General features: G+C 60.7%; 52 protein-coding genes (1 of these 52 only partly in view). 16 read left to right on the top strand and 36 right to left on the bottom strand.

What is annotated here, in order from left to right:
• Positions 1 to 1,154, bottom strand: the 5' portion of a protein-coding gene (zigA, locus tag ACK1U9_RS06985) for a zinc metallochaperone GTPase ZigA (RefSeq protein WP_085601073.1). The gene continues 55 nt to the left of window position 1, outside the view; 1,154 of the gene's 1,209 nt are visible here — the first part of the coding sequence; it begins with the start codon at positions 1,152 to 1,154; the stop codon falls past the left edge of the window.
• A gap of 122 nt (positions 1,155 to 1,276) precedes the next feature.
• Between zigA and folE2 the strand changes: the two genes are divergently transcribed.
• Positions 1,277 to 2,182 (top strand): GTP cyclohydrolase FolE2, encoded by a 906-nt coding sequence (gene folE2 / locus ACK1U9_RS06980; protein WP_135001763.1) that lies wholly within the window; start codon positions 1,277 to 1,279, stop codon positions 2,180 to 2,182.
• On the opposite strand, the gene ACK1U9_RS06975 is transcribed toward folE2, so the two are convergent.
• Entirely contained in the window at positions 2,166 to 2,693 is a 528-nt protein-coding gene (locus tag ACK1U9_RS06975) for a DUF3617 domain-containing protein (RefSeq protein ID WP_015272374.1), read from the bottom strand. The two genes, folE2 and ACK1U9_RS06975, sit on opposite strands and share 17 nt — an antisense overlap.
• 132 nt (positions 2,694 to 2,825) lie before the next feature.
• Between ACK1U9_RS06975 and cls the strand changes: the two genes are divergently transcribed.
• Positions 2,826 to 4,265, top strand: coding sequence for a cardiolipin synthase (gene cls, locus ACK1U9_RS06970; protein ID WP_449109784.1), 1,440 nt, complete (start codon positions 2,826 to 2,828; stop codon positions 4,263 to 4,265).
• Positions 4,266 to 4,386: 121 nt separating this feature from the next.
• Here the strand turns inward: cls and cfaB are convergent, their stop codons facing one another.
• Positions 4,387 to 5,571 (bottom strand): C17 cyclopropane fatty acid synthase CfaB, encoded by a 1,185-nt coding sequence (gene cfaB / locus ACK1U9_RS06965; RefSeq protein ID WP_085601071.1) that lies wholly within the window; start codon positions 5,569 to 5,571, stop codon positions 4,387 to 4,389.
• A 208-nt stretch (positions 5,572 to 5,779) separates the two neighbouring features.
• Between cfaB and lpdA the strand changes: the two genes are divergently transcribed.
• Positions 5,780 to 7,180 (top strand): dihydrolipoyl dehydrogenase, encoded by a 1,401-nt coding sequence (lpdA, locus tag ACK1U9_RS06960; RefSeq protein WP_449109783.1) that lies wholly within the window; start codon positions 5,780 to 5,782, stop codon positions 7,178 to 7,180.
• A 114-nt stretch (positions 7,181 to 7,294) separates the two neighbouring features.
• On the opposite strand, the gene glmS is transcribed toward lpdA, so the two are convergent.
• The 21 genes from glmS to rpmH all read right to left on the bottom strand — a co-directional run bounded on the left by glmS (position 7,295) and on the right by rpmH (position 27,677).
• Positions 7,295 to 9,130 (bottom strand): glutamine--fructose-6-phosphate transaminase (isomerizing), encoded by a 1,836-nt coding sequence (gene glmS / locus ACK1U9_RS06955; protein ID WP_196183005.1) that lies wholly within the window; start codon positions 9,128 to 9,130, stop codon positions 7,295 to 7,297.
• Between the two features lie 3 nt (positions 9,131 to 9,133).
• Positions 9,134 to 9,910, bottom strand: a complete 777-nt coding sequence (locus ACK1U9_RS06950) for a DeoR/GlpR family DNA-binding transcription regulator (RefSeq protein WP_015268400.1) — start codon at positions 9,908 to 9,910, stop codon at positions 9,134 to 9,136.
• Positions 9,911 to 10,186: 276 nt separating this feature from the next.
• The gene (gene glmU, locus ACK1U9_RS06945; protein ID WP_449109782.1) at positions 10,187 to 11,554 is read right to left on the bottom strand and encodes a bifunctional UDP-N-acetylglucosamine diphosphorylase/glucosamine-1-phosphate N-acetyltransferase GlmU; all 1,368 of its coding nucleotides are present in this window, start codon (positions 11,552 to 11,554) and stop codon (positions 10,187 to 10,189) included.
• 122 nt (positions 11,555 to 11,676) lie between these two features.
• Positions 11,677 to 12,096, bottom strand: coding sequence for a F0F1 ATP synthase subunit epsilon (locus ACK1U9_RS06940; RefSeq protein ID WP_003260039.1), 420 nt, complete (start codon positions 12,094 to 12,096; stop codon positions 11,677 to 11,679).
• Between the two features lie 43 nt (positions 12,097 to 12,139).
• Positions 12,140 to 13,516, bottom strand: a complete 1,377-nt coding sequence (gene atpD, locus ACK1U9_RS06935; protein WP_023383132.1) for a F0F1 ATP synthase subunit beta — start codon at positions 13,514 to 13,516, stop codon at positions 12,140 to 12,142.
• Positions 13,517 to 13,543: 27 nt separating this feature from the next.
• Entirely contained in the window at positions 13,544 to 14,404 is an 861-nt protein-coding gene (gene atpG / locus ACK1U9_RS06930; RefSeq protein ID WP_023383133.1) for a F0F1 ATP synthase subunit gamma, read from the bottom strand.
• Between the two features lie 48 nt (positions 14,405 to 14,452).
• The gene (gene atpA / locus ACK1U9_RS06925) at positions 14,453 to 15,997 is read right to left on the bottom strand and encodes a F0F1 ATP synthase subunit alpha (protein ID WP_046615332.1); all 1,545 of its coding nucleotides are present in this window, start codon (positions 15,995 to 15,997) and stop codon (positions 14,453 to 14,455) included.
• A gap of 21 nt (positions 15,998 to 16,018) precedes the next feature.
• Positions 16,019 to 16,555: a F0F1 ATP synthase subunit delta gene (locus ACK1U9_RS06920; protein WP_043214190.1), complete on the bottom strand. Its 537-nt coding sequence runs from the start codon at positions 16,553 to 16,555 to the stop codon at positions 16,019 to 16,021.
• Positions 16,556 to 16,567: 12 nt separating this feature from the next.
• Positions 16,568 to 17,038 carry a F0F1 ATP synthase subunit B gene (locus ACK1U9_RS06915; protein WP_023383136.1) on the bottom strand — a complete coding sequence of 157 codons (471 nt, stop codon included), beginning with the start codon at positions 17,036 to 17,038 and terminating at the stop codon, positions 16,568 to 16,570.
• Positions 17,039 to 17,095: 57 nt separating this feature from the next.
• Entirely contained in the window at positions 17,096 to 17,353 is a 258-nt protein-coding gene (gene atpE / locus ACK1U9_RS06910) for a F0F1 ATP synthase subunit C (RefSeq protein WP_003097235.1), read from the bottom strand.
• Positions 17,354 to 17,497: 144 nt separating this feature from the next.
• A complete protein-coding gene (atpB, locus tag ACK1U9_RS06905; protein ID WP_023383137.1) occupies positions 17,498 to 18,367 on the bottom strand; it encodes a F0F1 ATP synthase subunit A in 870 nt (289 codons plus the stop codon).
• A 16-nt stretch (positions 18,368 to 18,383) separates the two neighbouring features.
• Complete coding sequence (locus tag ACK1U9_RS06900) at positions 18,384 to 18,791, bottom strand: F0F1 ATP synthase subunit I (RefSeq protein ID WP_008092225.1); 408 nt, start codon at positions 18,789 to 18,791, stop codon at positions 18,384 to 18,386.
• A 149-nt stretch (positions 18,792 to 18,940) separates the two neighbouring features.
• Complete coding sequence (locus tag ACK1U9_RS06895) at positions 18,941 to 19,813, bottom strand: ParB/RepB/Spo0J family partition protein (protein WP_085601067.1); 873 nt, start codon at positions 19,811 to 19,813, stop codon at positions 18,941 to 18,943.
• Between the two features lie 9 nt (positions 19,814 to 19,822).
• Complete coding sequence (locus ACK1U9_RS06890; protein ID WP_012274913.1) at positions 19,823 to 20,614, bottom strand: ParA family protein; 792 nt, start codon at positions 20,612 to 20,614, stop codon at positions 19,823 to 19,825.
• An 18-nt stretch (positions 20,615 to 20,632) separates the two neighbouring features.
• Complete coding sequence (gene rsmG, locus ACK1U9_RS06885; RefSeq protein WP_449109781.1) at positions 20,633 to 21,283, bottom strand: 16S rRNA (guanine(527)-N(7))-methyltransferase RsmG; 651 nt, start codon at positions 21,281 to 21,283, stop codon at positions 20,633 to 20,635.
• The gene (mnmG, locus tag ACK1U9_RS06880) at positions 21,280 to 23,172 is read right to left on the bottom strand and encodes a tRNA uridine-5-carboxymethylaminomethyl(34) synthesis enzyme MnmG (RefSeq protein WP_046615329.1); all 1,893 of its coding nucleotides are present in this window, start codon (positions 23,170 to 23,172) and stop codon (positions 21,280 to 21,282) included. Before mnmG ends, rsmG begins: the two co-directional genes overlap by 4 nt.
• A gap of 570 nt (positions 23,173 to 23,742) precedes the next feature.
• Positions 23,743 to 25,113, bottom strand: coding sequence for a tRNA uridine-5-carboxymethylaminomethyl(34) synthesis GTPase MnmE (mnmE, locus tag ACK1U9_RS06875; protein ID WP_338459930.1), 1,371 nt, complete (start codon positions 25,111 to 25,113; stop codon positions 23,743 to 23,745).
• Between the two features lie 88 nt (positions 25,114 to 25,201).
• Positions 25,202 to 26,884: a membrane protein insertase YidC gene (gene yidC / locus ACK1U9_RS06870; protein WP_135001797.1), complete on the bottom strand. Its 1,683-nt coding sequence runs from the start codon at positions 26,882 to 26,884 to the stop codon at positions 25,202 to 25,204.
• 2 nt (positions 26,885 to 26,886) lie between these two features.
• Positions 26,887 to 27,132, bottom strand: coding sequence for a membrane protein insertion efficiency factor YidD (gene yidD / locus ACK1U9_RS06865; protein ID WP_015268406.1), 246 nt, complete (start codon positions 27,130 to 27,132; stop codon positions 26,887 to 26,889).
• Positions 27,125 to 27,529, bottom strand: coding sequence for a ribonuclease P protein component (rnpA, locus tag ACK1U9_RS06860; RefSeq protein ID WP_085601064.1), 405 nt, complete (start codon positions 27,527 to 27,529; stop codon positions 27,125 to 27,127). The genes yidD and rnpA overlap by 8 nt, the downstream gene beginning before the upstream one ends.
• A gap of 13 nt (positions 27,530 to 27,542) precedes the next feature.
• Positions 27,543 to 27,677, bottom strand: a complete 135-nt coding sequence (gene rpmH, locus ACK1U9_RS06855) for a 50S ribosomal protein L34 (RefSeq protein WP_003253163.1) — start codon at positions 27,675 to 27,677, stop codon at positions 27,543 to 27,545.
• A gap of 595 nt (positions 27,678 to 28,272) precedes the next feature.
• On the opposite strand from rpmH, the gene dnaA reads away from it, so the two are divergent.
• The 4 genes from dnaA to gyrB are packed head-to-tail and all read left to right on the top strand — an operon-like array spanning position 28,273 to position 34,487.
• Positions 28,273 to 29,799 (top strand): chromosomal replication initiator protein DnaA, encoded by a 1,527-nt coding sequence (gene dnaA, locus ACK1U9_RS06850; protein WP_046615324.1) that lies wholly within the window; start codon positions 28,273 to 28,275, stop codon positions 29,797 to 29,799.
• 40 nt (positions 29,800 to 29,839) lie between these two features.
• A complete protein-coding gene (gene dnaN, locus ACK1U9_RS06845) occupies positions 29,840 to 30,943 on the top strand; it encodes a DNA polymerase III subunit beta (RefSeq protein WP_003260019.1) in 1,104 nt (367 codons plus the stop codon).
• A gap of 15 nt (positions 30,944 to 30,958) precedes the next feature.
• Positions 30,959 to 32,062, top strand: a complete 1,104-nt coding sequence (gene recF, locus ACK1U9_RS06840; protein WP_046615323.1) for a DNA replication/repair protein RecF — start codon at positions 30,959 to 30,961, stop codon at positions 32,060 to 32,062.
• A gap of 4 nt (positions 32,063 to 32,066) precedes the next feature.
• On the top strand, positions 32,067 to 34,487 hold the full coding sequence (gene gyrB / locus ACK1U9_RS06835) for a DNA topoisomerase (ATP-hydrolyzing) subunit B (RefSeq protein WP_046615322.1): 2,421 nt from the start codon (positions 32,067 to 32,069) through the stop codon (positions 34,485 to 34,487).
• A 62-nt stretch (positions 34,488 to 34,549) separates the two neighbouring features.
• On the opposite strand, the gene ACK1U9_RS06830 is transcribed toward gyrB, so the two are convergent.
• Both ACK1U9_RS06830 and ACK1U9_RS06825 read right to left on the bottom strand, forming a co-directional pair.
• Positions 34,550 to 34,957 (bottom strand): RcnB family protein, encoded by a 408-nt coding sequence (locus ACK1U9_RS06830; protein WP_046615321.1) that lies wholly within the window; start codon positions 34,955 to 34,957, stop codon positions 34,550 to 34,552.
• A 241-nt stretch (positions 34,958 to 35,198) separates the two neighbouring features.
• Positions 35,199 to 36,491, bottom strand: a complete 1,293-nt coding sequence (locus ACK1U9_RS06825; RefSeq protein WP_046615320.1) for a sigma-54 interaction domain-containing protein — start codon at positions 36,489 to 36,491, stop codon at positions 35,199 to 35,201.
• 222 nt (positions 36,492 to 36,713) lie between these two features.
• Here ACK1U9_RS06825 and ACK1U9_RS06820 point away from each other — a divergent pair, with 222 nt between their 5' ends.
• Genes ACK1U9_RS06820 through ACK1U9_RS06810 form a run of 3 tightly spaced genes read left to right on the top strand, consistent with a single transcriptional unit; the run spans position 36,714 to position 39,724 of the window.
• Positions 36,714 to 37,598 (top strand): MBL fold metallo-hydrolase, encoded by an 885-nt coding sequence (locus tag ACK1U9_RS06820; protein WP_085601061.1) that lies wholly within the window; start codon positions 36,714 to 36,716, stop codon positions 37,596 to 37,598.
• Between the two features lie 39 nt (positions 37,599 to 37,637).
• Entirely contained in the window at positions 37,638 to 38,909 is a 1,272-nt protein-coding gene (locus ACK1U9_RS06815; protein WP_108480422.1) for an NAD(P)/FAD-dependent oxidoreductase, read from the top strand.
• On the top strand, positions 38,906 to 39,724 hold the full coding sequence (locus ACK1U9_RS06810) for a sulfite exporter TauE/SafE family protein (RefSeq protein WP_085601060.1): 819 nt from the start codon (positions 38,906 to 38,908) through the stop codon (positions 39,722 to 39,724). The genes ACK1U9_RS06815 and ACK1U9_RS06810 overlap by 4 nt, the downstream gene beginning before the upstream one ends.
• Here ACK1U9_RS06810 and ACK1U9_RS06805 read toward each other — a convergent pair.
• A complete protein-coding gene (locus tag ACK1U9_RS06805) occupies positions 39,713 to 40,600 on the bottom strand; it encodes a LysR family transcriptional regulator (protein ID WP_108480421.1) in 888 nt (295 codons plus the stop codon). The genes ACK1U9_RS06810 and ACK1U9_RS06805 overlap by 12 nt on opposite strands.
• A 178-nt stretch (positions 40,601 to 40,778) precedes the next feature.
• On the opposite strand from ACK1U9_RS06805, the gene ACK1U9_RS06800 reads away from it, so the two are divergent.
• Both ACK1U9_RS06800 and ACK1U9_RS06795 read left to right on the top strand, forming a co-directional pair.
• Entirely contained in the window at positions 40,779 to 42,425 is a 1,647-nt protein-coding gene (locus ACK1U9_RS06800) for a GMC family oxidoreductase (RefSeq protein WP_449109780.1), read from the top strand.
• A 98-nt stretch (positions 42,426 to 42,523) separates the two neighbouring features.
• Positions 42,524 to 44,143, top strand: a complete 1,620-nt coding sequence (locus tag ACK1U9_RS06795; protein WP_108480419.1) for an MFS transporter — start codon at positions 42,524 to 42,526, stop codon at positions 44,141 to 44,143.
• Positions 44,144 to 44,466: 323 nt separating this feature from the next.
• Here ACK1U9_RS06795 and ACK1U9_RS06790 read toward each other — a convergent pair whose 3' ends face one another.
• From ACK1U9_RS06790 to glyQ, 4 genes are read right to left on the bottom strand one after another with little or no spacing between them, the layout of a single operon-like run.
• The gene (locus ACK1U9_RS06790) at positions 44,467 to 45,252 is read right to left on the bottom strand and encodes a lysophospholipid acyltransferase family protein (protein WP_135002150.1); all 786 of its coding nucleotides are present in this window, start codon (positions 45,250 to 45,252) and stop codon (positions 44,467 to 44,469) included.
• Positions 45,253 to 45,298: 46 nt separating this feature from the next.
• Entirely contained in the window at positions 45,299 to 45,826 is a 528-nt protein-coding gene (gmhB, locus tag ACK1U9_RS06785; protein WP_108480417.1) for a D-glycero-beta-D-manno-heptose 1,7-bisphosphate 7-phosphatase, read from the bottom strand.
• Positions 45,827 to 45,829: 3 nt separating this feature from the next.
• A complete protein-coding gene (glyS, locus tag ACK1U9_RS06780) occupies positions 45,830 to 47,881 on the bottom strand; it encodes a glycine--tRNA ligase subunit beta (RefSeq protein WP_085601055.1) in 2,052 nt (683 codons plus the stop codon).
• Positions 47,878 to 48,825, bottom strand: coding sequence for a glycine--tRNA ligase subunit alpha (glyQ, locus tag ACK1U9_RS06775; protein WP_023377955.1), 948 nt, complete (start codon positions 48,823 to 48,825; stop codon positions 47,878 to 47,880). The genes glyS and glyQ overlap by 4 nt, the downstream gene beginning before the upstream one ends.
• An 83-nt stretch (positions 48,826 to 48,908) precedes the next feature.
• On the opposite strand from glyQ, the gene ACK1U9_RS06770 reads away from it, so the two are divergent.
• Together ACK1U9_RS06770 and ACK1U9_RS06765 are read left to right on the top strand one after the other, a co-directional pair.
• The gene (locus ACK1U9_RS06770; RefSeq protein WP_046615310.1) at positions 48,909 to 49,460 is read left to right on the top strand and encodes a DNA-3-methyladenine glycosylase I; all 552 of its coding nucleotides are present in this window, start codon (positions 48,909 to 48,911) and stop codon (positions 49,458 to 49,460) included.
• Positions 49,461 to 49,501: 41 nt separating this feature from the next.
• Positions 49,502 to 50,389, top strand: a complete 888-nt coding sequence (locus ACK1U9_RS06765; protein WP_046615309.1) for a lysophospholipid acyltransferase — start codon at positions 49,502 to 49,504, stop codon at positions 50,387 to 50,389.
• Between the two features lie 138 nt (positions 50,390 to 50,527).
• Here the strand turns inward: ACK1U9_RS06765 and ACK1U9_RS06760 are convergent, their stop codons facing one another.
• From ACK1U9_RS06760 to def, 5 genes are read right to left on the bottom strand one after another with little or no spacing between them, the layout of a single operon-like run.
• Positions 50,528 to 50,842 carry a tetratricopeptide repeat protein gene (locus ACK1U9_RS06760; RefSeq protein ID WP_046615308.1) on the bottom strand — a complete coding sequence of 105 codons (315 nt, stop codon included), beginning with the start codon at positions 50,840 to 50,842 and terminating at the stop codon, positions 50,528 to 50,530.
• Between the two features lie 11 nt (positions 50,843 to 50,853).
• Complete coding sequence (trkA, locus tag ACK1U9_RS06755; RefSeq protein WP_013970264.1) at positions 50,854 to 52,227, bottom strand: Trk system potassium transporter TrkA; 1,374 nt, start codon at positions 52,225 to 52,227, stop codon at positions 50,854 to 50,856.
• A gap of 23 nt (positions 52,228 to 52,250) precedes the next feature.
• Entirely contained in the window at positions 52,251 to 53,561 is a 1,311-nt protein-coding gene (rsmB, locus tag ACK1U9_RS06750) for a 16S rRNA (cytosine(967)-C(5))-methyltransferase RsmB (RefSeq protein WP_108480416.1), read from the bottom strand.
• On the bottom strand, positions 53,558 to 54,490 hold the full coding sequence (fmt, locus tag ACK1U9_RS06745; RefSeq protein WP_108480415.1) for a methionyl-tRNA formyltransferase: 933 nt from the start codon (positions 54,488 to 54,490) through the stop codon (positions 53,558 to 53,560). The genes rsmB and fmt overlap by 4 nt, the downstream gene beginning before the upstream one ends.
• 60 nt (positions 54,491 to 54,550) lie before the next feature.
• Positions 54,551 to 55,057, bottom strand: a complete 507-nt coding sequence (def, locus tag ACK1U9_RS06740) for a peptide deformylase (protein ID WP_003260000.1) — start codon at positions 55,055 to 55,057, stop codon at positions 54,551 to 54,553.
• Positions 55,058 to 55,264: 207 nt separating this feature from the next.
• Between def and dprA the strand changes: the two genes are divergently transcribed.
• On the top strand, positions 55,265 to 56,362 hold the full coding sequence (dprA, locus tag ACK1U9_RS06735) for a DNA-processing protein DprA (RefSeq protein WP_108480414.1): 1,098 nt from the start codon (positions 55,265 to 55,267) through the stop codon (positions 56,360 to 56,362).
• Positions 56,363 to 56,404: 42 nt separating this feature from the next.
• Positions 56,405 to 56,913: L-threonylcarbamoyladenylate synthase (locus tag ACK1U9_RS06730; RefSeq protein WP_449109779.1), on the top strand; the 509-nt coding region annotated here is incomplete at its 3' end.

Genomic DNA, 56,913 nt, shown 5'->3' with positions numbered 1-56,913 from the left:
CCCATGTGCCCCAGCTCCATTTCCTGATCGGTCAAAAGGCATGCATCGAGTTCTGTGGATAATTTTTCGAAGTCGATATTCTGTCCGATGAACACCAGTTCCTGCCGGCAATCACCGCTCTCGGCAACCCAGTTCTTCAAGATTGCGGCAGTGTTATCCACGTCCTGTGGCCACTGCTCGCGCGGCACGAAACGCCACCAGCGGCCCGCCAGGCCATGGCGCATCATGCCGCCTGCCTGCGACCAGCTTCCGGCTTCCTGGTATTTGCTGGCCAGCCAGAAAAAACCTTTCGAACGCAACAGTCGGCCATTGCTCCAGGGCGTGTGGATAAAGTCGAAAAAGCGCTGTGGATGAAGGGGCCGCCGGGCCTGCCAGGTGGTGGCGGCAATGCCGTACTCTTCGGTTTCCGGCACATGCTCGCCACGCAACTCCTGCAGCCAGCCCGGTGCCTGGGCAGCCTGGTCGAAGTCGAACAGGCCGGTATCGAGGATGCGCTCCAGCGGTACCCGGCCCATGACCATGGGCACGATCTGTGCCCGGGCATTGAGGCTGCGCAGAATGGCCATGAGTTCTTCGCGCTCGTGCTGGCTGATCAGATCGATCTTGCTCAGCAACAGTACATCGGCGAACTCGACCTGTTCGATCAGCAAGTCACTGATCGAGCGCTCGTCCTCCTCACCCAGGGTTTCGCCGCGGCTGGCCAAGCTGTCTGCTGCCTGGTAATCACGTAGGAAGTTCAGCCCATCGACCACGGTGACCATGGTGTCCAGGCGCGCCATGTCGGACAAGCTGCGGCCCTGTTCGTCCCGGAAGGTGAAGGTCTCGGCCACCGGCAGTGGTTCCGAGATCCCCGTGGACTCGATAAGCAGATAATCAAAGCGCCCTTCTTCGGCCAGCCTCGCGACTTCCTCAAGCAGGTCTTCACGCAGCGTGCAGCAGATGCAGCCATTGCTCATCTCCACCAACTTCTCCTCGGCACGGTTGAGGCTCACGTTGCGCTGCACCTCGCTGGCATCGATGTTGATTTCGCTCATGTCATTGACGATGACCGCAACCCGCAGGTTGTCGCGGTTACGCAGTACATGGTTGAGCAAGGTGCTCTTGCCGGCGCCAAGGAAGCCGGACAGCACGGTGACAGGGAGACGGTTGGACATGGCGAAACCTCTTCAGGCGAGCGCATTCGAAACGATGCATTGCACAATGTTATAAAGTAACAATACAATTTCGCCAAGCCGTTCTCGATGGACGCGTGCTCCTCCTCTGTTTGGAATGCCAAATGACCCAGCTCAAGCTCCCCGACATTGCCGCACAAACCCAGGAATACGCCTTGCCTTTGAACTGGGTGGGCATGTGCGGGATCGCCCAACCTGTGCAATTCGAAGGGCGCACAGCAGCTGCTACTGTCGACGCAGGCGTTAGCCTGGTAGACGGAAGCTCACGCGGTATCCATATGTCACGGCTTTATCTCGCCCTGGAGTCTTTGGAGCACCAACCCCTGTCGCCGCTCACAATACGCAAACTGCTGGCTGACTTCCTGAGCAGCCACGAAGGCCTTTCTTCCGCAGCTTATTTGCGTCTGCGCTTCGAGCATCTGCTGAAAAGACCTGCTTTGATCAGCCCATTGGAAGGTTGGAAAAGCTATGCCGTCGCAGTCGACGCAAAAATCGAAAATGAAATGTTCCACGTGGAACTATCCGTTTCCATCCCTTACTCCTCGACCTGCCCGTGCTCGGCCGCACTTGCACGTCAGCTGATTCAGCAGCAGTTCCAAGCGCATTTCAGCGCCGAGCTGGTCGATAAATCAGCGGTACTACAATGGCTTGGCAGCGCCGAAGGCATCGTAGCGACGCCCCATAGCCAACGTAGTTACGCGCAAATTCAGGTAAGGTTGCGCAGCAATCAGCAGGTTCTGCCAATCACCGAGCTGATCGACCGCATAGAAGCAAGCCTTGGGACAGCGGTGCAGACCGCAGTCAAGCGCGCAGACGAACAAGCCTTTGCCTTAGCCAACGGCCAGAACCTGATGTTCTGCGAAGACGCCGCGCGTCGCCTGTACAAGGCGCTACGGCAAATAGAATGGAGCACGGCTTTCAAGCTGCGCGTGGAACATGCAGAAAGCCTGCATGCCCACGACGCTGTCGCGGCCAGCCAGTGGCAATGGGACGTCAGCTGCGCGGCTTGACCGAGCCGCAGTCATTGCCCAACCACACGGCACGGGTGTTCATGCTGCCTTGCTGCTGTACACCCGACGCGTTGAACGTACCGTTGACCTGGGTAGTGAATTCCCGGTCACTGAGGAAAGTCGCCTGACCGCTGCCCTGCGCTTTGGGGCAGCTGAATTGAAACTTCCACACATTGCCGGTGCGATCGGTGATCTTCTGGGTACAGCCTGACTTCGGATCCTGCAGCGGGATATCGTTGGTTGCCACCTGTTCTGGCGTGAGGCACGAGCGCACCCCCTTACCCCCTACAGTCACCCCCTGTTTGGCCAGCACCCCTTCCATCATCGCGCGCTGCTCCGGCGGCAGGTTCTTCAACTGGCCGAGCATGAACTCCATGTCAGGTAACGGCTTGCCATCGACCTGCATGTTGCTGGTGGTCAGCTCCCACAAGCCAGGCTGCAACATCTGAGCATGCACCAGCGGGCTGCTCACACCTAGGGCCAACGCCAACAGTGGCAGACGAATCTTCATGGACGAACGCTCCTGAAAAAAAGCCGGCCAAGCGGGCCGGACTGAGCCTTAGACGCCAAATCAACCTGCAGGTTGCAAGGCGGACCGGGAACGTGTTCTGTTACTCAAGTGTACTCGGCAAGCAGGATGCATATGGACTACCACAGCCCCTACTTCTTCGGTTATCTACTCGGCCTGGTTCACCTGCTGGGTATTGTCGCCGCACTGCACGCATTGTTCACCGTGCGCACAGCCCAAGGCGCCATCGCCTGGGCAATGCCGTTGTTTTTCATCCCCTACCTAACCCTGATCCCTTACCTGATCTTCGGTGCGCGCTCGTTCTATGCCTACATCAAGGCCCGGCGCCAAGCTAACCAGGAAATGCATGTGGCCATGGCCAACCTCAACTGGCGGCCTTGGGTAGAAGAAGCACTTACCGCCCGTGAGTCGGAGAGCTATGCGGCGTTGCGTGCCATGCCCAAGCTCGGGCGCATGCCCTGTCTTGCCAATAACGAGGTGAAACTGCTGATCGATGGCAGGGCCACATTCGACGCAATATTCGCAGCCATCGAAAAAGCCCGCGAAGTGGTGCTGGTACAGTTCTTCATCATCCATGACGACTGCGTTGGCAAAGCGCTGCAACAACTGCTGCTGCGCAAGGCCGCCGAGGGGGTGCAGGTGTTCGTGCTGTATGATCGCGTCGGCAGCCATGCCTTGCCGGCAAGCTACAGCCAACTGCTGCGCGACGGCGGTGTACAGATTCATGCCTTCGCAACCCGTCGTGGTTGGTTCAACCGCTTCCAGGTGAACTTCCGAAACCACCGCAAGATCGTGGTGGTGGATGGCCTGCTCGGTTTCATCGGCGGGCACAACGTGGGCGATGAGTACCTCGGTGGCCACCCGCAGCTCTCACCCTGGCGCGACACCCATGTGCAGATCAGCGGGCCGGTGCTGGCCTGCCTGCAGGAGTCGTTTGCCGAGGACTGGTACTGGGCCACACGCCAGCTACCGCCCCTGATTCTGCCGGACGCCTACCCGGACAACGGCGTGCTGTGCCAAGCCTTGGCCAGCGGCCCGGCCGACCCACAGGAAACCTGCTCACTGTTCTTCCTTGAAGCGATCCATTCAGCCACACGACGCGTGTGGATCACCAGTCCGTACTTTATCCCCGACGAGGCGGTGTTTGCCGCGTTGCGTCTGGCAGTGCTGCGTGGGGTCGATGTGCGCGTGCTGATCCCCTCACGCCCGGATCATCGGATCGTCTATGCCGCCTCCAGCCTGTTCGCCTTCGAAGCGGTTCGTGCGGGTGTGCGCATGTTCCGCTACCAACCGGGCTTCCTGCATCAGAAGGTGGTGCTGGTGGATGACGATGTCAGCGCGATCGGCAGTGCCAACCTGGACAACCGCTCGTTCCGCCTGAACTTCGAGATCACCCTGCTCACGATCGACCGCAGCTTCGCCGATCAGGTCGAGCGCATGCTGATCAATGACTTTGAACAGGCTCGGGAAATTACTGCGGAGGACAGCCGCGATACTCATCGGCTGCAGCAACTGGGGATGCGGATTGCGCGGCTGATTTCGCCGATTCTCTGACGTGTCGCGTACATTGTGGGAGCGGGTTTACCCGCGAAGACGTCAGCGGCTGTACCGACGCATTCGCGGGTCAACCCGCTCCCACAGGGTTCGGTGTCGCGCTTGCGTGCTTTGTCGCAATTCAGCGATACAGATCCTCGCGCGTCCAGGGTAAGTCATGATGCCCATCCGCGTAAGGCTTCACGGCCAGAATCTGATGCAGGTTGATCCAGCCCTTCTGGAAGGCATAGGCACACCCGGCCAGATACAAGCGCCAGATGCGCAAGGTCTTCTCGGGCACCAGCGCCGCCGCCTTGTGCAACTGGTTCTCCAGGTTCTCGCTCCAGTGGTGCAAGGTCTTGGCGTAGTGCAAACGCAGGCTTTCCACGTCTACCACCTCCAGCCCCGCCTCACAGATGCTGGCACTGATCATCGACAGGTGCGGCAGCTCGCCATGGGGGAACACGTAGCGATCAATGAACTCACCAGCGCCACGCCCGACCGGGCGGCCATCGACGTGCTTGGCGGTGATACCGTGATTCATCACCAGGCCGCCTTCCCTCACGGCACCGAACAGCTTCTGGCTATACAGCGCCAGGTTGGCATGCCCGACATGCTCGAACATGCCGACGCTGACAACCTTGTCGAAGCGGCCATCCTGAGGCAGGTCGCGGTAGTCGAGAATCTGCAGGTCGACCTTCTCAGCCAGCCCCTCGGCCTTAACCCGCTCACGGCCGAGCTTGAGCTGCTCCTTGCTCAAGGTGATACCAAACACCTTGGCGCCATACTCACGAGCAGCGAAACGCGCCAGCCCGCCCCAGCCGCAGCCTACGTCGAGCAGGTATTCACCCGCTTCCAGGCGCAGCTTGCGACACAAATGATCGAATTTGTCCTGCTGTGCCTGATCCAGCGTGTTGTCTGGCTCGCGGAAGTAGGCGCAAGAGTAGGCCATGTCCTGATCCAGCCATAGCTGGTAGAACGCATTGGAAACATCGTAATGGTAGGAAATGGCTTCGGCGTCGGTGCTCTTGTCATGGGCCAGGCGCTGCGGTGGGGTTTCGTCCTCATCGGTCAGCAGCGCTTCGCTAAGCTCATCGCATACGCGGATGGCTTCACCAATATCGCCCTCCAGCTCCAGCTTGCCCTCGACGAATGCCGTGCCCAGCTGGTCCATGCTCGGGTGGCTCAACTGGCTGATCAGCTGTGGCTCCTTGACCAGGATAGTGACCTGCGGGCTAGGCCCCAGATCGAACTGGTTACCGTCCCACAGTTTCAGCCGCAGCGGCAGATGCAGGCTCTGCAGTGCCGGTGGAAGTTGCGCAAGCATGAACGACCCTCCTGTCCGTATTTGGCCACGACGCCTCATATTTCGAACGTCGCCGGATCAGAGTAGTTCATTCGTGGGATGTTTCCTCTAAACGAGACCATGGTCTAGAGCCAACTGATCTTACCCCCACATCAGATTGTATACAATTTTTGCATCTCAGCTTAACCTTGTGCCCCCTCTTGTGCTTCTTCATCCTGGAGTTGAACCCATGAAATCCTATGACGTGGTGATCATCGGCGGTGGCCCTGGCGGTTATAACGCAGCCATCCGTGCCGGCCAACTGGGCCTGAGCGTAGCCTGCGTGGAGGGCCGCTCCACCTTGGGCGGCACCTGCCTTAACGTGGGTTGTATGCCCTCCAAGGCGTTGTTGCATGCTTCCGAGCTGTACGAAGCCGCCATTGGTGACGAGTTCGCCCACCTCGGTATCGAAGTCAAACCTACCCTCAACCTCGCCCAGATGATGAAACAGAAGGACGAGAGCGTGAGCGGCCTGACCAAGGGCATCGAATACCTGTTCCGCAAGAACAAGGTCGACTGGGTCAAGGGCTGGGGTCGCCTGGACGGCGTCGGCAAGGTGGTGGTGAAGGCTGAGGACGGTAGCGAAACCACACTACAAGCCAAGGATGTGGTCATTGCCACCGGCTCCGAACCTACGCCCCTGCCGGGCGTGATCATCGACAACCAGCGCATCATCGACTCGACTGGCGCGTTATCGTTGCCACAGGTGCCCAAGCATCTGGTCGTCATCGGCGCCGGCGTGATCGGCCTCGAGCTGGGTTCGGTATGGCGCCGCCTGGGCAGCCAGGTCACGGTCATCGAATACCTCGACCGCATCTGCCCGGGCACTGACGAAGAAACCGCCAAGACCCTGCAGAAGGCCTTGGCCAAGCAAGGCATGGTGTTCAAGCTGGGCAGCAAGGTGACACAGGCCAGCGCCGGCGCCGATGGCGTCAGCCTGACCCTGGAGCCGGCCGCCGGCGGCACCGCAGAAACGCTGCAGGCTGACTATGTACTGGTCGCCATCGGCCGCCGCCCCTATACCAAAGGGCTGAACCTGGAAAGCGTGGGCCTGGAGACCGACAAGCGCGGCATGCTCGGCAACAATCACCACCGCACTTCCGTGCCGGGTATCTGGGTGATTGGCGACGTCACCTCCGGCCCGATGCTGGCGCACAAAGCCGAAGACGAAGCGGTTGCCTGCATCGAACGCATCGCCGGCAAGCCTCACGAGGTCAACTACAACCTTATCCCTGGTGTGATCTACACCCGCCCGGAGCTGGCTACCGTGGGCAAGACCGAAGAGCAGCTCAAGGCCGAAGGGCGTGCCTATAAAGTCGGCAAGTTCCCGTTCACGGCCAACAGCCGCGCCAAGATAAACCATGAGACCGAAGGCTTCGCCAAGGTCATCGCCGATGCCGAGACCGATGAAGTGCTGGGTGTGCACCTGGTAGGCCCAAGTGTCAGCGAGATGATCGGCGAGTTCTGCGTAGCCATGGAGTTCTCGGCCTCGGCGGAAGACATCGCCCTTACTTGCCACCCCCACCCGACCCGCTCCGAGGCCTTGCGCCAGGCAGCGATGAATGTGGACGGGATGGCGATGCAGATCTGATGCGAGATAGCCGGGGGCTTCCTTACTGCCCATCGCGACAAGGCCGCTACAGGAAAACGAGATTCCGTAGCGGCCTTTCGCGATGGGGCGCGGAAAGCGCCCCTGGCTTCTGGCTTACTCGACCGTAACCGACTTGGCCAGGTTACGCGGCTGGTCCACGTCGGTGCCCTTGAGCACCGCCACGTAGTAAGACAGCAACTGCAGCGGGATGGTGTACAGGATCGGCGCCAGGGCGTCGGCGATGTGCGGCACCTTGATCACGTGGGTACCTTCGCCATTGGTCATGCCGGCCTGCTCATCGGCAAACACTACCAGCTCGCCACCACGGGCGCGTACTTCCTGCAGGTTGGATTTCAGCTTCTCCAACAGTTCGTTGTTCGGCGCAACGGTTACCACTGGCATGTCGCTATCCACCAGCGCCAGCGGGCCGTGCTTCAGCTCGCCTGCCGGATAGGCTTCGGCGTGGATGTAGGAGATTTCCTTGAGCTTGAGTGCACCTTCCATCGCCACCGGGTACTGCGCACCACGGCCGAGGAACAGGGTGTGGTGCTTGTCGGCGAACAGTTCGGCGATCTTTTCGACGGTGGCGTCCATGGCCAGGGCTTCGCCCAGGCGGGCCGGCAGACGGCGCAGTTCTTCGACCAGTTCGGCCTCTACACCGGCTTCCAGGGTACCGCGCACTTGGCCCAGAGCCAGGGTCAGCAGCATCAGCGAAACCAGCTGGGTGGTGAAAGCCTTGGTCGAGGCCACGCCGATTTCCGGGCCGGCCAGGGTCAGCAGGGTCAGGTCCGACTCACGCACCAGCGAGCTGATACCGACGTTGCAGATCGCCAGGCTGCCGAGGAAGCCCAGCTCCTTGGCGTTGCGCAGCGCGGCCAGGGTGTCGGCGGTTTCGCCAGACTGCGAGATGGAGACGAACAGGGTGTCCGGCTGCACTACCACCTTGCGGTAACGGAACTCGCTGGCCACCTCGACCTGGCACGGGATGCCAGCCAGGCTTTCCAGCCAGTAACGGGCGACCATGCCGGCGTGGTAGCTGGTACCGCAGGCAACGATCTGCACGTTGCGCACCTTTGCGAACAGTTCGGCAGCCTGCGGGCCGAAGGCCTGGACCATCACGTTGTCCTTGCCCAGGCGGCCTTCCAGGGTGCGCTGCACCACGCTTGGCTGCTCGTGGATTTCCTTGAGCATGAAGTGGCGGTAGGCACCCTTGTCGGCAGCTTCGGCACCTTCGTGGTACTGCACGGTTTCGCGCTGGACCTTATGGCCATCCTGGTCCCAGATGGAGACCTGGTCACGGCGAATTTCAGCGATGTCGCCTTCTTCCAGGTACATGAAGCGGTCAGTGACCTGGCGCAGGGCCAGTTGGTCGGACGCCAGGAAGTTCTCGCCCAGGCCCAGGCCGATGACCAGCGGGCTACCACTGCGTGCGGCTACCAGGCGGTCAGGCTGCTTGGCACTGATCAGAGCCAGGCCGTAAGCACCATGCAGGCGCTTTACCGCGGCCTTCAGGGCATCAGTCAAGTCCGGAATGCTTTTCAGGGTGTGGTGGATCAGGTGGACGATGACTTCGGTATCGGTCTGTGAAGTGAAGACATAGCCAAGGCCCTTCAGCTCTTCGCGCAGTTCTTCGTGGTTCTCGATGATGCCATTGTGCACCACGGCCACTTCATTGCCCGAAAAGTGCGGGTGGGCGTTGCCCTCGGTCGGCGCACCGTGGGTGGCCCAGCGGGTGTGGGCAATGCCCAGCTGGCCGGCCAGTGGCTCGGCGGCAACAGCGGCCTCCAGTTCACTGACCTTGCCGATACGACGACGGCGCTGCAGTTCACCGTTCTGGGTGAGGACAGCCAGGCCGGCGCTGTCGTAGCCGCGGTACTCAAGGCGCTTGAGACCTTCGATCAGGATGGCTGTGATGTTGCGCTCGGCGACGGCACCAACGATTCCACACATGGTTTATTGCTCCTGGCTGATCGCGGCGCAGATCAGGTTGATGCCGCGGGCTTGAATTTGTTCGCGTGCCGCTGCGGGCAGGCGTTCGTCAGTAATGAGAGTGTGTACGCTGCCCCAGGGCAGCTCGAGGTTGGGGATTTTGCGCCCTACCTTGTCCGATTCGACCATCACGATCACTTCACGAGCGACTTCGGCCATGACCCGGCTCAACCCAAGGAGTTCGTTGAAGGTGGTGGTACCGCGGCCGAGGTCGATTCCGTCGGCACCGATGAACAGTTGGTCGAAATCGTAGGAGCGCAACACCTGCTCGGCCACCTGGCCCTGGAACGACTCGGAATGCGGGTCCCAGGTGCCACCGGTCATCAGCAGCACCGGCTCGTGTTCGAGGTCGCAGATGGCGCGGGCCACGTTCATCGAATTGGTCATCACCACCAGACCAGGGTGGCGCCCCAGTTCGGGGATCATGGCTGCCGTGGTGCTGCCACTGTCGATGATGATGCGCGCATGTTCGCGGATACGTGCCACCGCAGCGCGGGCGATAGCCTTTTTATAGGAAGACACCGGTTGGGCAGGTTCACCGAGCAGCTCTTGTGGCACCGGGACCGCGCCACCGTAGCGCCGTAGCAACAGGCCGTTTGTTTCGAGGGCAGCAAGGTCCTTGCGGATGGTGACTTCCGAGGTAGCGAAACGCTTGGCCAACGCGTCCACACTGACCTCGCCCTGCTCGCTGAGCAAAGCCAGGATGTTGTGCCGCCGCTGTGGGGTGTTTCGTTTCGACATGAGCGCTTAAGTTTCGATTCGAAAGATAATGATGGCAATCAAAACCTAAGATGAGCGATTCGTCAAGTTGTGGATAAACCCCAACGGAAAATGGGCACCCTGTGGGAGCGGGTTCACCCGCGAAGAAACCAACGCAATGATATGACACCGGCTTCGCCGGTGTTCGCGGCTGAAGCCGCTCCCACAGAGATCGTGCCAGCCCTTAGAGACGATTCGCCAAAAAAAAGCCGACTTATTCACATAAGTCGGCTTTCGATCGAAACAGCTGTGTATAACTCAGCTCTTCTTTATCTTTTCCGGCCGCTTCCAGCCCGAGATGTTGCGCTGGCGCGCACGAGCCACCGCGAGGTCGCTTGCTTCCACGGTCTGGGTAATGGTCGAACCGGCAGCAGTGGTAGCACCAGCCTTGATTTCCACAGGCGCTACCAATGAGTTGTTCGAGCCGATGAAGACGTCCTCGCCCATCACTGTCTTGAACTTGTTGGCGCCATCGTAGTTGCAGGTAATGGTGCCGGCGCCGATGTTGGTCCGTGCACCGATTTCGGCATCGCCCAGGTAGGTCAGGTGACCGGCCTTGGCGCCTTCCCCGAGGTGGGCGTTTTTCAGTTCGACGAAATTACCCACATGGGCCTTGGCGTCCAGCACACTGCCCGGGCGCAGGCGGGCGAACGGGCCGGCATCGCTGCCCTCGCCCATCACGGCGCCTTCGAGGTGGCTGTTGGCCTTGACCACTGCGCCTTTGCGCAGGGTGGTGTTCTTGATCACGCAGTTAGGGCCGATCTGCACATCGTCCTCGATGACCACCTTGCCTTCGAGAATCACGTTGATGTCGATCAGCACGTCGCGGCCAACGGTCACTTCACCGCGGACATCGAAGCGCGCCGGGTCGCGCAGGGTCACACCCAGGGCCATCAGGCGACGGCTTTCGCGCATCTGGTAGTGGCGCTCCAGTTCGGACAGCTGGCGACGGTCGTTGGCGCCTTGCACTTCCATCGGGTCGTGCGGCTGTTCGGTAGCCACCACCAGGCCATCGGCCACAGCCATGGCGATGACGTCGGTCAGGTAATACTCGCCCTGGGCGTTGTTGTTCGACAGGCGGCCCATCCAGTCGGCCAGGCGCGCGGCTGGCAGTGCCAGGATACCGGTGTTGCCTTCCTTGATCGCTCTCTGCGCATCGTCGGCGTCCTTGTGCTCAACGATGGCCGTCACCTTGCCCTGCTCGTCACGCACGATGCGGCCATAGCCGGTCGGGTCGTCGAGGGTCACCGTGAGCAGGCCCAGCTGCTGCTCGTTGGCCTTGGCCAGCAGACGCTGCAGGGTTTCCACTTCGATCAACGGAACATCACCGTACAGCACCAGTACGGTTTCGGCGGTCAAGGCCGGTAGTGCCTGGGCAACAGCATGGCCGGTACCCAGCTGCTTGTCCTGCATGACAAAGTTCAGGTCGTCGGCGGCCAGGCGCTCGCGAACCAGCTCGGCACCATGGCCAATGACCACATGAATACCATGCGGCTGCAGCTGGCGCGCGCTGTGGATAACATGGCCGAGCATGGAGTTGCCGGCCACCGGGTGCAGCACCTTGGGCAGCGCTGAGCGCATTCGGGTGCCTTGGCCGGCGGCGAGAATAACGATATCGAGTGACATTACTGGCTACCAATCCTGGGTGGTCAGTGAAATGACCGGGAGGGAGAAATCAGAAAAAGAAAAAGGGTAGCCGAGGCTACCCTTTTACTCAATCGCAACAGAAGTTATCAGCCGAGGGCCGATTACTTGCCTCTGCGCATTTGCTGGACGGTACGCAGCTGAGCTGCGGCTTCGGCCAGACGTGCGGCGGCGGCGCCGTAGTCGAAGTCCGCGCCTTTCAGATTCAGGGCGTTCTCGGCAGCCTTGAGGGCTTCCTGAGCCTGAGCTTCATCCAGGTCTGCAGCACGTTGCACGGTATCGGCAAGCACCTTGACCATGTTCGGCTGAACCTCGAGGAAACCACCAGAGATGTAGAACACCTCTTGGGCGCCACCCTGCTTGGTCAGCGTGATCGGACCAGGCTTGAGATTGGTGATCAGCGGCGCGTGGCCCGGAGCGATACCAAGATCACCCAGGTTACCGTGCGCAACTACCATCTCTACCAGGCCGGAGAAGATCTCTCCTTCCGCGCTGACGATATCGCAATGGACTGTCATAGCCATCTGCTTGCCTCAACCTGATAGCGCCCCTCGCGGGGCGCAGGAATTACAGTTTCTTGGCTTTCTCGATCGCTTCGTCGATGCTGCCGACCATGTAGAACGCTTGTTCTGGCAGGTGGTCGTAGTCACCTTTGAGGATGCCGCTGAAGCCAGCGATGGTGTCTTTCAGGGAAACGTACTTGCCTGGCGAACCGGTGAAGACTTCGGCCACGAAGAACGGCTGCGACAGGAAGCGCTGGATCTTACGAGCACGGGCTACCAGTTGCTTGTCGGCTTCGGACAGTTCGTCCATACCCAGGATCGCGATGATGTCCTTCAGCTCTTTGTAGCGCTGCAGAACATACTGAACCTGACGGGCAGTTTCGTAGTGTTCGTTGCCGATCACGTTCGGGTCCAGCTGGCGCGAAGTCGAGTCCAGTGGATCGACCGCTGGGTAGATACCCAGGGAGGCGATGTCACGGGACAGAACGACGGTGGCGTCCAAGTGGGCGAAGGTAGTGGCTGGCGACGGGTCGGTCAGGTCGTCCGCAGGTACGTATACGGCCTGGATCGAGGTGATCGAACCTTCTTTGGTCGAAGTAATACGCTCTTGCAGAACGCCCATCTCTTCGGCCAGGGTTGGCTGGTAGCCTACTGCGGAAGGCATACGGCCCAGCAGTGCGGATACTTCGGTACCGGCCAGGGTGTAACGATAGATGTTGTCGACGAACAGCAGAACGTCGTTACCTTCGTCACGGAACTTCTCAGCCATGGTCAGGCCGGTCAGCGCTACGCGCAGACGGTTTCCTGGTGGCTCGTTCATCTGACCGTAGACCAGCGCTACCTTGTCGAGAACGTTGGAGTCCTTCATCTCGTGGTAGAAGTCGTTACCCTCACGAGTACGCTCACCCACACCGGCGAACACGGAGTAACCGCTGTGCTCGATGGCGATGTTACGGATCAGTTCCATCATGTTAACGGTCTTGCCGACGCCGGCACCACCGAACAGACCAACCTTACCACCCTTGGCGAACGGGCAAACCAGGTCGATAACCTTGATGCCGGTTTCCAGCAGGTCGTTGCCGCCTGCCTGGTCAGCGAAGGAAGGAGCCTTCTGGTGGATACCACGACGCTCTTCTTCACCGATCGGGCCAGCTTCGTCGATCGGGTTGCCCAGAACGTCCATGATACGGCCCAGAGTGGCCTTACCAACAGGAACGGAAATGGCAGCGCCGGTGTCGACGACATCCAGACCGCGCTTCAGGCCTTCGGTAGAGCCCATCGCAATGGTACGAACCACGCCGTCGCCCAGCTGCTGCTGAACTTCCAGGGTGGTTTCCGCGCCTTGTACTTTCAGCGCGTTGTAAACACTCGGCACGACGTCGCGTGGGAATTCCACGTCGATGACGGCGCCGATGATTTGAACGATACGTCCGCTACTCATAGCTGGATCCTCTGAATTTTTGAACCGTTAAACCGCGGCAGCGCCGCCGACGATTTCCGAGATCTCCTGGGTGATCGCAGCCTGACGCGCCTTGTTGTAGATCAGCTGGAGTTCGCTGATCAAATCACCGGCGTTGTCTGTGGCGTTCTTCATGGCGATCATCCGGGCCGCTTGTTCAGCAGCGTTGTTCTCGACCACCGCCTGGTACACCTGCGACTCCACGTAACGCACCATCAAGCCGTCCAGCAGCTCTTTTGCGTCGGGTTCGTACAGGTAGTCCCAGTGATGCTTGAGATCCTGATCCGGGGTTGCCACCAACGGTACCAATTGCTCGACCGTCGGTTTTTGGGTCATGGTGTTGATGAACTTGTTCGAAACCACCGAGAGGCGATCGATGCGGCCGTCCAGGTAGGCGTCCAGCATCACTTTGACGGAGCCGATCAGATCGTTGATCGATGGCTCTTCGCCCAGGTGGCTGATCGCGGCTACGACGTTGCCGCCAAAGATGCGGAAGAAAGTCGCACCCTTGCTGCCGATCACGCACAGGTCGATTTCCACGCCCTGTTCGCGGTTTTCGTTCATGTCCTTGACCAGGGCCTTGAACAGGTTGGTGTTCAAGCCACCGCACAGACCACGGTCACTGCTCACCACGATATAACCGGCGCGCTTTACAGGGCGCTCGATCATGAACGGGTGGCGGTATTCCGGGTTGGCGTTGGCCAGATGACCGATCACCTGGCGGATACGCTCCGCGTAAGGGCGGCTAGCAGCCATGCGCAGTTGTGCCTTGCGCATCTTGCTGACCGCCACTTTCTCCATGGCGCTGGTAATTTTTTGCGTGCTTTTGATGCTCGCAATCTTACTGCGAATCTCTTTTGCGCCTGCCATGTATCACCTATCAGGTTAGCAAGCGGGGGCCGCAGCCCCCGCTGCGGCTTACCAGGTCTGGGTGGCCTTGAACTTCTCGATACCGGCTTTCATGCCAGCGTCGATTTCGTCGTTGAAGTCACCCTTCACGTTGATCTTCGCCATCAGTTCGGCGTGATCACGGTTGAAGTAGGCGATCAGAGCTTGCTCGAAGCTACCGACCTTGTTGACTTCTACGTCGGTCAGGAAACCACGCTCAGCGGCGTACAGCGACAGAGCCATGTCCGCGATGGACATTGGCGCGTACTGCTTCTGCTTCATCAGCTCGGTAACGCGCTGACCATGCTCCAACTGCTTGCGGGTCGCTTCGTCCAGATCGGAAGCGAACTGGGCGAATGCAGCCAGTTCACGGTACTGAGCCAGAGCGGTACGGATACCACCGGACAGCTTCTTGATGATCTTGGTCTGAGCGGCACCACCTACGCGGGATACCGAAACACCGGCGTTCACTGCAGGGCGGATGCCCGAGTTGAACATGGCCGATTCCAGGAAGATCTGACCGTCGGTGATGGAAATCACGTTGGTCGGAACGAACGCGGAAACGTCGCCAGCCTGGGTTTCGATGATCGGCAGGGCGGTCAGGGAACCGGTCTTGCCAGTGACTGCGCCGTTGGTGAACTTCTCGACGTACTCTTCCGAAACGCGCGATGCACGCTCCAGCAGACGGGAGTGGAGATAGAACACGTCACCTGGGTACGCTTCGCGTCCTGGTGGACGACGCAGCAGCAGGGAGATCTGACGGTAGGCAACGGCCTGCTTGGACAGGTCATCGTAAACGATCAGGGCGTCTTCGCCGCGGTCACGGAAGTACTCGCCCATGGTGCAGCCGGCATAAGGAGCCAGGAACTGCAGCGCGGCCGATTCCGAGGCGCTGGCAGCAACAACGATGGTGTTGGCCAGGGCGCCGGCTTCTTCCAGCTTGCGCACAACGTTGGCGATGGTCGACTGCTTCTGGCCTACGGCCACGTATACGCAGAAGATACCGCTGTTTTTCTGGTTGATGATCGCGTCGACCGCCATGGCGGTCTTACCGATCTGACGGTCACCGATGATCAGCTCGCGCTGGCCACGGCCAACCGGGATCATGGCGTCAACCGACTTGTAGCCAGTCTGTACAGGCTGGTCTACCGATTTACGCCAGATAACACCCGGAGCGACCTTTTCGACCGCGTCGGTTTCGGTGGTGGCCAGAGGACCTTTGCCATCGATCGGGTTACCCAGAGCGTCGACGACGCGGCCCAGCAGGCCTTTGCCGACCGGAACTTCCAGGATGCGACCGGTGCACTTGGCGCTCATGCCCTCGGCGAGGGAGGTGTACGCACCCAGTACCACCGCACCTACGGAGTCTTGCTCCAGGTTCAGTGCCATACCGTATACGCCGCCCGGGAACTCGATCATTTCGCCGTACATAGCGTCGGCCAGACCGTGGATCCGTACGATACCGTCGGAAACGCTTACGACGGTACCTTCGTTACGGGCTTGGGAGCCGACATCGAGCTTCTCGATGCGACCCTTGATGATTTCACTAATTTCGGAAGGATTGAGTTGCTGCATTGCTCTGCTGCCCCTTCAAACTCAAGATTTCAATGCTTCGGCCAGTTTCGCGATCTTGCCGCGAACCGAGCCATCGATTACCAGGTCGCCGGCGCGGATGACGACGCCGCCGATCAGGCTGGCATCCTCCGACGCGTGCAGGCGCACTTCCCGGCTGAGCCGTGCACTGAGAACCTTGGCGAGTTTGTCTTGCTGTTCTTGGTTCAACGCAAAAGCACTGGTGACTTCCACGTCCACGGATTTCTCTTGCTCGGCCTTGTACAGGTCGAACAGGGCGGCAATCTCCGGCAGAAGCAGGAGACGGTCGTTTTCCGCGGCAACATGAATGAAATTCTGTGCCTGTGCATCGAACTTGTCACCGCACACTTCAATGAATGCGGCGGCCTTTTCTGCGCTTGTCAGTCGCGGGGCCTTGAGCAGGCGCTGCATGGTGTCGTCTTCCGACACCGCAGCAGCCAGGCCGAGCATGGCTGACCAATTGGCCAGTTGCTGATGGGCCTGGGCATGCTCAAAGGCAGCCTTAGCGTAAGGTCGGGCCAACGTGGTCAGTTCTGCCATGATCGCCCTCGCTTAAATTTCAGCGGCCAGTTTGTTAACCAGCTCCGCATGCGCGTTTTGATCGATTGTGGCGCCAAGGATCTTTTCAGCACCGCCAACAGCCAGGGCACCCACTTGGGCACGCAGGGCGTCTTTGACGCTGTTCAGTTCCTGTTCGATCTCGGCTTGAGCCTGAGCCTTCACACGGTCAGCTTCGACGCGAGCCTGTTCACGGGCTTCCTCGACAAGCTGAGCAGCGCGTTTCTTGCTTTGCTCAATGATTTCGGCTGCCTGTGCCTTCGCTTCACGCAGTTGCTGACCCGCTTTCTCTTGGGCCAGCTCCAGGTCGCGAGCTGCGCGGTTGGCAGCGTCCAAGCCGTCGGCAATCTTCTTTTGGCGCTCTTGCAGGGCAGTGATGACCGGAGGCCATACATACTTCATGCAGAAGAGTACAAAAATCAGAAAAGCAACGGATTGGCCAATCAGGGTTGCATTAATGTTCACGCCAACACCTCGCTCGGTCTTTGTCCATCACACCAATCAACTCGTAGAAACGAGTGATTAGCCGGCGATCTGACCAACGAAGGGGTTCGCGAAGGTGAAGAACAGAGCGATACCAACACCGATCATGGTTACGGCGTCGAGCAGACCGGCAACGATGAACATTTTGACCTGCAGCATCGGAACCATCTCAGGCTGACGAGCAGCGCCTTCCAGGAACTTGCCGCCCAGCAGGCCGAAACCAATGGCGGTACCCAGAGCACCCAGGCCGATCAGCAGAGCAACAGCGATAGCGGTCAGACCAACTACAGTTTCCATCTTTCCTCCCGACTTTTACGTCGTATTGGTTAGGTTTTTAGTTTGAAGCGGTAAAACAAATCGTTTGGTACAGCATGCCCTTGCGGACTTTTTAAGCCCTCCCCCCAAACGAGCGGGGAAGGCTATCAGACACGCCAGGCGGTCTTAATGGTTATCTTCGTGAGCCATCGACAGGTAGACGATGGTAAGCATCATGAAGATGAAGGCTTGCAGGGTGATGATCAGGATGTGGAACACAGCCCACGCCCACTGCAGCACCACACCCAGGCCGCTGAGCCAGAGGATACCGGCGCCGAACATCACGGCGATCAGGATGAACACCAGCTCGCCGGCGTACATGTTGCCGAACAGACGCAGTGCCAGCGAGATCGGCTTGGCGATCAGGGTGACGAATTCCAGCAGGAAGTTGACCGGGATCAGCAGGATCTGAACGAAGATGTTCTTGCTGCCGAACGGGTGCAGGGTCAGCTCGCCGATGAAGCCGCCCAGGCCCTTGACCTTGATGCTGTAGAAGATGATCAGCGCGAACACACAGAAGGCCATGGCCAGGGTCGCGTTCGGGTCGGTGGTAGACACCGCGCGGAACGGAATGTGCGGATCACCGGAGATCAGGATGGCCAGCTGAGGAATCCAGTCGACCGGTACCAGGTCGATGGCGTTCATCAGGAACACCCAGACGAAAATGGTCAGCGCCAGCGGAGCGATTACCGGGCTACGGCCGTGGAAGGAGTCCTTCACGCTGCCGTTGACGAAGTCTACCAGCACTTCAACGAAGTTCTGCAGGCCGCCAGGTTGGCCCGAAGTCGCCTTCTTGGCCGCCATGCGGAAGATGAACAGGAAGATCAGACCCAGCGCGACGGACCAACCCAGGGTGTCCAGGTGGAACGCCCAGAAGCCCATTGCCTTGGCTTCTGCAGCCGAATGGGCGAAGCCCCAGCTGCCGTCTGGTAGTTGACCGTAGGTCAGGTTCTGCAAGTGGTGCTGGATATAGCCCGAAGCGGTTTCTGCTGCCATGGTTGCCTCAAACGCCCTAAGGTCTCGAAAGTCTTTTATTCATCAGCAGGGGCGCGAACCAGCTGACCAAAAGGGTCAACACGAAGACGCCGAATACTGCTAACGGCGCCAGTGGCTTCACTCCTGCGAAGGTCAGTGCAAAAAGCACTGCCGTCAAAATCATCTTGCCTGCCTCGCCAGCGTAGAACGACTTGACGATGGCTTGTGCCGCCCGGGCCCCGCTGAAGCGAAAAGCCTTCCAAGCGAAATACACATTGGGTAGCCAGGCAATCAAACCTCCGCAAAGGCCTGAATATCCACTGACCGCCCCTTTCCACTGCCACAACACCAACGTTGCCAGCAGCAGTACGACGAATTGAGCCAGCAGTACCGGGAAAACCGCCCAGCGATGGAAAGGCAGGCGGTTTGGCGTGCGGATTTCCATCACAACTGCTCCTCGGAAGTCGACCAGCAAGTCAGTTATGACTTGGCATAATTTGTGCCGACAAAATGCGCGCAGAGTATAGGGGTGGATTAACCCCTATTCAACTATTCGGTAGTGATTTCCGACTGCGCGCTACAACGGGAATTGTTTCAGCGGATGTGAGCAAGCACGCCTTGCAACTCGTCAAGCGAGTTGTAGCGAATAACCAATTGGCCTTTGCCCTTGTTGCCATGGCGGATCTGCACGGCCGAGCCCAGGCGCTCTGCGAGCCGCTGTTCAAGGCGTGCGATATCCGGATCAGGTTTGCTCGGTTCGACCGGATCAGGTTTGTCGCTGAGCCATTGACGAACCAGTGCCTCGGTTTGGCGCACGGTGAGGCCACGTGCGACAACATGACGCGCCCCCTCTTCCTGACGGTGTTCTTCCAGCCCGAGCAGTGCACGGGCATGGCCCATCTCCAGGTCACCATGGGCGAGCATGGTCTTGATCGCATCGGGCAGGGTGATCAGGCGCAGCAGGTTCGCCACGGTCACCCGCGACTTGCCGACGGCATCGGCCACCTGTTGCTGGGTGAGCTCGAACTCTTGCTGCAGGCGCTGCAAGGCCAGCGCCTCTTCCAGCGGGTTGAGGTCTTCGCGCTGGATGTTCTCGATCAGCGCCATGGCTATGGCGGCTTCGTCGGGCACTTCGCGGACCATCGCCGGGATCTTGTCCAGGCCAGCCTGCTGGGTGGCGCGCCAGCGGCGCTCACCGGCGATGATCTCGTAGCGGTTGCCGTCGATCGGGCGCACCACGATCGGTTGCATCACGCCATGGTTGCGAATCGAGTGCGCGAGCTCTTCCAGCGCCTCCGGGTCCATGTCCCGGCGCGGCTGGTACTTGCCACGCTGGATCACATCGACCGGCAGGTGTTGCAGTTCTTTCTGGTCGATCTTCACAGCCTGCTCTTCGAGCGCGCTGACGGAAGGACCACTGAGCAGTGCATCCAACCCACGTCCGAGACCCCGTTTCTTGACGGCCATACGGATTCCTTAAGTTGTTTGTGCAGTGCGGGATTGACGGCGTTGACGGCGTACCAGTTCCCCGGCCAGGGCCAGATAAGCCAGCGCGCCTCGCGATTGCTTGTCGTAGGCCAGGGCCGGCATGCCGAAGCTCGGGGCCTCGGCCAGGCGAATGTTGCGCGGAATGACCGTGTCGTACAGCTGCGGACCAAAGTGCTCCTTCAACTGCGCCGATACGTCGTTGTTCAGGCTCAGGCGCGGATCGTACATGGTCCGCAGCAGGCCCTCGATCTTCAGCTCCGGGTTAAGCCGGGCGGCGATGCGTTTGATGTTATCCACAAGGTCGCTGAGACCTTCTAGTGCGTAGTACTCACACTGCATCGGGATGATCACCCCATCGGAGGCGACCAGGGCATTGAGCGTGAGCATCGACAAAGACGGAGGGCAGTCGATGAGGATGTAGTCGTAGTTCTCGCGGATCGGCGCCAGGGCGTTGCGCAGGCGGCTCTCCTTGACCTGCATTTCCAGCAGCACCACTTCGGCGGCGGTCAGGTCACGGTTGGCTGGCAGCAACTGGAAACCCCCGTGCTCGGAGTAATGCATGGCCTGAGCCAGGTCGCATTCCCCGATCAACAGGTCGTAGACCGAGTGCTCGAGCTCGTGCTTGTCCACACCGCTGCCCATGGTGGCGTTGCCCTGCGGATCGAGGTCGATCAGCAGCACACGACGCTTGGTCGCGGCCAGCGAAGCAGCGAGATTGATACAGGTGGTTGTCTTGCCCACACCACCTTTCTGGTTCGCGATTGCGAATACCTTAGCCATTGTTGCGTGTGTTCCCAGTCATGCCTTGCGGCGCAGTATCAGCAGATGGCGCTGGCCCTGGCAACCTGGAACGGTCAGGGCCTGCTCGCTTTCCACTGTGAAGTCTGCGGGCAATGCTACCAGTTCATCGGCAGGATGCAGCCCCTTCATTGCAAGCCATTGCGTCCCGGTGTCGCCAAGGTGGCGGGTCCAGTTGGTGAAGTTCTCCATGCTGCTGAAGGCGCGGGAGATGATTCCGCTGAACGGTTGTGTAGGCTGGAAGGATTCGACCCGGCTGTGGATAACCGTGAGGTTGTCCAGCTTGAGTTCCATTTTCACCTGGGTCAGGAAACGGGTCTTCTTGCCATTGGCGTCCAGCACCGTCACGCGCTTGTGAGGATGCAGGATAGCCAACGGGATACCGGGCATGCCACCGCCACTTCCGACATCCAGCCAGTTGTCACGCTCGCTGTGGATAAACGGCATGACACTGAGGCTGTCGAGCAGGTGACGCGACACCATCTCGTCGGGGTCGCGCACGGCGGTGAGGTTGTAGGCTTTGTTCCATTTGATCAACAGGGCCAGGTAGCCGAGCAGCTTTTCATGATGCTCGGCGTTCAGCTCGACACCGAGCTGGCGCGCACCTGTGGACAACTCTTCAGCGTGTTGCGGGGTGACCAGGGAACTCAAGCGCTTTGCTCCAATTCGCGGCCAGCGCCGCGTTTTTTCAAGTGAATCAGCAACAAGGAAATCGCTGCCGGGGTCACGCCCGGGATGCGCGAAGCCTGGCCCAGGGTTTCCGGACGGGTCTGGCCCAGTTTGCCCTGGATTTCCTTGGACAGGCCGGAAATCGTCGAGTAATCGATATCCACAGGCAGGCGAGTGTCTTCACTGGCGCGCAGACGTGCGATTTCATCCTGCTGGCGGTCGATGTAACCGGCGTACTTGGTGCGGATCTCGACCTGCTCGGCGACCTGTGGATCGATCGCTTCGCCACCGGTTGCCTCGATCAGCCCGGCGTAGTCGATTTCCGGGCGGGCAAGCAGGTTCAGCAGGCTGTACTCGTGGCTGAGCGGGGTACCGAACTTATCCACAATGGCCTGACCTTGCTCGGTGTTCGGGCGTACCCAGGTCGACTTCAGGCGCTGCTCCTCGCGTTCGATGCCGTCGCGCTTGGCGCAATAGGCAGACCAACGCTGGTCGTCGATCAGGCCGAGCTCGCGGCCCTTTTCGGTCAGGCGCAGATCGGCGTTGTCTTCGCGCAGGATCAGGCGGTACTCGGCACGCGAAGTGAACATGCGGTACGGCTCCTGGGTACCCAGGGTAATCAGGTCGTCGACCAGTACGCCGATGTACGCCTCGTCGCGGCGCGGGCACCAGCTGTCTCGGCCCAGCGCCCGCAGGGCTGCGTTGGTCCCGGCCAGCAAACCCTGAGCGCCGGCTTCTTCGTAACCGGTGGTGCCGTTGATCTGGCCGGCGAAGAACAGGCCGCCGATGACTTTGGTCTCGAGGCTGTACTTGAGGTCACGCGGGTCGAAGTAGTCGTATTCGATGGCATAGCCCGGGCGAACGATGTGGGCGTTCTCCATGCCGCGGATCGACCGTACCAACTCCAGCTGCACGTCGAACGGTAGCGAAGTGGAAATACCGTTGGGGTACAGCTCATGGGTGGTCAGGCCTTCCGGCTCGATGAACACCTGGTGGCTTTCCTTGTCGGCGAAGCGGTGGATCTTGTCCTCGATCGACGGGCAGTAGCGCGGGCCGACACCTTCGATCACACCCGAGTACATCGGCGAACGGTCGAGGTTCGAGGCGATGATCTCGTGGGTGCGCGCATTTGTGTGGGTAATCCAGCAGCTCACCTGGCGCGGGTGCATCTGGGCATTGCCCATGAAGGACATCACAGGAATCGGCGTATCGCCTGGCTGCTCGGTCATCACCGAGAAGTCCACCGAACGGCCGTCGATACGCGGCGGAGTACCGGTTTTCAGGCGGCCGACGCGCAACGGCAATTCACGCATGCGGTGGGCCAGGGCGATCGAAGGTGGATCGCCGGCGCGACCGCCGGAATGGTTTTGCAGACCAATGTGGATAAGGCCACCGAGGAAGGTACCGGTGGTCAGTACCACCGATTCGGCGAAGAAACGCAGGCCCATCTGGGTCACCACGCCTTTGACCTGGTCCTGCTCGACGATCAGGTCGTCGCAGGACTGCTGGAATATCCACAGGTTCGGCTGGTTTTCCAGGATTTCACGCACCACTGCCTTGTAGATAGCGCGGTCGGCCTGTGCACGGGTGGCGCGTACGGCCGGGCCCTTGCGGTTGTTCAAAACGCGGAACTGGATGCCGCTCTTGTCGGTGGCCAGCGCCATGGCGCCGCCGAGGGCATCGATCTCTTTGACCAGATGGCTTTTGCCAATACCGCCAATGGCGGGGTTGCAGCTCATGTGACCGAGGGTTTCCACGTTATGGGTCAGCAGCAGGGTTTTCACACCCATGCGTGCAGACGCAAGCGCAGCCTCGGTACCGGCATGGCCGCCGCCGATGACGATCACTTCAAAACGGGAAGGGAAATCCACCACGCACCTCGTGCCTGTTTTTGCGAATAGAGAAGGTAAGCGGACAAGTATAGGGACTTCACACCCTTTAAAGAAACCGTCTGAGCAAATTTTGACCAGTCTGTGGATGAGTGGCAGCCAACAGAAATCAAAAAGGAGAAATTTAAAAAAGCTTTGTTTTTATGTTTATTCTTATGCACAAGCTTTTCTGTGGATAAGCTCATGCAGGCCTTTACCCATGCTGTGTAGAGCAAAATTAAACCCTGTGGCTGGAGTACCATGAGGGCTCTGGATAAGACGATTTAGCCTGTGGATTAAATGGCTTGTTACCCACAGGCGGGTTTGTCCTCAGAAAAAAATCCTGCTTATCAACGGAGCTGAAGGCGAGTTTTCCACAGGGCTCCTGAGAGAAGATTGGGGTAGGTGAATGAAAAAAATGTGAACCTGCACCGGCCTCTTCGCGGGTGAACCCGCTCCCACAGGGTTCTGCACAGCCTTCAGGTGCGGCGCGATTTCCGTAGAAGCTGCGAAATTTGAGGTAAAAAAAAGCCGCTCACGAAGGAGCGGCTCTTGGTTTTGCCTGGCTGTGAATTACTTACCGATGCAGAAGCTGGAGAAAATCCGCCCCAGCAGGTCGTCAGAGCTGAATGCCCCGGTAATCTCCCCCAGGGCCTGCTGCGCCTGGCGCAGGTCTTCCGCCAACAGCTCACCCGCGCCAGCCAAGGTCAGTTGTGCACGGCCATGTTCCAGGTGCTCACTGGCCTGGCGCAGGGCATCCAGATGGCGCCGGCGAGCGCTGAAACCACTCTCGGCCGTCTGTTCATAACCCATGCAGGCTTTCAGGTGGTTACGCAACAACTGCAGCCCTGCAGCGTCCCCTTTGGCACTGAGGGTGATCGTTACATGGCCGTCATCGCACTGTTCCAGCGCTACCTGCTCACCACTAAGATCGGCCTTGTTCCGAATCAGCGTCACCTTGGCCGGGTCTGGCCGCTGGTCGAGAAATTCTGGCCACAGGGCGAACGGGTCGCTGGCCTCGGGCGCGGTGGAATCCACCACCAACAACACCCGGTCTGCCTCGCCAATGGCCTTCAGCGCACGTTCCACGCCAATCTTTTCCACATGGTCATCGGTGTCGCGCAAACCGGCAGTATCGACCACGTGCAGCGGCATGCCGTCGATGTGGATATGTTCGCGCAGGATGTCCCGCGTGGTGCCGGCAATATCGGTGACGATGGCCGCTTCCCGCCCAGCCAGCTGGTTCAGCAGGCTCGACTTGCCAGCATTCGGCCGACCGGCGATGACCACGGTCATGCCGTCACGCAGCAAAGCGCCCTGCCCGGCTTCCCGCTGCACTGTGGACAACTCGCCGCGAACGTTATCGAGCATCGAAAGTACATGGCCATCAGCGAGGAAGTCGATTTCTTCCTCGGGGAAGTCGATCGCCGCCTCGACGTAGATGCGCAGGGCTATCAGTGCTTCGGTCAGGCTGTGCACACGCTTGGAGAACTCGCCCTGCAGCGAACGCAGTGCGTTGCGCGCAGCCTGGCTGGAACTGGCTTCGATCAGGTCGGCAATGGCTTCGGCCTGGGCCAGGTCGAGCTTGTCATTGAGGAATGCACGTTCGCTGAACTCACCCGGGCGAGCCAGCCGGCAACCAACCTGTACACAGCGCTGCAGCAGCATATCCAGCACCACCGGGCCACCGTGGCCCTGCAGTTCCAGCACGTCCTCGCCGGTGAACGAATTCGGCCCGGGGAAGAACAGCGCGATCCCTTCGTCCAGCACCAGGCCTTCCTCGTCGCGGAACGGGCCGTAATGGGCGTGGCGCGGGGTAAGCGTACGGCCGGTGATCAACTGGCCGGCCTTGGCAGCCAGAGGGCCGGACAACCTGACAATACCCACACCGCCGCGGCCTTGGGCGGTGGCGATGGCGGCGATGGTTTCACGCACAGTGTTCATGCTCGAAAGCCTCTACGACAAAAACGACAGATAGCAAAAACGCCCCACTAGGGGGCGTTTTTTATTCACAGGCTAGCGCAGTAGCCTGTCAAGCAGCAGCTTTTTTGCTGGCTGCTTCGATGCTGCGGGTGATGTACCACTGCTGTGCGATCGACAGGCAGTTGTTCACAACCCAGTACAGCACCAGACCAGCCGGGAACCACAGGAAGAAGAAGGTGAAGATGATCGGCATCATTTTCATCACCTTGGCCTGCATTGGATCCGGCGGCGTCGGGTTCAGGCGCTGCTGGATGAACATGGTGGCGCCCATGATGATCGGCAGGATGAAGAACGGATCCTTGATCGACAGGTCGGTAATCCACAGCATCCATGGAGCCTGGCGCATTTCCACGCTTTCCAGCAGTACCCAGTACAGGGCCAGGAACACTGGCATCTGCACCAGGATCGGCAGGCAGCCGCCCAGCGGGTTGATCTTCTCCTTCTTGTACAGCTCCATCATCGCCTGGGACATCTTCTGGCGATCGTCACCGAAGCGTTCCTTCAGTGCAGCGAGCTTCGGCGCAACGGCACGCATGCGCGCCATCGAACGGTAGCTGGCAGCCGACAGCGGGAAGAACAGGCCTTTGATCAGCATGGTCAGCACGATGATCGACCAGCCCCAGTTACCCAGCAGGCTGTGGATATGTTGCAGCAGCCAGAAGATCGGCTGGGCGATGAACCACAGGAAGCCATAGTCGACGGTCAGTTCCAGGCCTGGGGACAACTCTTTCAGCTTGGACTGGATTTTCGGGCCGGCGTACAGCATGGCGCTGGTTTCGACCTTGCCGCCAGCAGGCACGCTGATGGCCGGGCCGGTGTAGCCGATGATGTAGTTGCCCTGGCTGTCCTTGCGGGTCTGGACAACGTTGTTGTCCGACTTGGCCGGAATCCAGGCGGTCACGAAGTAGTGCTGCAGCCAGGCAACCCAGCCGCCGGACACATTTTCTTTCAAACTACCTTTGTCGATGTCCTTCATCGAGACCTTTTTGTAAGGCTCAGAAGCAGTCCACAGGGCAGCGCCCAGGTAGGTGGCGGTACCGGTGGCGGTGCTCGAAGACGGATCGGAGCTGGCGTCACGCTTGAGCTGGGCAAACATGTTGCCGCTCCAAGCCTGGCCGCTCTGGTTGTCGATCAGGTAGCTGACGGTCAGGTCATATTCGCCGCGCTTAAAGGTGAAGCGCTTGATGTAGTTGACGCCGTTGTCGCTGAACTTCAGGTCGACCACCAGTTGTTCCTGGCCATCGGTCAGCTGGTAACCCTTCTTGTCGGTAGCGTATAGAGGGCGACCGGCAGGACGGGCATCCGGACCGTTTACGCCGGTCAGGCCGCTTTGTGCCAGGTAGACACGCTCGCCACCGTTGTCGAACAGCTGGAACGGAATGTCCGGGTGATCCTGGCGACGTGGGTATTGCGGCAGGTTCAGCTGGACGATGTCACCGCCAACCGGATCGATAGCCAGCTCCAGGACATCGGTCTTGACCCGGATCAGGTCCTTGCTGACCGCAACCGGTGCCAGTTCGGCTGCGCTGGTTTCGGCGTTGGCGCTTGGCACATCGGCGCTGGCGCCGGCATTACCGGCCGGTACGCCATCCGGCAAACCCGGGGCAACGGTGCTGGCAGCAGTATTCTGAGTCGGCAGGGCAGCCTGGCCGTAGTCCTGGTTCCACTTGAGGACCATGACGTAGGACACGATTGCCAGGGCGACGATCAGGATCGTGCGTTTAATATCCATGATTACTCGGCTATCGAAGAAGTTCGGGAGGAAGGAGCGGGAGGAACGGGATCGAAACCGCCGTCGTTCCACGGATGACAACGCCCCAGGCGACGAACGGCTAGCCACCCACCACGCCAGAGGCCGTGGTTTTCGATGGCTTCATAGGCATAACAGGAGCAACTGGGGAAGAAACGACAGTGGTTGGCCATCAGAGGACTAATGGCGTAACGGTAAAACTGGATCGGAACGAGCGCCAGTTTACGCATCTTGGCTGTCTACCCCTGCGGAATTGGCGGTCACTGCTGGAGTGGGCCGGCTGCGCGCCAGGCGTTTCCAGAGTTTGCCAAAGTGTTGGTGCAATTCCGGGTTTTCTATCTCACCCAATCCCTTGCGCGCGACGATCACAATGTCCAAACCGGCAAGCAAATGCTGGTTCAGGCGAAAGGAATCGCGCATCAAGCGCTTGAGGCGGTTGCGTTGAACGGCGAGCTTGACGCTCTTCTTGCCGATCACCAGGCCTAGGCGTGGGTGATCGAGGCCGTTCTCGCGAGCAAGGATCAGCAGGTTTTTCCCTGGAACCTTGCCGGTTGGGGAGTCGAAGACCGCTTTGAAATGTCGGGGTGTAAGCAGTCGCTTTTCCCGACTGAAGTCCTGACTCACCACCTGTGCCGAAAAATCAAATGGCCAGACGCTTACGGCCTTTGGCACGACGACGCGACAGAACAGCGCGGCCGTTCTTGGTAGCCATACGGGCACGGAAGCCGTGGGTGCGCGCGCGCTTGATGGTGCTTGGTTGGAAAGTACGTTTCATGGCGTGTTACCTGGTTTGTCGACGACGGGCCGGGATGGCCCCCTTTTTAAGAGACCGGCGATTCTAGAGAAAGCAAGCCCGTAGGTCAATTTCCAACCAGTCTTTCCATATAGAGCACGTGATGGACGGTGCGTGCCTGCCCTCCCCCAGGGGGTGCTTGATCGGACACACGAATTGGGGACAACATGAAAAAAAAGAAGAGACATATAAAAAGCTTTTCTGAAGAATCTATAAATCTTAAGTGGATAACCTTCTGTGGATAACCTGATTTAGGCCAGAAAATACGGGCTGTACAGAGTTTTACAACTGTGTTCTCAACCGGTGCTGCGCTTGTTTTCTTCGTGGGCAGAAGCTGTGGATTAAAAGGCTACTTACCCACAGGTGAGTTATCAACAGGCCTGACCTCAGGGTTGTGCATAGCGCTCATGACTACTTATCCACAGGGCTTATTCACAGTGCGATGAAGCTGTTTTGGTCGATAAATGGCTGTTTTGTCATGGTTCCTAACGTGTCCACATGTGGATAACTGAACGCTCGACCGGTACAATGGCGGTTTGTTTTTGCCTCATCCGGCTTTCAAACTCAGGGGATATCCGTGTCAGTGGAACTTTGGCAGCAGTGCGTGGAGCTTCTGCGCGATGAACTGCCTGCCCAGCAATTCAACACCTGGATCCGTCCGCTACAGGTCGAAGCCGAAGGCGACGAGTTGCGCGTCTATGCGCCTAACCGTTTCGTTCTCGATTGGGTCAATGAAAAGTACCTTGGTCGTTTGCTCGAGCTGTTGGGCGAAAACGGCAGCGGCATTGCGCCTGCCCTTTCCTTGTTGATCGGCAGCCGTCGCAGCTCTGCGCCACGTGCCGCACCCAACGCGCCAGTAAGTGCTGCGGTGGCCGCCTCGCTGGCCCAGAGCCAGACACCGAAGGCAGTGCCGGCAGCGGTCGAACCCGTCGCCGTCGCGGCGGCCGAGCCTGTGCTTGTCGATGAACTGGCCGAGCCATCCTCGCGTGATAGCTTCGATGCCATGGCCGAACCGGCTTCTGCGTCGGCTGGCAGTGCACGGACCGAACAGCGCACCGTGCAGGTTGAAGGTGCGCTCAAGCACACCAGTTACCTGAACCGCACCTTCACGTTCGATACCTTCGTCGAAGGTAAGTCGAACCAGCTGGCGCGCGCGGCTGCCTGGCAGGTGGCAGACAACCCCAAGCATGGCTATAACCCGCTCTTCCTTTATGGTGGTGTGGGCCTGGGTAAAACCCACCTCATGCATGCTGTGGGTAACCACCTGCTGAAGAAGAACCCGAATGCCAAGGTCGTGTACCTGCATTCGGAGCGCTTCGTCGCGGACATGGTCAAGGCGCTGCAACTCAATGCCATCAACGAATTCAAGCGTTTCTACCGCTCGGTGGATGCGCTGCTAATCGACGACATCCAGTTCTTTGCCCGTAAAGAGCGCTCGCAGGAAGAGTTTTTCCACACCTTCAACGCCCTGCTCGAGGGTGGCCAGCAGGTGATCCTTACCTCTGATCGCTACCCAAAGGAAATCGAAGGCCTGGAAGAGCGCTTGAAGTCGCGCTTTGGTTGGGGTCTGACGGTGGCCGTCGAGCCGCCAGAGCTGGAAACCCGCGTGGCGATCCTCATGAAGAAGGCCGACCAAGCCAAGGTCGAACTACCGCATGACGCGGCCTTCTTCATTGCCCAGCGTATCCGCTCCAACGTCCGTGAACTGGAAGGTGCATTGAAGCGGGTGATCGCCCACTCGCACTTCATGGGCCGCGACATCACTATCGAACTGATTCGTGAGTCGCTCAAGGATCTGCTGGCGCTGCAGGACAAGCTGGTTAGTGTGGATAACATTCAGCGTACCGTCGCCGAGTACTACAAGATCAAGATCTCCGATCTGTTGTCCAAGCGTCGTTCGCGTTCCGTGGCGCGTCCACGACAGGTGGCCATGGCCCTGTCCAAGGAACTGACCAACCACAGTCTGCCGGAAATCGGCGACATGTTCGGTGGTCGGGACCATACGACCGTGCTACACGCCTGCCGCAAGATCAACGAACTGAAGGAATCCGACGCGGACATCCGCGAGGACTACAAGAACCTGCTGCGGACGCTGACGACCTGATGGCCGTCTGCGCAGCTAATTGAAGGCAAGGGACTAGACCATGCATTTCACCATTCAACGCGAAGCCCTGTTGAAACCCCTGCAACTGGTCGCCGGTGTCGTCGAGCGCCGCCAGACCTTGCCGGTCCTGTCCAACGTATTGCTGGTCGTGCAAGGCCAGCAACTGTCGTTGACTGGTACCGACCTGGAAGTCGAACTGGTAGGCCGCGTGCAACTGGAAGAGCCGGCCGAGCCTGGCGAAATCACTGTTCCGGCACGCAAGCTGATGGACATTTGCAAAAGCCTGCCGAACGACGCCCTGATCGATATCAAGGTCGACGAGCAGAAACTGTTGGTCAAGGCCGGCCGCAGCCGTTTTACCCTGTCGACCCTGCCAGCCAATGACTTCCCGACAGTGGAAGAAGGCCCGGGCTCGCTGACCTGTAACCTGGAACAAAGCAAGCTGCGCCGCCTGATCGAGCGGACCAGTTTCGCCATGGCCCAGCAGGATGTGCGCTATTACCTCAACGGCATGCTGCTGGAGGTTTCCCGCAACACCCTGCGAGCTGTGTCCACTGACGGTCACCGTCTGGCGCTGTGCTCCATGAGCGCACCGATCGAGCAGGATGATCGCCACCAGGTCATCGTGCCACGCAAAGGTATCCTTGAACTGGCACGCCTGCTGACCGACCCGGAAGGCATGGTCAGCATCGTTCTGGGCCAGCACCACATTCGCGCCACCACCGGTGAATTCACCTTCACTTCCAAGCTGGTCGACGGTAAGTTCCCGGACTACGAGCGCGTACTGCCCAAGGGCGGTGACAAGCTGGTGGTCGGCGACCGTCAGGCGCTGCGTGAAGCTTTTAGCCGTACTGCGATTCTTTCCAACGAAAAGTACCGCGGTATCCGCCTGCAACTGGCTGCTGGCCAACTGAAGATCCAGGCCAACAACCCTGAACAGGAAGAAGCTGAAGAAGAAATCAGCGTGGACTACGAAGGTAGCTCACTGGAAATCGGCTTCAACGTCAGCTACCTGCTGGACGTCCTGGGCGTAATGACTACCGAGCAAGTTCGTCTGATCCTGTCCGACTCCAACAGCAGTGCCCTGCTGCAGGAAGCTGGCAATGACGATTCTTCCTACGTTGTCATGCCGATGCGTCTGTAACCCGTAGCAGGCGAAATGTCTCTTCGACGTATCATGGTCACCGCGGTGCGCAATTTGCACCCGGTGACACTCTCACCGTCCCCCCGCATCAACATCCTTTACGGCGCCAACGGCAGCGGCAAAACCAGCGTGCTTGAGGCCGTGCACCTGCTCGGGCTGGCGCGCTCGTTCCGCAGCACCCGCCTGAACCCGGTTATCCAGTATGAACAACCGGCCTGTACCGTGTTCGGTGAAGTGCAATTGGCCGAGGGTGGCAGCAGTAACCTGGGGGTATCCCGGGAGCGGCAGGGAGAATTCACTATTCGCATCGATGGGCAGAATGCGCGGAGTGCGGCACAACTGGCTGAGTTGCTACCGCTTCAGCTCATCAATCCGGACAGTTTCCGCTTGTTGGAAGGCGCTCCGAAAATACGCCGCCAGTTTCTGGATTGGGGAGTGTTCCACGTGGAACCTCGTTTTCTGCCAGCCTGGCAACGGCTACAGAAGGCACTGCGGCAGCGGAACTCATGGTTGCGGCATGGTACACTTGACCCAGCTTCGCAAGCCGCCTGGGACCGGGAATTGTGCCTGGCCAGTGCGGAAATAGATGAATACCGTCGCAACTACATCAAGGCCTTGAAGCCCGTCTTCGAGCGAACCCTGAGCGAACTGGTCGAGCTGGACGGGTTGACCCTTAGCTACTACCGAGGCTGGGACAAGGACCGGGAACTGCAAGAAGTACTTGGTTCCTCTCTCCTTCGCGATCAGCAGATGGGCCACACCCAGGCCGGTCCGCAGCGTGCTGATCTGCGTCTTCGTCTGGCTGCCAACAACGCAGCCGACATCCTGTCGCGTGGTCAGCAAAAGCTGGTGGTGTGCGCATTGCGCATTGCCCAAGGCCATCTCGTTAGTCAGGCTCGCCGCGGTCACTGTATTTATCTCGTGGATGACTTGCCGTCCGAACTGGACGACCAGCATCGCCGCGCGCTGTGTCGCTTGCTTGAAGAATTACGCTGCCAGGTGTTCATCACCTGTGTAGATCACGAATTACTGAGGGAAGGCTGGCAGACGGAAACGCCAGTTGCTTTGTTCCACGTGGAACAAGGCCGTATCACCCAGACCCACGACCATCGGGAGTGAATGCATGAGCGAAAATCAAACGTACGACTCCTCCAGCATCAAAGTGCTGAAAGGTTTGGATGCCGTGCGCAAGCGCCCCGGCATGTACATTGGCGACACCGATGATGGTAGCGGCCTGCACCACATGGTCTTCGAGGTGGTCGACAACTCGATCGACGAAGCCCTCGCCGGTCACTGCGATGACATCACCGTCATCATCCACCCGGACGAGTCCATCAGTGTGCGCGACAACGGTCGCGGCATTCCGGTCGACGTGCATAAAGAAGAAGGCGTTTCCGCAGCAGAGGTCATCATGACTGTGCTGCACGCTGGCGGTAAGTTCGACGACAACTCCTACAAGGTATCCGGCGGGCTGCACGGCGTAGGTGTCTCTGTTGTAAACGCCCTGTCAGAAAAACTGGTACTGACCGTTCGCCGTAGCGGCAAAATCTGGGAACAGACCTACGTTCACGGTGTTCCACAGGCGCCGATGGCGGTTGTCGGTGACAGCGAAACCACCGGTACCCACATCCACTTCAAGCCTTCGGCTGAAACCTTCAAGAACATTCACTTCAGCTGGGACATCCTGGCCAAGCGTATCCGAGAGCTGTCGTTCCTCAACTCCGGCGTTGGCATTCTGCTGAAGGATGAACGTAGTGGTAAGGAAGAGTTCTTCAAGTACGAAGGCGGCCTGCGCGCGTTCGTCGAATACCTGAACACCAACAAGACCCCGGTCAACTCCCAGGTATTCCACTTCAACGTCCAGCGTGACGATGGCGTGGGTGTTGAAGTCGCCCTGCAGTGGAACGACAGCTTCAACGAAAACCTGTTGTGTTTCACCAACAACATTCCGCAGCGTGATGGCGGTACTCACTTGGTGGGCTTCCGTTCCTCGTTGACCCGTAGCCTGAACAGCTACATCGAACAGGAAGGCCTGGCCAAGAAGAACAAAGTGGCGACCACTGGCGACGACGCCCGCGAAGGCCTGACCGCGATTATCTCGGTGAAAGTACCGGACCCTAAGTTCAGCTCGCAGACCAAGGACAAGCTGGTCTCCTCGGAGGTGAAAACCGCCGTGGAGCAGGAGATGAACAAGTACTTCGCCGACTTCCTGCTGGAGAACCCGAACGAGGCCAAGGCCGTCGTTGGCAAGATGATCGACGCTGCCCGAGCCCGTGAAGCGGCACGTAAAGCTCGTGAAATGACTCGCCGTAAAGGCGCGCTGGATATTGCCGGCCTGCCAGGAAAACTGGCCGACTGCCAGGAAAAGGACCCTGCCCTTTCCGAACTGTACCTGGTGGAGGGCGACTCCGCGGGTGGCTCGGCGAAGCAAGGCCGCAACCGTCGTACCCAGGCAATCCTGCCGTTGAAGGGTAAAATCCTCAACGTCGAGAAAGCGCGCTTCGACAAGATGATCTCTTCCCAGGAAGTGGGCACGCTGATCACTGCACTGGGCTGCGGTATCGGCCGTGAAGAGTACAACATCGACAAGCTGCGTTATCACAACATCATCATCATGACCGATGCTGACGTTGACGGTTCGCACATCCGTACCCTGCTGCTGACCTTCTTCTTCCGGCAGCTGCCGGAGCTGGTCGAGCGCGGCTACATCTACATTGCCCAGCCACCGCTGTACAAGGTGAAGAAAGGCAAGCAGGAGCAGTACATCAAGGACGACGAGGCCATGGAAGAGTACATGACCCAGTCGGCCCTGGAAGATGCCAGCCTGCACCTGGACGAATCGGCACCAGCGGTTTCCGGCGTGCAGCTGGAAGCATTGGTGAATGAATTCCGTAGTGTCATGAAGACCCTCAAGCGTCTGTCGCGCTTGTATCCAGAAGAGCTGACCGAGCATTTCATCTACCTGCCGGAGGTGAGCCTGGAACAGCTGGGTGACCACGCTGTGATGCAAGCCTGGCTGGCCCAGTTCCAGGAACGTCTGAACAACAGCCAGAAGTCCGGCCTGGTTTATAAAGCCAGCCTGCGCGAAGACAAAGAACGCAACGTATGGTTGCCAGAAGTGGAGATCACTTCCCATGGCCTGGCCAGCTACGTCACCTTCAACCGGGACTTCTTCGGCAGCAATGACTACCGTACCGTAGTCAACATTGGTGCCAAGCTGTCCAGCTTGTTGGGCGAAGGTGCTTACGTACAGCGCGGTGAGCGCCGCAAGGCAATCGTCGAGTTCAAGGAAGGCCTGGATTGGTTGATGAACGAGACCACCAAGCGGCACACCATCCAGCGATACAAAGGGTTGGGTGAGATGAACCCGGACCAGCTGTGGGAAACCACCATGGACCCGACCGTCCGCCGTATGCTCAAGGTCACTATTGAGGATGCGATCGCTGCCGACCAGATCTTCAACACCCTGATGGGTGATGCGGTCGAGCCGCGTCGTGACTTCATCGAAAGCAACGCGCTGTCGGTATCGAACCTAGACTTCTGATTCGCCTAGATCTATAGGCACTAAAAAGCCCGCGAAAGCGGGCTTTTTAGTGCCTATAGAAATCAGTAACCGCTGAGGACGTTGACGATCACACCACTGGCAATAGCAACCAGCACATAGTCTCCATTCACATACAACCAGCGGTGATCACGGGGTGGCGCATACAGGTGGCGTGCTTTCCAGTCGGTCACCCAGTAACGGTCGCCACGGTAATGCGGGTCAACCACATGACCGCGATGCCACTGTTGATGCGGAACAGGCATGTCCGGTTGGGGGCGGAAGTTCGGATCGCGGTAGGCGGGACCGTGGTCATTGTCATGGCGGCCTTGGTGCTGCGGCTGCCCATGCGGTGGGTTGCCCTGGTGCGATGGACCGCCATCATGCCGGTCAGGTGGGCCTGGCTGCGCGAAACTGGCCAAAGGGGCGCTGAGCATGAGCGCGGCGCAGATCACGGTCAGGGTTTTCTTCATTTTGCGGTCCTCTGGATGTTGATGCCTGGCGAGAGCTGACGGGCTGCCAGGTTCGGTTAACTAATCAGACCACAATCATTCCCGCTTAATGTCAGGACAGAGGTAAAGGTCCGGTAAAGGTCTGAGGAGGCGCGGTGGATGGCACCGGCTTTGCCGGTGTTCGCGGGTGAACCCGCTCCCACAGGATGTGTGTTGCCGTCGGGTATACGCGGGCCCTTCTAGACCGCGTTAACCGAACGCCTCAATTCAGGCCAAGCTCCTTCAACCGGCGATATAGGGTTCGCTCGCTCAGGCCAAGGTGACGGGCCAGTTCACTGCGCGAGCCCTTGAACTGTTCCAGTGCCTGCGCCAGCTCACCCAGGTGATTGCGCCGGCCACCAGTCTTGATCGCCCCCGCTGGTCCAATATCCTCCGGCAAATGCTCGGGCCGGATCAGCCCGTCATCGGCAAACAAGCGCGCCCTTTCCAGAATGTTGCGCAGTTCGCGAATGTTGCCCGGGAATGGATGCAACCCAAGCTGCTGCAAGGCATCGTCGCTCAGCCTGGGTGTCGGCTTGCCTGCCATGCGCTGCAGCAGGCTCTGGGCGAGCAAGGGAAGGTCTTCTACCCGCTCGCGCAATGCCGGCAGACGGATCGGGAAGCCGCTGATGCGGTAGTACAGGTCTTCGCGGAAGGTACCGTCCGCGACCATTTGCCTGAGGGGTTTATGGGTTGCCGACACCAGGCGAAAATCCGAATGCACCGTGCGCAGGCTACCCACCGGGCGGAAGCTGCCGGACTCGATCAGGCGCAGCAGCTTCACCTGCATCGCCAGCGGTACCTCCCCAATTTCATCGAGGAACAGGGTGCCGCCATGCGCCGCTTCAGCCAGGCCGATCTTGCGCTGGTTGGCGCCAGTGAACGCACCCTTCTCGTAGCCGAACAACTCGCTCTCGAACAGCGACTCGGTCAGGCCGGTACAGTCGACCACCACCAACGGGCCGTTAGCCCTGGGGCTTCCCATGTGCAGCGCACGGGCGAACAGTTCCTTGCCAGTACCTGACTCACCCTGTAGCAACACCGGGATCTGCGCCGGTGCCGCACGTTGCAGGCTGGCCAGGGCCGCCTTGAACGCTGGCGCCCGGCCGACCAGCCCCTGTTCCTGAGGCTGCGCCGACGCGAGGGTAATGCTGGTCAGGCGCTCGACAAAGGCCACCACCCTGCCCTGTTCATCCAGGATCGGCCGCAGCTCGACATCCACATGCTCGGGGCCGCGTGGCGTGTGATGAATGTGCAACACCCGCTCCGGAACCTTGCTTTGCCACGCTTTGCGCATCGGGCAATGCTCGCCGGCCTGGTCGCAAGGCACGGCGTAGTGGTGCGAGACCTTGTGGCATTTCTCACCGAGCGGCGCTTGCTCATGGCGACCAAACTGGCGGCGATAGGCAGCGTTGGCCGCCAGGATGTTGTAGTCGGTATCCAGCACGATGGTTGGCAGGGCATCGTGCTCAAGATAGGAAACCAAAGCTAGGATGAGGGGATGGGCTTCAGGCATGACGGCACCGATTGGATGACCGGCGCAGGGTAACAAGGACTGCCAAACACTGCCATTGGCTGACAGTCGACTGCCATCTGCGCTGTCACTGTCGTCGGCAACTGAGAGCAACGGGCCGGTTTCATTGGCCCAGGCGCAGGAAAATGCCTGGCATGCATCTTGATAAACCTCCTGGCACTGCCTACGCGCGTACAAGGCTGGGCGGATAAATTGGAGAACGCGATGATCATCGGCAACAACCTGCACGTGGACGCCTTTTACGATAAGGCGACCTCGACCATCAGCTACCTGGTCATGGACTGCGAAACCCGCAAATGCGCATTGATCGACAGTGTGCTGGATTACGACCCCAAGTCCGGGTGCACTTGCACGGCATCGGCGGACCGCCTGGTCCAGCGCGTGACCGAGCTTGAAGCCAGCGTGCAGTGGGTGCTGGAAACCCATGTGCATGCAGACCATCTTTCGGCAGCGGCCTATTTGAAGGAAAAGCTCGGCGGCCATACCGCCATCGGCGCACACATCACCCAGGTACAGAAAGTTTTTGGTGCCTTGTTCAACGCCGAACCTGGCTTCGCCCGCGATGGCAGCCAGTTCGATGTGCTGTTCGAGGACGAGGAAGGTTTCCGCATTGGCAATCTGCATGCCCGCGCGTTGCACACCCCGGGGCACACGCCTGCGTGCATGAGCTTCATGATCGAGGACGCCGGCGAGACCGCGGTGTTCGTCGGCGACACCCTGTTCATGCCCGACTACGGTACCGCCCGTTGCGACTTCCCAGGGGCCGATGCCCGCACCTTGTACCGCTCGATCCGTCGCCTGTTGGCCTTCCCCGACCAGACCCGGCTCTTCATGTGCCACGACTACCTGCCGGGTGGCCGTGACATGCAGTACGTCACCACCGTGGCCGAGCAGCGCGCCAACAATATTCATATCCACCAGGGCATCGATGAGGACAGCTTCGTCGCCATGCGTGAAGCTCGCGACAAGACCCTCGAGATGCCCGTGCTGATCCTGCCTTCGGTGCAGGTAAACATGCGCAGCGGCCAGTTCCCCGCGCCGGAAGATAACGGTGTGAGCTACCTGAAGATTCCGCTGAACAAGCTGTGACCGCCCTGCCCCATAACCAGATTTACAGGATTTACCGCCATGCCTGCCTTGTTGTCCCCCGCCAATACCGACCACCACAAAGTGGTCATCGTCGGTGCTGGCGCCGCCGGAATCGCCATCGCTTCCAGCCTGATCAGCCGTGACCCGTCGCTGGACGTTACCTTGATCGACCCCGCCGACGTGCATTACTACCAGCCCGGCTGGACCATGGTCGGTGCGGGTGTGTTCAAGGCGCCAAGCACTGCTCGCACCATGGCCTCGACCATTCCGCGCGGCGTGCGCTGGATAAAGGCACGGGTGCAGAGGTTCGACCCGCTGGGCCAACTGGTCCTGCTCGAGGGCGGCCGCGCCATCAGTTATGAACAGCTGGTGGTCTGCCCGGGCCTCAAGCTGGATTGGGCAGCCATAGATGGCCTCAGCGAGACCTTGGGCCGCAACGGCGTCACCTCCAACTACCGCTACGATCTGGCACCCTACACCTGGGATCTGGTGCAGCAGCTCAAGCAAGGCCGAGCCCTGTTTTGCCAGCCGCCCATGCCGATCAAGTGCGCAGGCGCGCCGCAGAAGGCGTTGTACCTGTCTTGCGACCACTGGCTGCGGCACGGTCATCTGGGGGCTGTGAAAGCCAGCTTCTTCAATGCCGGCGCAGTGTTGTTCGGAGTGGCGGACTACGTGCCTGCACTGATGAAGTACATCGACAAGTACGCCGTGGACCTCAATTTTTCCCACCGCCTGGTCGCCGTGGACGGCCCGAACAAGCGCGCCACCTTCGTGCGCACCTTGGCCGATGGCAGCAGCGAAACCCGTATCGAGGCCTTCGACATGCTGCACGTGGTACCGCCGCAGGTGGCACCGGACTTCATTCGTGAAAGTCCGCTGGCCGATTGCGCCGGCTGGGTCGATGTCGACCCGCACACCCTGCGCCATCGCCACTTCACCAATGTCCATGCCCTTGGGGACGTGATCAACACCAGCAATGCCAAGACCGCCGCCGCTGCACGCAAGCAGGCTCCGGTCGTGGCCAACAACGTGCTGGTGGCCCTGGGAAGGTTGCCTACCCTCGCCCAGTACGATGGTTATGGCTCGTGCCCGCTCACCGTCGAGCGCGGCAAGATCGTCCTGGCTGAATTCACCTATGGCGGCAAGCTGGCTCCAAGTTTCCCCAACTGGTTGCTGGATGGTCGCAAGCCGACACGTCTGGCCTGGTTGCTCAAGGCGCAGGTGCTGCCACCCCTGTACTGGAAAGGCATGCTCAAGGGCCGCGAGTGGCTGGCACGGCCACAGCCGTTGGTAGCCGAGGGTCGGCAGTGATCGAACATCAATTACTGGGAGCGGGTCTGGGCGCGCTCATCGGTGCCGTGCTGGCGTTGACCGGTGCCGGCGGTGGCATTCTCGCAGTGCCTTTGCTGGTGTTCGGCCTGGGGTTGTCGATGGTCGAGGCAGCACCGGTCGGCCTGCTGGCAGTAGGCATGGCGGCGGCGGTGGGAGCAATGCTGGGCTTGCGGCAGGGCCTGGTGCGCTACCGGGCAGCGCTGTTCATCGCATTGATCGGTGTGGCAGCGGCGCCATTCGGGCTGATGCTGGCGCACCGCTTGCCGAACACGCCACTGCAGTTGGTGTTCGCTGTGGTGTTGGTGTATGCCTGCCTGCGTATCTGGCGCAAAGCGGCCAAGGAACTGCGCGGCGAAGCCAATGATGCCCATCGCTACATCGAACCCTGCGTGCTGAACCCGCTGCAGGGCCGTTTGCGCTGGACCCTGCCGTGTGCGCGCGCCCTGGCCTTCACGGGCGCATTGTCCGGGCTGCTGTCCGGCCTGCTCGGCGTGGGCGGTGGCTTTGTCATCATTCCGGCCCTTAACCGCTACACCAACCTGCGGATGGCCAGCATCGTCTCCACCTCGCTGGCGGTGATCGCGCTGGTGTCCACCGGCAGTGTGGTCAGCGCCAGCCTGGCAGGGGTCATGCACTGGCAGGTTGGCGCCCCGTTCGCTGTCGGCGCAGTGCTTGGTCTGCTGCTGGCGCGGCCGTTGGCGAACAGGCTGGCCGGGCCGCGCTTGCAGCAGATGTTTGCCGTGGCCGGTTGGGCCGCGGCTCTGCTGCTGGCCGGCAAGGCGCTATTGGGCTAGCAGCTCGCTCTGTTCCGCCGCGCACAGCGCCAGCAGGTAGTCCCACACCACCCGCAGTCGCACCGACTTGTGCAGTTCGCGGCGGGTGCAGATCCAGTAGCTGCGCTGGATGGTTTCGCCAGGTAGCACGCGCACTAGCGTCGGGTCGTGGCGGGCCATGTAGTTGGGTAGCACGGCGATGCCCAGCCCGGCGCGGGCGGCGGTTTGCTGGGCGATCACGCTGGTGCTGCGAAACACTACGCTGGGGGCCCGGCAGAAACTGTTGAGAAACAGCAGCTCCTGGCTGAACAGCAAGTCGTCGACATAACCAATCCAGCTGTGCCGGGCCAGGTCCTCGCGGTTGCGCAGCGGGGGCGCACGGTCCAGGTAGTCCTGGCTGGCATACAGGGCCAGGCGGTAGTCGGTGAGCTTGCGGGTGATCAGCAGGTCGGCGCTGGGCCGTTCCAGGTGGATGCTGATCTCTGCCTCTCGGTTGAGGATGCTGACGAAGCGCGGTACCGCCACCAGTTCCACTTCCAGGCCGGGATAGCGCTCGAACAGCGCATTCATGCGCGGGGTGAAGAACATGATGCCGATGCCTTCGGTCACCCCCAGGCGAATCTTGCCGAGCGGCGTGATGGCTTGGGTGATTTCTTCCTGTGCCAGCAGGGCGACGTTTTCCATGGCTTCTGCGTGCTTGAGAAGAGCTTGGCCCGAGGGCGTCAGTTCATAGCCCTGGGCATGCTGCACGAACAGTGCGGTACCCAGGCTTTGCTCGATGCTCTCGATGTGCCGGGCAACGGTGCTGTGAGTGGTGTTGAGGCGCTTGGCGGCGGTAAGCAGGCGCCCGCTGCGCTGCAACTCGAGGAAATAACGCAGATCGTTCCAGTCGAACATGCTGATCCTTTTTGGCAGTTCGTTCCGGCCTCTTCGCGGACACGCCCGCGAAGAGGCCGTTACAGACTTGCCACTGTGCTAAAACGCACAGCGGCTGCGCGAAATCTCGTGTTTCCTCCACGAAATTACTCACTAAGATGGATCGGGACAAGAATAATAATCAGGCCCGAGGTTGCACATGCCATCAGCCGATTCTGTCTTCGACTACGTGGTCGTGGGGGCCGGGCCCGCCGGTTGCCTGCTGGCCAATCGTTTGTCCGCCGACCCTTCCTGCCGCGTGCTGCTGCTGGAGGCGGGTGGCCGCGACAACTATCCCTGGATCCATATCCCCGTCGGTTACCTCTATTGCATCGGCAACCCACGCACCGATTGGTGCTTCAAGACCGAGGCGCAGCCCGGCCTGGGCGGTCGCGCGCTGGGCTATCCACGCGGCAAGGTTTTGGGTGGCTGCTCCTCGATCAACGGCATGATCTACATGCGCGGCCAGGCCGCCGACTACGACCTTTGGGCCGAGCAAGGCAACGACGGCTGGGCCTGGAAGGACGTACTGCCGCTGTTCAAGGCCAGCGAAAGCCACTTTGCCGGCGCCAACGAGCACCACGGTGGTGATGGTGAATGGCGGGTCGAGCGACAGCGCTACAGCTGGCCGATCCTCGATGCCTTCCGTGATGCCGCCGAGCAGAGCGGCATCGGCAAGGTCGATGACTTCAATTCCGGCGACAACCAGGGGTGTGGATATTTCCAGGTCAACCAGCGCAGCGGTGTGCGCTGGAACGCTTCCAAGGCTTTCCTGCGGCCGATCAAGAACCGCCCAAACCTCACCGTGCTGACTGGCGTTCAGGTTGACCAGGTGCTGCTCAACAACACCCGTGCGCGGGCAGTAAAGGCATTCTGGCAGGGTGCCTGGCACGAGTTTGCGGCACGTCGCGAGATCATCCTCTGCGCGGGCGCTGTGGGCTCTCCCGGTATCCTGCAACGCTCCGGCATCGGTCCACGGCAGCTACTGGAAAGTCTGGGTATTGGCGTGCGTCATGACATGCCAGGCGTTGGCGGCAATCTGCAGGATCACCTGCAGCTGCGCCTGATCTACCAGATCCGCAATACCCGTACCCTGAACCAGATGGCCAACAGCCTGTGGGGCAAGATGGGCATGGGCTTGCGCTACCTCTATGATCGCAGTGGCCCGCTGGCTATGGCGCCGAGTCAGTTGGGCGCATTCGTGCGTTCAAGCTCGGAGCAGGCCACCGCCAACCTGCAGTACCACGTGCAGCCGCTGTCACTTGAGCGCTTCGGCGAGCCGCTGCACAGGTTCCCGGCCTTTACCGCCTCGGTATGCAACCTGCGCCCGGCCAGCCGCGGGCGTATCGATATCCGCAGCAGCGACATGAACAGCACTCCGCTGATCGACCCCAACTATCTCAGCGACCCCCAGGACCTACGCGTCGCCGCCGACTCCATTCGCCTTACCCGACGTATCGTCCAGGCCTCTGCCCTCGCTGCGTTCGACCCGAAGGAATACCTGCCGGGCCCAGCCCTGCAAACCGAAGAAGAGCTGTTCGAAGCCGCCGGCAAGATCGGCACCACCATCTTCCACCCGGTAGGCACCTGCCGCATGGGCAATGGCGAACTGGACGTTGTGGATAACCAGTTGCGCGTACACGGCATCCCTGGCCTGCGCGTGGCGGACGCATCGATCATGCCGCAGATCACCTCTGGCAATACCTGTTCACCCACCCTGATGATCGCCGAGAAGGCGGCGCAACTGATCCTCAAAGGAGCTGCGACCCAGACCTATCTGAACGAAGACGCGATACCGACGCCCTGAACGAGGGTGCGTGCAGTACCGGCAGCTGGCGGTCAGAAGCTGCCGACAGTGGAACAACAAGAATAATCACTGTGGCCTGCGGGCCGAGGACAGCAACGATGTCGGATTACATCCAAGAGCAGGGTGCGGCGGCCAGCAGCTCCAACCGTCGTGAAGAACGCAAGATCATTTTCGCGTCATCCCTCGGGACAGTTTTCGAGTGGTATGACTTTTTTCTCTATGGGGCGCTGGCAGCGGTCATCAGCAAGCAGTTCTTCGCTGGCGTGAACGACACCACTGCCTTCATCTTTGCCCTCATGGCCTTTGCCGCTGGCTTCCTGGTGCGGCCGTTTGGTGCGCTGGTGTTCGGCCGCCTGGGCGACATGATCGGGCGCAAGTACACTTTTCTGGTCACTATCGTGCTGATGGGCCTATCCACCTTTGCGGTGGGGCTGTTGCCCACCTATGCCAGCATTGGCATCGCGGCACCGATCATCCTGGTGGTCCTGCGCATGCTGCAAGGGCTGGCGCTGGGTGGTGAATACGGCGGTGCGGCCACCTATGTTGCCGAGCATGCGCCACCCGGCAAACGCGGCTTCCACACTGGTTTCATCCAGTCCACCGCTACCCTCGGCCTGTTGTTGTCGCTGGTGGTGGTGCTGGGCAGCCGTTATATAAGCGGCGACCAATTCGAAACCTGGGGCTGGCGCCTGCCGTTCCTGCTGTCGATCGTGCTGCTGGCGATTTCTACCTGGATCCGCATGAGCATGCATGAGTCGCCGGCGTTCGTGAAAATGAAGGCCCAAGGCAAGGTCAGCAAGTCGCCGATCCGGGAGTCGTTCACTTCCTGGCCGAACCTGAAAGTGGTGCTCACCGCGCTGTTCAGCATCAACGCCGGGCAGGCCGTGACCTTTTACACGGCGCAATTCTATGTGCTGTTCTTCATGACCCAGATGCTGAAGATGGACCCGGCGCAGGCCAACACCCTGCTGATCATCAGCGTGGTGATTGGTGCGCCGTTCTTCGTGTTCTTTGGCTGGTTGTCCGACCGTATTGGTCGCAAGCCGATCCTGATGCTCGGCCTGCTGCTGGCCACGGTGCTTTATTTCCCGATGTTCAAAGCGCTGAGCCACTACGCCAACCCACAGATCGACGCGGCCAGCCGCCAGGCGCCGATCGTGGTCACTGCCGACCCGCAAGGCTGCACCTTCCAGTTCGACCCGGTGGGCAAAGCGCGTTTCGACAGCCCGTGCGACAGGGTCAAGACCTTCCTGGTCAAGCAGGGCCTGCCTTACAGCTCGGTCGATGTGGCCGGCAGCGATGTAGTGGTGAACATCGGCGACAAGACCATCAACGGCTTCGACGAAGCGGCCATGCGTGCGGCGGTGGAACAGGCTGGCTACCCGGCCAAGGCCGACCCTGGGCAGGTCAATCAAGTGATGGTGGTGGTGTTGATCGTGGCGATGATACTGATCGCGACCATGACCTATGGCCCGCTGGCGGCGGTGATGGTCGAGCTGTTCCCGACTCGTATCCGCTACACCTCGATGTCACTGCCCTATCACATTGGCAACGGCTGGTTCGGTGGCTTCCTGCCAACGGTGTCGTTCGCACTGGTGGTGTATACCGGGGATATCTTCTACGGGCTGTGGTACCCGGTGCTGGTGACCGGGGTCAGCCTGGTGGTGGGGATCTTCTGCCTGAAAGAAACCAAGGATGTGGATATCGACAAGATCTGACGGTTGGCACGGGCTTCTTGTTGGAGCGGCCTTGTGTCGCGAAAGGGCCGCAAAGCGGCCCCGGGGCATCAGCAGTGATGCACAAATTGCTGGGGCTGCCTTGCAGCCCTTTCGCGACACAAGGCCGCTCCTACACCGATCACCAACACCCGCATGAGTCCATAAAAAAACCGGCTGTAAAAGCCGGTTTTCTTATGCCTCAAAAAAACTTATGCACGATTTTCAGAAAAATGTCATACGCAGAAATAAATAGCTAATTCAAAGACTTAGCGATCACTTCAGGGTTTTAATCCAAAAACAGTTCACAAGTTATCCACAGATGATCAAGCCATCTGCTCTTGGGGCTTTTCCTCTGCCGGCGGCAGCGAACCCATGGCCCGCTGGGTCGCTTCGTTCCACGCCGCGGCGCGGTCGTTGAGCTCGGCGATGGCCCGTGGTCCGGTGCCGTTGGCGTACATCGGTTCGCCAATCACCACCTCGATCGTGCCAGCGCGCTTGCCCCAGCCGGTCTTCGGCCAGAACTTGCCGGCATTATGGGCAATCGGCAGCACCGGCAGCCCGGCATTCACTGCCAGCGCGGTACCGCCACGCGAGAACTTGCCCATGGTGCCGAATGGCACGCGGGTGCCTTCCGGGAAGATCAGCACCCAGGTCTTCTGCTTGAGCAGCTCGTCACCCTTGCTGGCTACCTGGCGCAGGGCTTCCTTGGGGTTATCGCGGTTGATCGCTATAGGCCGCAGCATGGCCATGGCCCAACCGAAGAACGGCACGTACAGCAACTCGCGTTTGAGCACCTGGCTCAGCGGCGAGAAATACTGGGACAGGAAGAAGGTTTCCCACGTGCTCTGGTGGTTGGACAGAATCACGCAAGGTTCAGCAGGCACGTTTTCGGCGCCAGTGATCCTGTAGTCGATACCCAGGATGGTGCGCACAAGGAACAACGCGCAACGGCACCAGTACACGTTGATGAACTTGTAGCGCTTGGGGAATGACAGGAAAGGCGCGACGAAGAAGCTCAGCGAGCACCACAGCAGCGAACTGGTGCCCAGCAGCAGGTAAAAAAGAAAGATTCTGATCGCCTGCAGGATCGACATAGTGGCTTGTACCATTGCGGGGCATGCCCGCCTGAGAAAAATGCGCCCGAAGGCGCACTGTTTAAATTAGTTCTCTGGCGATAGCTGCCAGATCGTCGAAAATCAGTGTAGTTTCCGGGACGCCTTTTTCCAGGGTCCGCTCGCCCTTGCCGGTTTTTACCAGCACGGGTTGTGCACCGACGGCCAGGGCGGCCTCTAGGTCACCTTTGCTGTCGCCAACGAACCAGACGCCTTCCAGGCCGACCTGGTAATGCTGGGCAATCGCTCGCAGCATGCCAGGCTTGGGCTTGCGGCAATCGCAGCCTTCGTCCGGCCCGTGCGGGCAATACACGATGTGGCCCACCTCGCCACCCTGCTCAGCCACCAGCGCGCGCAGGCGCGCGTGCATGGCCTCGAGGGTGGCCAGAGCATAATAGCCACGGGCAATGCCGGACTGGTTGGTGGCTACGGCCACCGTCCAGCCCGCCTTGCTCAACTGCGCGATCGCTTCGACCGAGCCAGGGATCGGCACCCACTCGTCCAGCGTCTTGATGTAGGCGTCGGAGTCATGGTTGATGACTCCGTCACGGTCGAGAATCAGCAGTTTCAAGGCTTACCCCAGCAGCGAAATATCGGCCACGCCCAGGAACAGGCCGCGCAGGCGGCTGAGCAGGGCATAACGGTTGGCGCGTACCTTGGCATCCTCCGCGTTGACCATCACCGCCTCGAAGAAGGCGTCGACCGGGTCACGCAGGGCCGCCAGGCGGGCCAGCGACTCGCTGTACTGGCGTGCAGCAGCCATGGGTTGCACGGCCTGGTCGGCCTGCTGGATGGCCGAATACAGGGAGAACTCGTTGGCGTTGTCGAAGTACTTCGGCTCGACATGATCGGCGATGGCGCCTTCGGCCTTGCTCAGCAGGTTCGACACGCGCTTGTTCACTGCGGCCAGAGCCTCGGCTTCCGGCAGCTTGCGGAAGGCTTGTACAGCCTGCACGCGCTGGTCGAAGTCCAGGGCAGAACCTGGCTGCAGGGCACGTACCGACAGGTAGGTGGCCACATCGATGCCTTCGTCTTCGTAACGCGCACGCAGGCGGTCGAAGATGAACTCCAGCACCTGTTCGGCCAGGCCGGCGGCCTTGACCTTGGCGCCGAACTGCTTGACCGCGAACTCGACCGCACCGGTCAGGTCCAGGTCCAGCTGCTTCTCGATCAAGATACGCAGCACGCCCAGTGCGGCACGGCGCAGGGCGTACGGGTCTTTGCTGCCGGTAGGCAGCATGCCGATGCCGAAGATGCCGACCAAGGTGTCGAGCTTGTCGGCGATGGCCACGGCGGCACCGGTGAGGGTCTGCGGCAGCTCGGCGCCAGCACCGCGCGGCATGTACTGCTCGTTCAGGGCAAGGGCAACGTCTTCCGGCTCACCGTCGTTGAGCGCGTAGTAGTAACCGGCAACACCCTGCATTTCAGGGAATTCGCCGACCATCTCGGTGGCCAGGTCGCACTTCGACAGCAGGCCCGCACGGCCTGCGCGCTGGGCGTCGCCGCCGATCAGCGGGGCGATGAAGGCAGCCAGCCTGGAAACGCGCTCGGCCTTGTCGTACACGGTACCCAGTTGAGCCTGGAACACCACGTTCTTCAGGCGCTCGTTGAAGGTTTCCAGCGGCTGCTTCTTGTCCTGCTTGAAGAAGAACTCGGCATCGGTCAGGCGTGGGCGCACGACCTTCTCGTTGCCTTGCACGATCTGCTTCGGGTCGCGGCTCTCGACGTTGGCCACGGTGATGAAGCGCGGCAGCAGTTTGCCTTCGCTGTCCAGCAGGCAGAAGTACTTCTGGTTGTCCTGCATGGTGGTGATCAGGGCTTCCTGTGGCACTTCGAGGAAACGCTCCTCGAACGAGCACACCAGCGGCACCGGCCATTCGACCAGGGCGGTCACTTCGTCCAGCAGCGCCGGCGGCACGATGGCGCTGCCTTCCTGCTGCATGGCCAGTTCGGCGGTACGCTTGCTGATCAGCTCGCGGCGCTCTGCGAAGTCGGCCAGCACGTAGGCTTTGCGCAGGTCTTCGACGTAGTTGGCCGGGGTGGTGATGACCACGTTTTCCGGGTGGTGGAAGCGGTGGCCACGGGATTCACGGCCGGCCTTCTGCGACAGGATGGTGCAGTCGACCACCTGATCGCCCAGCAGCATCACCAGCCATTGGGTCGGGCGCACGAACTCTTCACGGCTGGCCGCCCAGCGCATGCGCTTGGGGATCGGCAGGTCGTTGAGCGAATCTTCGACGATGGTCGGCAGCAGGCCAGCGGTGGCCTTGCCCGGGATGTGCTGGGAGAAGCGCAGCTTGGGGCCGCTCTGGTCGATTTCCGACAGCTCCACACCGCATTTCTTGGCAAAGCCCAAGGCAGCCTGGGTCGGCTCGCCGTCTTTGAAAGCAGCCTGCAGGGGCGGGCCGTCGATGTTGATGCTGCGATCAGGCTGCTGCACGTCCAGCTGGCGAATCAGCACGGCCAGGCGACGCGGCGCGGCGTAAACTTGCTTGCCGGTGTAGTTCAGGCCAGCGGCCTGCAGGCCTTTCTCGATACCAGCCAGGAAGGCTTCGCCGAGGCTGGCGAGGGCCTTCGGTGGCAGCTCTTCGGTGCCCAGTTCTACCAGGAAATCTTGAGCACTCATTGTGCAGCCTCCAGCTTAGCCAACACTTCGTCACGCAGTTCAGGGGTGGCCATCGGGAAGCCCAGGCGTGCGCGGGCTTGCAGATAGCTTTGCGCCACGTCCCGGGCCAGGGTACGTACACGCAGGATGTAGCGCTGACGCTCGGTTACCGAGATGGCACGGCGGGCGTCCAGCAGGTTGAAGGTGTGCGAGGCCTTCAGCACCATTTCATAGGTCGGCAGCGGCAGCTCAAGCTTGATCAGGCGGTTGGCTTCGCTTTCGTAGAAGTCGAACAGCTCGAACAGCTTCTCGACGTTGGCGTGCTCGAAGTTGTAGGTCGACTGCTCTACCTCGTTCTGGTGGAACACGTCGCCATAGGTGACCTTGCCGAACGGGCCGTCGGCCCACACCAGGTCGTACACCGAGTCGACGCCCTGGATGTACATGGCCAGGCGCTCCAGGCCGTAGGTGATTTCACCGGTGACCGGGTAGCACTCGATGCCGCCTACCTGCTGGAAGTAGGTGAACTGAGTGACTTCCATGCCGTTGAGCCAGATTTCCCAGCCCAGGCCCCAGGCGCCGAGGGTCGGCGATTCCCAGTTGTCTTCGACGAAGCGAATGTCGTGGACCAGCGGGTCCAGGCCGATGGCTTTCAGCGAGCCGAGGTACAGCTCCTGGAAGTTGGCCGGGTTGGGCTTCAGTACCACCTGGAACTGGTAGTAGTGCTGCAGGCGGTTGGGGTTTTCGCCATACCGCCCGTCGGCAGGGCGACGGCTAGGCTGCACATAGGCGGCGTTCCAGGTTTCTGGACCCACGGCGCGCAGGAATGTAGCGGTGTGGAAAGTGCCGGCGCCTACTTCCATATCGTAGGGCTGAAGCACCACACAACCTTGCTCGGCCCAGTAGTTCTGCAGGGCGAGGATCAGGTCTTGGAAGGTACGCACGGCTGGCGTAGGCTGGCTCACGAAATTCACCTGTATCTGGGGATGCGGATGTAAAGAGCGGGAGTATAACCTGATTCGCCTCGCCCTCTACTCATTGGAGCCTTATGCCACGCTGCTTTTGGTGTACCGACGATCCGTTGTACCAGGCCTACCATGACCAGGAATGGGGAACGCCACAGCGTGACCCGGCGTTGCTGTTCGAGATGCTTTTGCTCGAAGGGTTCCAGGCTGGGCTGTCGTGGATCACCGTCTTGCGCAAACGCGAGCGTTATCGCGAGGTGATGCACGGCTTCGATCCGGTGAAACTCGCCGTCATGAGCGACGAACGCATCGAGGAGCTGATGCAGGATGCCGGTATCATCCGCAACCGCCTCAAGCTCAAGGCTGCCAGGCGCAATGCCCAGGCCTGGCTGGCTTTGGACAACCCGGCCGAATGGCTCTGGTCATTCGTCGGTGGTGCGCCGAAGATCAACCACTTCAGGGGCCGCAGCGAGGTGCCAGCGGTTACCGATGAAGCCAAGGCTATGAGCAAAGCCCTGCAGAAAGCCGGCTTCACCTTTGTAGGCCCGACTATATGCTATGCCTTCATGCAGGCCACCGGCATGGTCATGGACCACACCACCGATTGCGATCGCTACGCCGCCTTGTTGCGCTGAGGGGTTACAATGCGCGCCTTGCTGAAATAAGGAATTCGCCTGTGGAAAAGTTCAAGGGCGCCCTGATGGTCGGGGTGCTGCGTCTGTTTGCCAAGCTGCCCTGGGGCGCTGTGCAGCGCGTTGGCGCCGGTATCGGCTGGCTGATGTGGAAGATCCCCAACGGCTCGCGCAATGTCGTGCGCATCAACCTGGCCAAGTGCTTCCCGGAGATGAACCCTGCCGAGCGCGAGCAGCTGGTTGGCCGCGCGTTGAAGGATATCGGTAAATCCTTCGTCGAAAGTGCCTGTGCCTGGATCTGGCCGCCGCAGCGCTCGCTGGAGCTGGTCAAGGAAGTGCACGGCCTGGAAGTGCTGGAGCAGGCCTTGGCCTCGGGCAAGGGCGTGGTCGGCATCACCAGCCACCTGGGCAACTGGGAAGTGCTGAACCACTTCTACTGCAACCAGTGCAAACCGATCATCTTCTACCGCCCGCCGAAGCTGAAGGCGGTGGATGACCTGCTGCGCGAGCAGCGGGTGCAGATGGGCAACCGCGTGGCGCCTTCGACCAAGGAAGGCATCCTCAGTGTGATCAAGGAAGTGCGCCGTGGTGGCCAGGTGGGTATTCCAGCCGACCCGGAGCCGGCGGAGTCGGCGGGGGTATTCGTGCCGTTCCTGGGAACCCAGGCGCTGACCAGCAAGTTCGTGCCGAACATGCTGGCAGGGGGCAAAGCGGTGGGGGTGTTCCTGCATGCCCTGCGGCTGCCGGATGGCTCGGGGTTCAAGGTGTTTCTGGAGGCGGCGCCGGAAGAGATGTACAGCACCGACGTGACCGTGTCGGCAGCGGCGATGAGCAAAGTGGTCGAGCGCTATGTGCGCGAGTACCCGAGCCAGTACATGTGGAGCATGAAGCGCTTCAAGAAGCGCCCGGCTGGCGAGGCGCGCTGGTACTGAGTTATCCACTGCTCTTCCAGTAGGCTGAATGCACTTCTGCCTGTGGTAGCAGGGACCTTGTGGGAGCGCGTTACCCGCGAATGCAATGTTGGCTTCACCGACGCATTCGCGGGTGAACCCGCTCCCACAGAGACCGCGTCAGCTTGAGATTTTGTCGAGCTTCTTCAGAAACACGGTCATCTCTTTTTCGGCCTGCTTGTCCCCATGGGCTTGCGCCGCCACGATCCCCTCCTCCCAGGCCTTGCGCGCCGCCGCCAGGTCCCCCTGCAACTGATGCGCCTTGCCCAGCAGCTTCCACGCTGCCGAGTACTTCGGGTCCTGTTCCACGCAGCGTGCCAGATGCACCGCCGCTTCAGCGCCATTGCCTTCGTCCAGCCAGGCCTTGCCCAGCCCGAACCTCAGCAGCGGGTTATCCACACCCTTGGCCAGCATCTTCTCCAGCGATTCGCGCATGCCTCGTGCTCCTAGAAGAAACTCAAGCCAACGTGGAACAGCTTCTCCACATCCCGAATATGCTTTTTATCCACAACGAACAGGATCACATGGTCGCCCGATTCGATCATGGTGTCGTCGTGGGCAATCATCACCTCTTCGTCACGAATGATCGCACCGATGGTAGTACCCGGCGGCAAGGCGATGTCTTCGATCGCCTTGCCGACCACCTTGCTCGACTTCGAATCCCCGTGCGCCACTGCTTCGATAGCTTCGGCAGCGCCACGGCGCAGCGAGTGCACGCTGACGATATCGCCTCGGCGCACGTGCGCCAGCAGGGTACCGATGGTGGCCAGCTGCGGGCTGATGGCGATGTCGATATCGCCACCCTGCACCAGGTCGACATAGGCTGGGTTGTTGATGATGGTCATCACCTTGCGCGCACCCAGGCGCTTGGCCAGCAGCGACGACATGATGTTGGCCTCGTCGTCGTTGGTCAGGGCCAGGAAGATATCGGCGTCGGCGATGTTCTCCTCCAGCATCAGGTCCTTGTCCGAGGCGCTGCCCTGCAGCACCACGGTGCTTTCCAGGGTGTCGGAGAGATGCCGGCAACGGGCCGGGCTCATCTCGATGATCTTCACCTGGTAGCGGCTTTCGATGGCCTCGGCCAGGCGTTCACCGATCTGCCCGCCACCGGCGATGACCACACGCTTGTTGGTTTCGTCGATACGGCGCAGCTCACCCATAACCGCGCGGATGTCCTTCTTCGCGGCGATGAAGAACACTTCGTCGTCTGCTTCGATAACCGTGTCGCCCCGCGGGGTGATCGGGCGGTCGCGGCGGAAGATGGCCGCGACACGGGTGTCGACGTTGGGCATATGCGCGCGGATCTGGCGCAGTTGCTGGCCTACCAGCGGGCCGCCGTAGTACGCCTTCACTGCCACCAGCTGGGCCTTGCCTTCAGCGAAGTCGATCACCTGCAGGGAGCCTGGGTGCTCGATCAGGCGCTTGATGTAGTTGGTCACCACCTGCTCGGGGCTGATCAGCACATCGACCGGGATATGGTCGTTATCGAACAGCTCTTCGCGGGTCAGGTAGGCCGACTCGCGCACCCGGGCGATCTTGGTCGGGGTGTGGAACAGCGAATATGCCACCTGGCAGGCGACCATGTTGGTTTCGTCACTGTTGGTTACCGCCACCAGCATGTCGGCGTCGTCGGCACCGGCCTGGCGCAGCACCGTAGGCAGCGAGCCGCGGCCTTGCACGGTGCGGATGTCCAGGCGGTCGCCCAGGTCGCGCAGGCGGTCGCCGTCAGTGTCGACCACGGTGATGTCGTTGGCTTCGCTGGCCAGATGCTCCGCCAGCGTACCGCCTACCTGGCCTGCGCCGAGGATGATGATCTTCATCCGCTACTCCCTACCCTTTGTTCTTATCCGCGCGAGGCGGCGATCTTGATCAGCTTGGCATAGTAGAAACCGTCGTGGCCGCCCTCCTGGGCCAGCAACTGGCGGCCGTGGGGCTGGCGCAGGCCGGCTTCGGTGGCCAGATCCAGCTCACGGGCACCTGGGGTGCGGGCGAGGAAGGCATCGATCACTTCGGTGTTCTCGGTCGGCAGGCTGGAGCAGGTGGCGTACAGCAGCATGCCGCCCACTTCCAGGGTCGGCCACAGGGCATCGAGCAGCTCGCCTTGCAGCGTGGCCAGGGCCGGGATGTCGTCGGCCTGACGGGTCAGCTTGATGTCCGGGTGACGGCGGATCACGCCGGTGGCCGAGCACGGTGCGTCGAGCAGGATGCGCTGGAACGGCTTGCCGTCCCACCAGCTGGCGGTGTCGCGGGCATCGCAGGCGATCAGCTCGGCGTCCAGTTGCAGGCGGTCGAGGTTCTCGCGCACGCGGGTCAGGCGCTTGGCTTCGAGGTCGATGGCCACAACGTGAGCCAGGCTGGCTTCGGCTTCCAGCAGGTGGCAGGTCTTGCCGCCTGGTGCGCAGCAGGCGTCGAGCACGCGCTGGCCGGGGGCCAGCTCCAGCAGGTCGGCGGACAGCTGCGCGGCTTCGTCCTGCACGCTCACCCAGCCTTCGGCAAAGCCTGGCAGGCCGCGCACATCGCAGGCTTCGGCCAACACGATACCGTCACGGCTGTACTGGCAGGCGCTGGCGCCAATGCCCGCCTCGGCCAGCAGCGCCAGGTAGGCATCGCGGCTGTGGTGGCGTCGGTTGACCCGCAGGATCATCGGCGGGTGGGCATTGTTGGCGGCACAGATGGCTTCCCACTGCTCCGGCCAGAAGGCCTTCAGCGACTTCTGCAGCCAGCGCGGGTGGGCGGTGCGTACCACTGGGTCGCGCTCCATGCCGGCCAGCAGTTCCTCGCCTTCGCGTTGAGCGCGGCGCAACACGGCATTGAGCAGGCCTTTTGCCCACGGCTTCTTCAGCTTGTCGGCACAGCCGACAGTCTCGCCGATGGCTGCGTGGGCCGGGATTCGGCTGTAGAACAGCTGGTACAGGCCGATCAGTAGCAGCGCCTGCACATCGGCATCGGCGGCCTTGAACGGCTTCTGCAGCAGCTGCGCGGCCAGCAGGTCGAGGCGTGGCTGCCAGCGCGCGGTGCCGAACGCCAGGTCCTGGGTCAGGCCGCGGTCGCGTTCATCGACCTTGTCCAGTTGCGCCGGCAGCGAGCTGTTCAGCGAGGCCTTGCCACTGAGCACAGCGGCAAGGGCGCGAGCGGCGGCGAGGCGTGGATTCATTGGCCCAGCACCTTGCCGCTGGCGAATTTCTCGCGACGGCTGTTGAACAGGTCGCTGAAGTTCAGCGGCTTGCCGCCGGGCAGTTGCAGGCGGGTCAGGCTCAGCGCCTGGTCACCGCAGGCGACCACCAGGCCGTCCTTGCTGGCGGAGAGGATCTCGCCTGGGGCGCCTTTACCTGTGGACAGGTTTGCCGCCAGCACCTTCACGCTTTCGCCATCGAGGGTGCTGTGGCAAACCGGCCACGGGTTGAAGGCACGGATCAGGCGTTCCAGCTCGACGGCCGGGCGGCTCCAGTCGATGCGCGCTTCGTCCTTGTTCAGCTTGTGCGCGTAGGTGGCCAGGGCATCGTCCTGAACTTCGCCTTGCAGCGAACCGTCGGCCAGGCCGGCAATGGCCTGGACGACTGCAGGCGGGCCCATCTCGGCCAAGCGGTCGTGCAGGCTGCCGCCGGTGTCTTCGGCGCTGATCGGGGTGACCACCTTGAGCAGCATCGGGCCGGTGTCCAGGCCTGCTTCCATACGCATCACAGTCACACCGCTCTCGGCGTCGCCGGCTTCCACGGCGCGCTGGATCGGTGCGGCACCGCGCCAGCGTGGCAGCAGGGAGGCATGGCTATTGATGCAGCCCAGGCGCGGGATATCCAGCACCACCTGCGGCAGGATCAGGCCATAGGCGACCACCACCATCAGGTCCGGCTTCAGCGCGGCCAGTTCGGCCTGGGCTTCGGCGTTGCGCAGCGTCGGCGGCTGAAACACTGGGATGTCATGGGCCACAGCCAATTGCTTGACCGCGCTCGGCATCAGTTTCTGGCCGCGCCCGGCCGGGCGGTCGGGCTGGGTGTAGACGGCCACGATCTCGTAGGGGCTGTCGAGCAAGGCCTTGAGGTGTTCGGCGGCAAACTCTGGAGTGCCTGCAAAGACGATGCGCATGGAGTTCTCGCTTCAAAAAAGAAAAAGGCTTGCCGGAGCAAGCCTTCTGGAAGGTGGGGATCAGGCTTGCTGGCGGTGCTGCTTTTCCAGCTTTTTCTTGATCCGGTCGCGCTTGAGCTGCGACAGGTAGTCGACGAACAGCTTGCCGTTGAGGTGATCGAATTCGTGCTGCACGCATACCGCCAGCAGGCCTTCGCATTCCAGCTCGTAAGGCTTGCCGTCACGGTCCTGGGCCTTGACCCGCACACGCAGCGGGCGGTCGACGTTCTCGTAGAAGCCAGGTACCGACAGGCAGCCTTCCTGGTACTGGCCCATGTCATGGGTCAGCTCTTCGACCGTGGGGTTGATGAAGACGCGCGGCTCGCTGCGGTCTTCACTGAGGTCCATGACCACGACTTGCTGGTGCACGTTGACCTGGGTGGCGGCCAGGCCAATGCCAGGGGCTTCGTACATGGTTTCAAACATGTCGTCGATCAGCTGACGCAGGGCGTCGTCGAACACCGTCACCGGCTTGGCGATGGTGCGCAGGCGCGGGTCCGGGAATTCGAGAATGTTCAAGATGGCCATAAGGTCAGGCAGTCACTGTGCGTTCGGTTGAAAACTGAGCACACATAATAAAGGGAAACGTGGATTTCAGCACCTGGCAAAGCTCGGCTAGGGTTTTCAAAAGCCGCTTATAGCCCATTCGATGGACAGGTTGTCAAAGCGTTATCAACAAAGTTATCCACAGTTTGTGCCACGTCGATGGCCCCGATTAGATCAAGGATGATCCTCATGCATACCTACCATTCGTCGCCTCTTTCGCCTGCCGAGCTGGAGGCGAGATTACGCCTTCACCGGCTGCCGGAGACGGGATTGCGTCGCTTTAACACCTTGCTGGAGGCCTTTGGCAGTGCTTCATCGGCACTGTGCGCACCGGCCGGCGCGTGGCGCGCATTGGGCATACCACAGGCCACCATCGATGCACGGCGCAGTGCCGAAGTACGGGAAGGTGCACTGGCCGCAATGGCCTGGTTAGAGCGCCCGGGCCAGCATTTACTGATGTGGGACGGCCCTGGCTACCCGCCACTATTGGCGGAAATCGACGATGCCCCTCCACTGCTCTTCGTCGCTGGCAACCCGGCCTTGCTCGAGCGACCACAGCTGGCAATTGTGGGCAGCAGGCGTGCTTCACCCCCGGCGCTCGACACCGCTGCGGCATTTTCCCGCTACTTGGCGCAGGCCGGTTTTACCATTACCAGCGGCTTGGCTGTGGGCATCGACGGTGCCGCTCATCGGGCCGCATTACAGGCCGATGGGGGCACGATTGGCGTGCTCGGTACAGGGTTGCAAAAACTTTATCCACAGCGCCACAAGTCGCTTGCGCAAGCGATGATAGACAACGGTAGCGCGCTGGTTTCCGAGTACCCGCTGGATGCCGGGCCGCTGCCCGGCAACTTCCCGCGGCGCAATCGCATCATCAGTGGCCTGTCGCTGGGCGTGCTGGTGGTCGAGGCCAGCCTGGCCAGTGGTTCTCTGATTACCGCACGCCTGGCTGCCGAGCAGGGCCGCGAGGTGTATGCCATACCGGGCTCCATTCACCACCCCGGGGCCAAGGGCTGCCACCAGTTGATCCGTGACGGCGCGCTGCTGGTGGAGAGCGTGGAGCAGATATTGGAAAGCCTGCAGGGCTGGCAGAACCTGCCGCCTGCGGTTGTGGATAAATTTGACCATCCCCTGCTCGCCCTGCTGCATGCTGCGCCACAAACCAGCGAAAGCCTGGCCCACTGCAGCGAGCTGCCGCTGGCCGACGTGCTGGCGCAGCTGACCGAACTGGAGCTGGAAGGCCGGGTCAGCAATGAAGCCGGGCGTTGGTTTGCCCGCGCGGGCTAAGTACACTGCTCACAAGCAAGGTATATAGGCGGAGTAACAGAAATGGTGAGCAGTTTTCGTGTGCAACAAGCCGCACGTGAGATCCGGGCGGGCGCAGTGATCGCCTATCCGACGGAAGCGGTCTGGGGCCTGGGCTGCGACCCATGGAACGAGGACGCGGTGTATCGCCTGCTGGCGCTGAAGTCACGGCCTGTGGATAAAGGCCTGATCCTGGTTGCCGACAACATCCGCCAGTTCGACTTCTTGTTCGAGGATTTCCCCGAAGACTGGATCGACCGCATGGGCAGCACCTGGCCGGGGCCGAACACCTGGCTGGTACCGCACCAGAACCTGTTGCCCGAGTGGGTGACCGGGGAGCATGACACCGTGGCGCTGCGGGTCAGCGACCACCCGTTGGTGCGCGAGCTGTGTGCGTTGGTGGGGCCGTTGATTTCCACTTCGTGCAACCCGGGTGGGCGTCCGGCGGCGAAGACTCGGTTGCGGGTGGAGCAGTACTTCCATGGTCAGCTGGATCTGGTGCTGGGTGGGGCCTTGGGTGGAAGGAAGAACCC

Source organism: Pseudomonas sp. XP1 (genome assembly GCF_053557675.1).
This window is presented reverse-complemented; position numbering and strand designations above follow the sequence as displayed.

Excerpts from the sequence above, each read along its gene's own strand:
- folE2 (WP_135001763.1), top strand. The coding sequence starts at position 1,277 with ATGACCCAGCTCAAGCTCCCCGACATTGCCGCACAAACCCAGGAATAC.
- ACK1U9_RS06975 (WP_015272374.1), bottom strand. The coding sequence starts at position 2,693 with ATGAAGATTCGTCTGCCACTGTTGGCGTTGGCCCTAGGTGTGAGCAGC.
- cls (WP_449109784.1), top strand. The coding sequence starts at position 2,826 with ATGGACTACCACAGCCCCTACTTCTTCGGTTATCTACTCGGCCTGGTT.
- cfaB (WP_085601071.1), bottom strand. The coding sequence starts at position 5,571 with ATGCTTGCGCAACTTCCACCGGCACTGCAGAGCCTGCATCTGCCGCTG.
- lpdA (WP_449109783.1), top strand. The coding sequence starts at position 5,780 with ATGAAATCCTATGACGTGGTGATCATCGGCGGTGGCCCTGGCGGTTAT.
- glmS (WP_196183005.1), bottom strand. The coding sequence starts at position 9,130 with ATGTGTGGAATCGTTGGTGCCGTCGCCGAGCGCAACATCACAGCCATC.
- ACK1U9_RS06950 (WP_015268400.1), bottom strand. The coding sequence starts at position 9,910 with ATGTCGAAACGAAACACCCCACAGCGGCGGCACAACATCCTGGCTTTG.
- glmU (WP_449109782.1), bottom strand. The coding sequence starts at position 11,554 with ATGTCACTCGATATCGTTATTCTCGCCGCCGGCCAAGGCACCCGAATG.
- ACK1U9_RS06940 (WP_003260039.1), bottom strand. The coding sequence starts at position 12,096 with ATGGCTATGACAGTCCATTGCGATATCGTCAGCGCGGAAGGAGAGATC.
- atpD (WP_023383132.1), bottom strand. The coding sequence starts at position 13,516 with ATGAGTAGCGGACGTATCGTTCAAATCATCGGCGCCGTCATCGACGTG.
- atpG (WP_023383133.1), bottom strand. The coding sequence starts at position 14,404 with ATGGCAGGCGCAAAAGAGATTCGCAGTAAGATTGCGAGCATCAAAAGC.
- atpA (WP_046615332.1), bottom strand. The coding sequence starts at position 15,997 with ATGCAGCAACTCAATCCTTCCGAAATTAGTGAAATCATCAAGGGTCGC.
- ACK1U9_RS06920 (WP_043214190.1), bottom strand. The coding sequence starts at position 16,555 with ATGGCAGAACTGACCACGTTGGCCCGACCTTACGCTAAGGCTGCCTTT.
- atpE (WP_003097235.1), bottom strand. The coding sequence starts at position 17,353 with ATGGAAACTGTAGTTGGTCTGACCGCTATCGCTGTTGCTCTGCTGATC.
- atpB (WP_023383137.1), bottom strand. The coding sequence starts at position 18,367 with ATGGCAGCAGAAACCGCTTCGGGCTATATCCAGCACCACTTGCAGAAC.
- ACK1U9_RS06900 (WP_008092225.1), bottom strand. The coding sequence starts at position 18,791 with ATGGAAATCCGCACGCCAAACCGCCTGCCTTTCCATCGCTGGGCGGTT.
- ACK1U9_RS06895 (WP_085601067.1), bottom strand. The coding sequence starts at position 19,813 with ATGGCCGTCAAGAAACGGGGTCTCGGACGTGGGTTGGATGCACTGCTC.
- ACK1U9_RS06890 (WP_012274913.1), bottom strand. The coding sequence starts at position 20,614 with ATGGCTAAGGTATTCGCAATCGCGAACCAGAAAGGTGGTGTGGGCAAG.
- mnmE (WP_338459930.1), bottom strand. The coding sequence starts at position 25,113 with ATGAACACTGTGCGTGAAACCATCGCCGCCATCGCCACCGCCCAAGGC.
- yidC (WP_135001797.1), bottom strand. The coding sequence starts at position 26,884 with ATGGATATTAAACGCACGATCCTGATCGTCGCCCTGGCAATCGTGTCC.
- yidD (WP_015268406.1), bottom strand. The coding sequence starts at position 27,132 with ATGCGTAAACTGGCGCTCGTTCCGATCCAGTTTTACCGTTACGCCATT.
- rpmH (WP_003253163.1), bottom strand. The coding sequence starts at position 27,677 with ATGAAACGTACTTTCCAACCAAGCACCATCAAGCGCGCGCGCACCCAC.
- dnaN (WP_003260019.1), top strand. The coding sequence starts at position 29,840 with ATGCATTTCACCATTCAACGCGAAGCCCTGTTGAAACCCCTGCAACTG.
- recF (WP_046615323.1), top strand. The coding sequence starts at position 30,959 with ATGTCTCTTCGACGTATCATGGTCACCGCGGTGCGCAATTTGCACCCG.
- gyrB (WP_046615322.1), top strand. The coding sequence starts at position 32,067 with ATGAGCGAAAATCAAACGTACGACTCCTCCAGCATCAAAGTGCTGAAA.
- ACK1U9_RS06830 (WP_046615321.1), bottom strand. The coding sequence starts at position 34,957 with ATGAAGAAAACCCTGACCGTGATCTGCGCCGCGCTCATGCTCAGCGCC.
- ACK1U9_RS06825 (WP_046615320.1), bottom strand. The coding sequence starts at position 36,491 with ATGCCTGAAGCCCATCCCCTCATCCTAGCTTTGGTTTCCTATCTTGAG.
- ACK1U9_RS06820 (WP_085601061.1), top strand. The coding sequence starts at position 36,714 with ATGATCATCGGCAACAACCTGCACGTGGACGCCTTTTACGATAAGGCG.
- ACK1U9_RS06815 (WP_108480422.1), top strand. The coding sequence starts at position 37,638 with ATGCCTGCCTTGTTGTCCCCCGCCAATACCGACCACCACAAAGTGGTC.
- ACK1U9_RS06805 (WP_108480421.1), bottom strand. The coding sequence starts at position 40,600 with ATGTTCGACTGGAACGATCTGCGTTATTTCCTCGAGTTGCAGCGCAGC.
- ACK1U9_RS06800 (WP_449109780.1), top strand. The coding sequence starts at position 40,779 with ATGCCATCAGCCGATTCTGTCTTCGACTACGTGGTCGTGGGGGCCGGG.
- ACK1U9_RS06795 (WP_108480419.1), top strand. The coding sequence starts at position 42,524 with ATGTCGGATTACATCCAAGAGCAGGGTGCGGCGGCCAGCAGCTCCAAC.
- ACK1U9_RS06790 (WP_135002150.1), bottom strand. The coding sequence starts at position 45,252 with ATGGTACAAGCCACTATGTCGATCCTGCAGGCGATCAGAATCTTTCTT.
- glyS (WP_085601055.1), bottom strand. The coding sequence starts at position 47,881 with ATGAGTGCTCAAGATTTCCTGGTAGAACTGGGCACCGAAGAGCTGCCA.
- ACK1U9_RS06770 (WP_046615310.1), top strand. The coding sequence starts at position 48,909 with ATGCCACGCTGCTTTTGGTGTACCGACGATCCGTTGTACCAGGCCTAC.
- ACK1U9_RS06760 (WP_046615308.1), bottom strand. The coding sequence starts at position 50,842 with ATGCGCGAATCGCTGGAGAAGATGCTGGCCAAGGGTGTGGATAACCCG.
- trkA (WP_013970264.1), bottom strand. The coding sequence starts at position 52,227 with ATGAAGATCATCATCCTCGGCGCAGGCCAGGTAGGCGGTACGCTGGCG.
- rsmB (WP_108480416.1), bottom strand. The coding sequence starts at position 53,561 with ATGAATCCACGCCTCGCCGCCGCTCGCGCCCTTGCCGCTGTGCTCAGT.
- fmt (WP_108480415.1), bottom strand. The coding sequence starts at position 54,490 with ATGCGCATCGTCTTTGCAGGCACTCCAGAGTTTGCCGCCGAACACCTC.
- def (WP_003260000.1), bottom strand. The coding sequence starts at position 55,057 with ATGGCCATCTTGAACATTCTCGAATTCCCGGACCCGCGCCTGCGCACC.
- dprA (WP_108480414.1), top strand. The coding sequence starts at position 55,265 with ATGCATACCTACCATTCGTCGCCTCTTTCGCCTGCCGAGCTGGAGGCG.